Annotated in this window: 51 protein-coding genes and 1 riboswitch (2 of these 52 running past the window's edge); of the genes, 28 read left to right on the top strand and 23 right to left on the bottom strand. The window is 46.9% G+C overall.

Annotated features, from left to right (window positions below):
* The 11 genes from fbp to QUA24_RS05005 form a co-directional block, all read left to right on the top strand.
* A protein-coding gene (fbp, locus tag QUA24_RS05055) for a class 1 fructose-bisphosphatase (RefSeq protein ID WP_333227746.1) crosses the window boundary here: on the top strand, window positions 1-778 show its 3' portion. It extends 296 nt beyond the left edge of the window; the window shows 778 of its 1074 coding nt (coding positions 297-1074); the start codon falls outside the window, past its left edge; the stop codon is at window positions 776-778.
* A 152-nt stretch (window positions 779-930) separates the two neighbouring features.
* The gene (tal, locus tag QUA24_RS05050) at window positions 931-2085 is read left to right on the top strand and encodes a transaldolase (protein ID WP_333227719.1); all 1155 of its coding nucleotides are present in this window, start codon (window positions 931-933) and stop codon (window positions 2083-2085) included.
* A 261-nt stretch (window positions 2086-2346) separates the two neighbouring features.
* Window positions 2347-3876, top strand: coding sequence for a glucose-6-phosphate dehydrogenase (gene zwf / locus QUA24_RS05045; RefSeq protein ID WP_333227717.1), 1530 nt, complete (start codon window positions 2347-2349; stop codon window positions 3874-3876).
* Between the two features lie 157 nt (window positions 3877-4033).
* Window positions 4034-5398, top strand: a complete 1365-nt coding sequence (opcA, locus tag QUA24_RS05040; protein ID WP_333227715.1) for a glucose-6-phosphate dehydrogenase assembly protein OpcA — start codon at window positions 4034-4036, stop codon at window positions 5396-5398.
* Between the two features lie 356 nt (window positions 5399-5754).
* Window positions 5755-7284, top strand: coding sequence for a cobyrinate a,c-diamide synthase (locus QUA24_RS05035; protein WP_333227713.1), 1530 nt, complete (start codon window positions 5755-5757; stop codon window positions 7282-7284).
* Between the two features lie 218 nt (window positions 7285-7502).
* Window positions 7503-7994: an ureidoglycolate lyase gene (locus tag QUA24_RS05030; protein WP_333213344.1), complete on the top strand. Its 492-nt coding sequence runs from the start codon at window positions 7503-7505 to the stop codon at window positions 7992-7994.
* 411 nt (window positions 7995-8405) lie between these two features.
* Entirely contained in the window at window positions 8406-8714 is a 309-nt protein-coding gene (locus QUA24_RS05025; RefSeq protein WP_333213343.1) for a hypothetical protein, read from the top strand.
* 11 nt (window positions 8715-8725) lie between these two features.
* Complete coding sequence (locus QUA24_RS05020) at window positions 8726-9178, top strand: hypothetical protein (protein WP_333227711.1); 453 nt, start codon at window positions 8726-8728, stop codon at window positions 9176-9178.
* Between the two features lie 94 nt (window positions 9179-9272).
* Window positions 9273-9731, top strand: coding sequence for a KGK domain-containing protein (locus QUA24_RS05015; RefSeq protein WP_333227709.1), 459 nt, complete (start codon window positions 9273-9275; stop codon window positions 9729-9731).
* Window positions 9732-9848: 117 nt separating this feature from the next.
* Window positions 9849-10025, top strand: coding sequence for a DUF4089 domain-containing protein (locus tag QUA24_RS05010; RefSeq protein ID WP_333227707.1), 177 nt, complete (start codon window positions 9849-9851; stop codon window positions 10023-10025).
* Window positions 10026-10049: 24 nt separating this feature from the next.
* Window positions 10050-11519: an AtzE family amidohydrolase gene (locus tag QUA24_RS05005; RefSeq protein ID WP_333227705.1), complete on the top strand. Its 1470-nt coding sequence runs from the start codon at window positions 10050-10052 to the stop codon at window positions 11517-11519.
* A 2-nt stretch (window positions 11520-11521) separates the two neighbouring features.
* Here the strand turns inward: QUA24_RS05005 and rpsU are convergent, their stop codons facing one another.
* Together rpsU and prfB are read right to left on the bottom strand one after the other, a co-directional pair.
* Window positions 11522-11716 (bottom strand): 30S ribosomal protein S21, encoded by a 195-nt coding sequence (rpsU, locus tag QUA24_RS05000; protein ID WP_006632476.1) that lies wholly within the window; start codon window positions 11714-11716, stop codon window positions 11522-11524.
* A gap of 278 nt (window positions 11717-11994) precedes the next feature.
* Window positions 11995-13111 (bottom strand): peptide chain release factor 2 gene (gene prfB / locus QUA24_RS04995; RefSeq protein ID WP_333213339.1). Its coding sequence is split into 2 segments (ribosomal slippage): window positions 11995-13038 and window positions 13040-13111, totalling 1116 coding nucleotides; the frame shifts between segments, so codons are not numbered across the junction.
* A 206-nt stretch (window positions 13112-13317) separates the two neighbouring features.
* On the opposite strand from prfB, the gene QUA24_RS04990 reads away from it, so the two are divergent.
* Complete coding sequence (locus QUA24_RS04990; protein ID WP_333227703.1) at window positions 13318-14064, top strand: Uma2 family endonuclease; 747 nt, start codon at window positions 13318-13320, stop codon at window positions 14062-14064.
* A gap of 77 nt (window positions 14065-14141) precedes the next feature.
* Here the strand turns inward: QUA24_RS04990 and QUA24_RS04985 are convergent, their stop codons facing one another.
* Window positions 14142-15725 (bottom strand): tetratricopeptide repeat protein, encoded by a 1584-nt coding sequence (locus QUA24_RS04985; protein WP_333227701.1) that lies wholly within the window; start codon window positions 15723-15725, stop codon window positions 14142-14144.
* 250 nt (window positions 15726-15975) lie between these two features.
* Complete coding sequence (locus tag QUA24_RS04980; RefSeq protein WP_333177599.1) at window positions 15976-16704, bottom strand: Bax inhibitor-1 family protein; 729 nt, start codon at window positions 16702-16704, stop codon at window positions 15976-15978.
* Between the two features lie 505 nt (window positions 16705-17209).
* On the opposite strand from QUA24_RS04980, the gene QUA24_RS04975 reads away from it, so the two are divergent.
* Window positions 17210-17533 carry a PEP-CTERM sorting domain-containing protein gene (locus tag QUA24_RS04975; RefSeq protein WP_333213336.1) on the top strand — a complete coding sequence of 108 codons (324 nt, stop codon included), beginning with the start codon at window positions 17210-17212 and terminating at the stop codon, window positions 17531-17533.
* Between the two features lie 72 nt (window positions 17534-17605).
* Here the strand turns inward: QUA24_RS04975 and bchD are convergent, their stop codons facing one another.
* Together bchD and QUA24_RS04965 are read right to left on the bottom strand one after the other, a co-directional pair.
* Entirely contained in the window at window positions 17606-19714 is a 2109-nt protein-coding gene (bchD, locus tag QUA24_RS04970; protein WP_333227699.1) for a magnesium chelatase ATPase subunit D, read from the bottom strand.
* Between the two features lie 34 nt (window positions 19715-19748).
* Window positions 19749-21032 carry a HAMP domain-containing sensor histidine kinase gene (locus QUA24_RS04965; RefSeq protein ID WP_333227697.1) on the bottom strand — a complete coding sequence of 428 codons (1284 nt, stop codon included), beginning with the start codon at window positions 21030-21032 and terminating at the stop codon, window positions 19749-19751.
* A 207-nt stretch (window positions 21033-21239) separates the two neighbouring features.
* Here QUA24_RS04965 and QUA24_RS04960 point away from each other — a divergent pair, with 207 nt between their 5' ends.
* Window positions 21240-22577, top strand: a complete 1338-nt coding sequence (locus QUA24_RS04960) for an ArsB/NhaD family transporter (RefSeq protein ID WP_333227695.1) — start codon at window positions 21240-21242, stop codon at window positions 22575-22577.
* A gap of 72 nt (window positions 22578-22649) precedes the next feature.
* Here QUA24_RS04960 and QUA24_RS04955 read toward each other — a convergent pair whose 3' ends face one another.
* Window positions 22650-23843 carry a HAMP domain-containing sensor histidine kinase gene (locus tag QUA24_RS04955; RefSeq protein WP_333213332.1) on the bottom strand — a complete coding sequence of 398 codons (1194 nt, stop codon included), beginning with the start codon at window positions 23841-23843 and terminating at the stop codon, window positions 22650-22652.
* 172 nt (window positions 23844-24015) lie between these two features.
* Window positions 24016-24228, top strand: a riboswitch (cyclic di-AMP (ydaO/yuaA leader).
* A 99-nt stretch (window positions 24229-24327) separates the two neighbouring features.
* On the opposite strand from QUA24_RS04955, the gene ntrB reads away from it, so the two are divergent.
* The 4 genes from ntrB (at window position 24328) to QUA24_RS04935 (ending at window position 28452) form a co-directional block, all read left to right on the top strand.
* On the top strand, window positions 24328-25176 hold the full coding sequence (gene ntrB, locus QUA24_RS04950; RefSeq protein ID WP_333227693.1) for a nitrate ABC transporter permease: 849 nt from the start codon (window positions 24328-24330) through the stop codon (window positions 25174-25176).
* A gap of 65 nt (window positions 25177-25241) precedes the next feature.
* Window positions 25242-26672: an ABC transporter substrate-binding protein gene (locus QUA24_RS04945; protein ID WP_333227691.1), complete on the top strand. Its 1431-nt coding sequence runs from the start codon at window positions 25242-25244 to the stop codon at window positions 26670-26672.
* 108 nt (window positions 26673-26780) lie between these two features.
* The gene (locus tag QUA24_RS04940) at window positions 26781-27620 is read left to right on the top strand and encodes a nitrate ABC transporter ATP-binding protein (protein ID WP_333227689.1); all 840 of its coding nucleotides are present in this window, start codon (window positions 26781-26783) and stop codon (window positions 27618-27620) included.
* A 46-nt stretch (window positions 27621-27666) separates the two neighbouring features.
* Window positions 27667-28452: a universal stress protein gene (locus QUA24_RS04935; protein WP_333227686.1), complete on the top strand. Its 786-nt coding sequence runs from the start codon at window positions 27667-27669 to the stop codon at window positions 28450-28452.
* A gap of 211 nt (window positions 28453-28663) precedes the next feature.
* On the opposite strand, the gene QUA24_RS04930 is transcribed toward QUA24_RS04935, so the two are convergent.
* Window positions 28664-28882: a hypothetical protein gene (locus QUA24_RS04930; RefSeq protein WP_333227684.1), complete on the bottom strand. Its 219-nt coding sequence runs from the start codon at window positions 28880-28882 to the stop codon at window positions 28664-28666.
* Window positions 28883-29094: 212 nt separating this feature from the next.
* The gene (locus tag QUA24_RS04925) at window positions 29095-31038 is read right to left on the bottom strand and encodes a S9 family peptidase (RefSeq protein WP_333227682.1); all 1944 of its coding nucleotides are present in this window, start codon (window positions 31036-31038) and stop codon (window positions 29095-29097) included.
* A 79-nt stretch (window positions 31039-31117) separates the two neighbouring features.
* Between QUA24_RS04925 and QUA24_RS04920 the strand changes: the two genes are divergently transcribed.
* The 3 genes from QUA24_RS04920 to QUA24_RS04910 all read left to right on the top strand — a co-directional run bounded on the left by QUA24_RS04920 (window position 31118) and on the right by QUA24_RS04910 (window position 34047).
* Window positions 31118-32041: a nucleoside hydrolase gene (locus QUA24_RS04920; RefSeq protein ID WP_333227680.1), complete on the top strand. Its 924-nt coding sequence runs from the start codon at window positions 31118-31120 to the stop codon at window positions 32039-32041.
* Between the two features lie 140 nt (window positions 32042-32181).
* The gene (locus tag QUA24_RS04915; RefSeq protein WP_333227678.1) at window positions 32182-33540 is read left to right on the top strand and encodes a DUF3370 domain-containing protein; all 1359 of its coding nucleotides are present in this window, start codon (window positions 32182-32184) and stop codon (window positions 33538-33540) included.
* A 123-nt stretch (window positions 33541-33663) separates the two neighbouring features.
* Window positions 33664-34047, top strand: coding sequence for a VanZ family protein (locus QUA24_RS04910; protein WP_333227676.1), 384 nt, complete (start codon window positions 33664-33666; stop codon window positions 34045-34047).
* Window positions 34048-34336: 289 nt separating this feature from the next.
* Here QUA24_RS04910 and QUA24_RS04905 read toward each other — a convergent pair whose 3' ends face one another.
* The 4 genes from QUA24_RS04905 to QUA24_RS04890 are packed head-to-tail and all read right to left on the bottom strand — an operon-like array spanning window position 34337 to window position 39538.
* Window positions 34337-35941, bottom strand: a complete 1605-nt coding sequence (locus QUA24_RS04905; RefSeq protein WP_333227674.1) for a DUF4335 domain-containing protein — start codon at window positions 35939-35941, stop codon at window positions 34337-34339.
* Window positions 35942-35987: 46 nt separating this feature from the next.
* A complete protein-coding gene (locus QUA24_RS04900) occupies window positions 35988-36593 on the bottom strand; it encodes a DUF3038 domain-containing protein (protein WP_333038252.1) in 606 nt (201 codons plus the stop codon).
* Window positions 36594-36610: 17 nt separating this feature from the next.
* A complete protein-coding gene (locus tag QUA24_RS04895; RefSeq protein WP_333227672.1) occupies window positions 36611-36841 on the bottom strand; it encodes a hypothetical protein in 231 nt (76 codons plus the stop codon).
* 3 nt (window positions 36842-36844) lie between these two features.
* Window positions 36845-39538, bottom strand: a complete 2694-nt coding sequence (locus QUA24_RS04890) for an endonuclease MutS2 (protein WP_333227744.1) — start codon at window positions 39536-39538, stop codon at window positions 36845-36847.
* Window positions 39539-40001: 463 nt separating this feature from the next.
* Here QUA24_RS04890 and QUA24_RS04885 point away from each other — a divergent pair, with 463 nt between their 5' ends.
* Complete coding sequence (locus QUA24_RS04885) at window positions 40002-41273, top strand: ATP-binding protein (RefSeq protein WP_333227671.1); 1272 nt, start codon at window positions 40002-40004, stop codon at window positions 41271-41273.
* A 240-nt stretch (window positions 41274-41513) separates the two neighbouring features.
* Here the strand turns inward: QUA24_RS04885 and thrB are convergent, their stop codons facing one another.
* From thrB to QUA24_RS04865, 4 genes are all read right to left on the bottom strand, one after another.
* Window positions 41514-42446 carry a homoserine kinase gene (thrB, locus tag QUA24_RS04880; protein ID WP_333227669.1) on the bottom strand — a complete coding sequence of 311 codons (933 nt, stop codon included), beginning with the start codon at window positions 42444-42446 and terminating at the stop codon, window positions 41514-41516.
* Window positions 42447-42536: 90 nt separating this feature from the next.
* The gene (locus QUA24_RS04875) at window positions 42537-43031 is read right to left on the bottom strand and encodes a tetratricopeptide repeat protein (protein ID WP_333227667.1); all 495 of its coding nucleotides are present in this window, start codon (window positions 43029-43031) and stop codon (window positions 42537-42539) included.
* A gap of 3 nt (window positions 43032-43034) precedes the next feature.
* Window positions 43035-43601 (bottom strand): Uma2 family endonuclease, encoded by a 567-nt coding sequence (locus tag QUA24_RS04870; protein ID WP_333227665.1) that lies wholly within the window; start codon window positions 43599-43601, stop codon window positions 43035-43037.
* Window positions 43602-43823: 222 nt separating this feature from the next.
* Window positions 43824-45059 (bottom strand): VWA domain-containing protein, encoded by a 1236-nt coding sequence (locus QUA24_RS04865; protein WP_333227663.1) that lies wholly within the window; start codon window positions 45057-45059, stop codon window positions 43824-43826.
* A 72-nt stretch (window positions 45060-45131) separates the two neighbouring features.
* On the opposite strand from QUA24_RS04865, the gene QUA24_RS04860 reads away from it, so the two are divergent.
* From QUA24_RS04860 to QUA24_RS04850, 3 genes are all read left to right on the top strand, one after another.
* Complete coding sequence (locus QUA24_RS04860) at window positions 45132-45791, top strand: ATP-dependent Clp protease proteolytic subunit (protein ID WP_333191593.1); 660 nt, start codon at window positions 45132-45134, stop codon at window positions 45789-45791.
* 238 nt (window positions 45792-46029) lie between these two features.
* Complete coding sequence (locus QUA24_RS04855) at window positions 46030-46623, top strand: ATP-dependent Clp protease proteolytic subunit (protein WP_190741966.1); 594 nt, start codon at window positions 46030-46032, stop codon at window positions 46621-46623.
* Window positions 46624-46753: 130 nt separating this feature from the next.
* Window positions 46754-47380, top strand: coding sequence for a J domain-containing protein (locus QUA24_RS04850; protein ID WP_333227661.1), 627 nt, complete (start codon window positions 46754-46756; stop codon window positions 47378-47380).
* On the opposite strand, the gene QUA24_RS04845 is transcribed toward QUA24_RS04850, so the two are convergent.
* The 3 genes from QUA24_RS04845 to QUA24_RS04835 form a co-directional block, all read right to left on the bottom strand.
* On the bottom strand, window positions 47374-48303 hold the full coding sequence (locus QUA24_RS04845) for a serine/threonine-protein kinase (RefSeq protein WP_333227659.1): 930 nt from the start codon (window positions 48301-48303) through the stop codon (window positions 47374-47376). The two genes, QUA24_RS04850 and QUA24_RS04845, sit on opposite strands and share 7 nt — an antisense overlap.
* Window positions 48304-48426: 123 nt before the next feature.
* Window positions 48427-48627: a hypothetical protein gene (locus tag QUA24_RS04840; RefSeq protein ID WP_333227657.1), complete on the bottom strand. Its 201-nt coding sequence runs from the start codon at window positions 48625-48627 to the stop codon at window positions 48427-48429.
* 150 nt (window positions 48628-48777) lie between these two features.
* Window positions 48778-49509: a DUF7873 family protein gene (locus tag QUA24_RS04835; protein WP_190732936.1), complete on the bottom strand. Its 732-nt coding sequence runs from the start codon at window positions 49507-49509 to the stop codon at window positions 48778-48780.
* 467 nt (window positions 49510-49976) lie between these two features.
* On the opposite strand from QUA24_RS04835, the gene QUA24_RS04830 reads away from it, so the two are divergent.
* Window positions 49977-50231: a hypothetical protein gene (locus QUA24_RS04830; RefSeq protein ID WP_333227655.1), complete on the top strand. Its 255-nt coding sequence runs from the start codon at window positions 49977-49979 to the stop codon at window positions 50229-50231.
* A 3-nt stretch (window positions 50232-50234) separates the two neighbouring features.
* Here the strand turns inward: QUA24_RS04830 and QUA24_RS04825 are convergent, their stop codons facing one another.
* Entirely contained in the window at window positions 50235-51128 is an 894-nt protein-coding gene (locus tag QUA24_RS04825; RefSeq protein WP_333227653.1) for an EI24 domain-containing protein, read from the bottom strand.
* A gap of 89 nt (window positions 51129-51217) precedes the next feature.
* Here QUA24_RS04825 and QUA24_RS04820 point away from each other — a divergent pair, with 89 nt between their 5' ends.
* Window positions 51218-52009, top strand: coding sequence for a 2-phosphosulfolactate phosphatase family protein (locus QUA24_RS04820; RefSeq protein ID WP_333227651.1), 792 nt, complete (start codon window positions 51218-51220; stop codon window positions 52007-52009).
* 322 nt (window positions 52010-52331) lie between these two features.
* On the opposite strand, the gene QUA24_RS04815 is transcribed toward QUA24_RS04820, so the two are convergent.
* Window positions 52332-53717 (bottom strand): lipid-A-disaccharide synthase-related protein, encoded by a 1386-nt coding sequence (locus tag QUA24_RS04815; protein ID WP_333227649.1) that lies wholly within the window; start codon window positions 53715-53717, stop codon window positions 52332-52334.
* Between the two features lie 220 nt (window positions 53718-53937).
* Between QUA24_RS04815 and QUA24_RS04810 the strand changes: the two genes are divergently transcribed.
* Window positions 53938-54501: a Uma2 family endonuclease gene (locus QUA24_RS04810; RefSeq protein WP_333227647.1), complete on the top strand. Its 564-nt coding sequence runs from the start codon at window positions 53938-53940 to the stop codon at window positions 54499-54501.
* Window positions 54502-54564: 63 nt separating this feature from the next.
* Here QUA24_RS04810 and QUA24_RS04805 read toward each other — a convergent pair whose 3' ends face one another.
* Window positions 54565-57671: the 3' portion of a PAS domain S-box protein gene (locus QUA24_RS04805; protein WP_333227645.1), read on the bottom strand. The gene runs 2155 nt beyond the window's last position; only the last 3107 of its 5262 coding nucleotides appear in the window; its start codon lies off the right edge, out of view — the gene reads right to left on this strand; its stop codon occupies window positions 54565-54567.

Here is a 57671-nt window from a genome sequence, read left to right as displayed (position 1 = left end):
GGTATTCCAGCAAAGCGGACTTGTCTGCCGCTTGGCTTCGGAGGAAATGGAAAAACCCTACTACATTCCCGAAAATTGTCCGATCGGGCGTTACAGTCTGCTCTACGATCCCATAGACGGTTCTTCCAATCTTGACATCAATCTCAATGTAGGCTCCATATTCAGCATCCGCAAGCAAGAGGGGGACGATGCAGATGGTTCTGCTTCCGACTTGCTGCAACATGGACACAAACAAATTGCCGCTGGTTATGTGCTCTACGGCCCGAGTACCATGCTGGTTTATTCGATCGGTCAGGGCGTTCATTCCTTTACCCTCGATCCCAGTTTGGGCGAGTTTATTCTAGCTAACGAAAACATTAAGGTTCCCGATCGCGGCCCGATTTACAGCGTTAATGAAGGCAACTTCTGGCAGTGGGAGGAATCTTTGAGAGACTACATTCGCTACGTACACCGCAGCGAAGGCTACAGCGCCCGGTACGGCGGGGCTTTGGTGGGAGATTTCCACCGGATTTTGTTCCAGGGAGGCGTGTTTTTGTACCCCGGAACGGTGAAAAAACCGGAAGGCAAATTGCGTTTGCTCTACGAATCGGCTCCCTTGGCGTTTTTGATGGAGCAAGCCGGCGGGCGGGCAAGTACGGGAGTTCAAGACATTTTAGACGTTGTGCCGACCAAACTGCACGAGCGATCGCCCTTGATTATCGGCAGTAAAGAAAATGTAGCGATGGTCGAGTCTTTTATTCAAGATCGAGCGCGCAATCCTAGAACTGTCCAAGAGTGAAGTTCGGCAACGGATGTAACGGATGTCAGGAAAAGGGTTTTAACTTATAACTTTCGACTCCCAATTACCAATTTCCCATTGCCAATTTTCAATTTTCAATTCCCAATTTCCAAGTTCCAATTAACAGCTATCAAATTGTAGGAGTTACAGTAATGACAGCAACACCAACGAATCACCTGTTAGAAATCAAAGAAATTGGCCAAAGTATCTGGATGGACAATTTGACTCGCGATCTGATCGAGTCCGGCGAACTCAAACAGATGATTGAAAGTAGGGGACTGCGCGGGATTACATCTAATCCGGCTATTTTTGAGAAAGCGATCGCGGGTAATGTGATTTACGACGCGGATATCGAAGCGGGCATCCGGGCGGGCAAATCTGTAATGGAGATTTACGAATCTCTGGTATTTGAAGATATCCGCAACGCTTGCGACATCTTTGCCCCAGTTTACGCAGAGTCGAAGGGTTTGGACGGCTACATTAGCATTGAAGTGCCACCGACGATCGCCAACGACACAGAAAGCACGATTAGCGAAGCCATACGCTATTACCAAGCCCTCGGCAAAGAAAACGTGATGATTAAGATTCCGGGAACCGCTCAAGGTTTGCCCGCAGTCGAGCGAGTCATCAGCGAAGGCATTAACGTTAACGTGACTTTGCTGTTCTCGGTTGACAGCTACGTCGAAACCTTCTGGGCTTACATTCGCGGTTTGGAAGCGCGGGTGGCTAAAGGTTTGGATGTGAGCAATATTGCTTCTGTTGCCAGTTTCTTCTTGAGCCGGATCGACATCAATATCGATGGCAAGATTGACGAGAAACTCAAAAATGTCACAGATATTTCCACAAAAGCTAGACTGGAAGCGGTGAAGGGGAAAGTGGCGATCGCCAATGCGAAGATAGCTTACCAGAAGTATAAAGAGATCGTAGCGAGCGATCGCTGGCAAGCATTAGCGGCCAAGGGAGCGAAAGTACAGCGCTTGCTGTGGGCTTCCACCAGCACCAAAAACCCCAACTACAGCGATGTCATGTACGTCGATGAACTAATCGGCCCCGAAACCGTTAACACTTTGCCGCCGAACACCGTTGAAGCTTGTTTCGATCACTGCGATGTCGCACCCCGGATTGAGAACAACGTTGAAGAAGCTTACACGCTGATCGAAAGTCTCAAAGATCCCGACATCGACATCAACTTGGACCAAGTGATGGCAGACTTGCTCCTCGACGGGATTGATAAATTCGTCACCCCGTTCCAATCCCTGATGGATTCCTTGCAAGAGAAAGTCCAGAAGTTGTCACCCGTCGCTTAGGCAGATATCTGTATCCTGAAAGGCAGAAGCATTTAGGAATCGGAATAGATAATTATTTGGGTTCTTAAATGCTGAGTTTTAAATCCTCTCTAGGGATTTTCAGATTAATGGCTCTCAGAGTTCCTAGAGAGCAAAATCATCTGCCTCCTCTAGCAGTATGAAGAACCGATTAACTCTCTCACCGAGAAACTAGCAGAAAAGACCGCAAACTATCATGGTGTCTTGGCAGGGTTAACATCACTAGAACAAGGAAAATAAATAATGGTAACGCTACTTGAAAATCCACTGCGCGTCGGTTTGCGAAAAGAACGGGTGCCGGAACCACAAATTCTGGTAATCTTCGGAGCTTCTGGGGATCTCACCCAGCGCAAACTGGTACCTGCAATTTATCAGATGAAGCGCGATCGACGCTTGCCACCGGAAACTACCGTGGTGGGAGTAGCCCGCCGCCCTTGGAGTCACGATTACTTCCGAGAGCAAATGCGCGAAGGCATTGAAGAATTTGGCGGGGGCATTGGCAATGAAGAATTTTGGCAAGATTTCGCTCAAGGTTTGTACTACTGTCCGGGCGACATTGACAACCCGGAAAGCTATCAAAAACTCAAAGCCTTCTTAGCGGAACTCGACGAAGAAAGGAGAACTCGTGGCAATCACATATTTTATCTCTCAGTTTCCCCGAACTTTTTCCCAGAAGCAATTAGGCAACTGGGCGCGGCTCAAATGTTGGTTGACCCAGCAAAACACCGCTTGGTAATTGAAAAACCCTTCGGCCGCGACTTGAGTTCGGCAAAAGCTCTCAACCGAGTCGTGCAGCAGGTTTGCCAAGAACAGCAAGTTTACCGGATCGACCACTATTTGGGTAAAGAAACTGTTCAGAATTTAATGGTGTTCCGGTTTGCTAACGCGATTTTTGAACCGCTATGGAATCGGCAATTTGTCGATCACGTACAAATTACAGTTGCAGAAACAGTAGGCGTAGAAGACAGGGCAGGTTACTACGAATCCTCTGGGGCGTTGCGGGATATGCTGCAAAACCACTTGATGCAGATTTTCTGTCTGACGGCGATGGAACCGCCGAACTCGCTCGACGCTGACAGTATCCGCACCGAAAAGATGAAAGTTCTGCAAGCAACTCGCTTGGCAGATTTGCATAACTTGGAGTTCTCAGCGATTCGGGGTCAGTATTCCGCAGGTTGGATGAAGGGCAAACAGGTGCCAGGATATCACGAAGAACCGGGGGTTGCTCCCAACTCGACAACGCCGACTTTTGTGGCGATGAAGTTTATGATTGACAACTGGCGCTGGCAGGGAGTGCCTTTTTACCTGCGAACCGGCAAGCGGTTGCCGAAAAAAGTTAGCGAAATTGCGATTCAGTTCCGCGAAGTGCCGCTGCTAATTTTTCAGTCCGCGGCCCAACAAACTACTCCTAACGTTTTGACCATGCGCGTGCATCCCAATGAGGGGATTTCGCTGAGGTTTGAGGCGAAAATGCCGGGGCCGGATTTGCGGACGCGGACGGTGGATATGGATTTCAGTTACGGTTCTTCCTTTGGGGTGACATCTTCGGATGCTTACGATCGACTGTTAATTGATTGTATGCTGGGCGACCAAACTTTGTTTACCCGTTCTGATGAAGTGGAAGAAGCTTGGCGGGTGGTAACGCCGGCGCTGATGGAGTGGGAATCGTCCAGCGACCCAGATTTGGTTCCTAAATACGAGGCGGGTACTTGGGAACCGGCGGAAGCAGAACTGCTAATTAACAGAGACGGTCGCAAGTGGCGCAGACTTTAAAAGTCAGTCGATTTTAGATTTTAGATTTTAGATTTTAGATTTACTGCACAGATGAATCTGAGAGCTTAAACTAGGGTCTAAAATTTTGGGATCTCCAGGACTACTGAACTAATGACCAATCACTGATGACTAAAAACTGACAAAGGAGAAAAAACCGATGACGATGACACCGATGAAAGCTCCGCCCCTGGTTTCGCTACAAAGTCCTAAAGATGTGTCGATCGACCAAATAGAGGCCGAATTGAGTCAAATTTGGGAAAGTTACAGAGAATCGGGGTCGAAGGGCGATTCTCCGATCGCTAGTAGGGCAACAACTTTTACTTTTGTAGTCTACGAACCCGAAGAAACTCAGCGGTTACTAGCGGATCTGGGGTTTTACGACGGGCCGGTGGACGGTATTACCGGGCCGATGACGGCATCTAGCATCAGGGCGGCTCAAAAAGCTTTCGGCTTGCCGAGAACTGGCAAACCTAATGCTGAATTGCTGGCGATTTTGCGGGAAGAAGTGGCTCGCAAAAATTCAAATGGCGAGGAGATGGGATCGAGTGGTTTGGGTTCCGGGGGTTCGGGCGTGGCTGATGCGATCGTGGCTGCCAATCCCTGCCGGATTATTGCTCTGTGCCCGACTGCGGGGGAAGATACAGGCGTGCAGGCTCAAGTGGCTGCTTATTGTCCGGTTCACAAGCGCACCACTGGCAATCTGATCTGCTGCGAGTACATTACGCTTCGGGGTACGGAAGCTGCTTTGGAACGGGTGAGCGGCATCGTGACGGCGTTGACGATTCCGGATTTGCCGACGCTGCTGTGGTGGAAGGCTAATCCTGATGCCGATCGAGGTTTGTTCCAGCGGCTGGCGGCAATTAGCAGTTCTGTGATTGTTGACTCTAGCAGCTTTGCCGAGTCTGAAGCTGAATTGCTGTTGATGCACAGTCTGAGCGAGGAGGGAATTCCGATCGCGGATCTCAATTGGCGCCGGCTGGCCGCGTGGCAAGAGTTGGCTGCTGAGGCTTTTGACGCCCCGGAACGTCGCGCTGCGATTCGGGAAATCGATCGGGTGACGATCGATTACGAACAGGACAATTCTACGCAAGCGCTGATGTATTTGGGTTGGCTGGCGAGCCGGCTTCAGTGGCGTCCGGTTGCTTTTAAACAGGAAGAGGGCGATTACCAAATCAAGCGAATTAAATTCGCGGGGCCGGACGAACGGGTTGTAGAAGCTGAGTTGGCTGCTATTCCTACTGCTGATACGGGCGATGTCGCGGGCGATTTGATTGCTGTGCGTTTGAATTCTACAAACGAAAAGGCTGACTGCGGTACGGTTCTGTGTTCGGAAGCGGGCGGCTGTATGCGGATGGAAACGAAGGGCGGCGCTCAAACCGATCGGTTTAACCAGGTGAGTCCTCTGTTCGATCAGGTGACGGAACAGTTGCTGGGCCAGCACTTGCAGAGTTGGGGCCGAGATGTGCTTTACGAAGAAAGTTTGGCAGTGACGGCTCAAATGCTGAAGTTGGCTAAGCGGTAAAGAGAAGTTCGGCAACGGATTGTGTAGCGGATGTAACGGATGTCAGTTCGATGTCCGTCGGAAGAAGGAATAAGGATTGAGTTAATATTCAGTGGGGCAGGCAATGTCTGCCCTACTTTTTTAGAAGTTATGAGTTAGAAGTTATGAGTTTTGAATTAATAATGTTCTTTGACTCAAAACTCTAAATTACTTCCCAAAAGCCACTAAATTACCTCTATTCTTCTCATTCTTCCTTCGCGGTCTTCGTGTCTTCGCGGTTCGTTAAATATGTATGTATTATTTGAGAGGTTCGAGAGCAATACTCATAATTTTATAACCGATCGGTTTTCAGTATTTTTTGTAAATAATTTAGAACTATGACTTTAGTAATTGCTGGCGAACGCAGCGGTGCGGGAAAGACTACTGTAACGATCGCCCTTTTAGCTTATTTAGTCCGTCGCGGCTTGAATGTTCAATCTTTTAAGGTTGGCCCGGATTACATCGATCCGATGTTTCATGCTTTTGTTACTGGTCGCCCCTGTCGGAATTTAGACCCGGTATTAACGTCTGAATCTTATGTAAAAAAGTGTTTTTCTCGTCATATTCAAGATGTCGATTATGCCTTAGTTGAAGGGGTGATGGGACTATTTGATGGAGTGAGTGGAAAAAATCAGGAATCACGAAGGCAAGAGACGGATTTTGACAGGGATACAGGGATTAATTATCGAAAAGAAGAAGGCAATTATGATTTTTCCTTTGCTTCTACGGCTCATGTGGCTTATTTGCTGAATTTGCCGGTATTGTTTGTGATAGATTGCAGCAGGCTCTCTGGTTCTGTGGCTGCGATCGCCCACGGTTTTCGTTCTTTTAACCCTGACCTTAAATTCGCTGGTTTGGTGCTGAATCGGGTGGCGAGCGATCGACATTTGGAGTTGCTTCAAGATGCTCTCCAACCGCTCAATTTACCTATTTTGGGCGTTTTGCGTAGGGATGAGGCTGTTACTATTCCCGATCGACATTTGGGTTTGATTCCTGCTGAGGAGTTACCGAATCTTCATGCTGCGATCGATAAATTAGCGGATTTGGCTGCTGTTAGTTTTGACTGGGAGCAACTTTTGCCTTTGTTGGCTGCAACTCGAAATGAGGGGGGTGAGGGGTCAGAGCAACTTTCGTGTAGGCACAGTCTCCCTTCAGTTATTGTAACTCAAAAAGATGATGTTGTCAACTCTTTGGGAAAACAATTTGGAGTGAGGATTGCAGTTGCGCGCGATCGGGCTTTTAATTTTTACTATCAGGACAATCTTGATTTGTTGGAAGAGTTGGGTGCGGAGTTAGTATTTTGGAGCCCGCTTGATGATGCTGTTTTTCCCGACAATGTGCAAGGGTTATATTTTGGTGGTGGTTTTCCCGAAGTGTTTGCTCAAAAATTGAGCGGTAATGTTTTAATTCGGGATGCGGTAAGAAGTGCTATTTTTTCGGGAATGCCGACTTATGCGGAGTGCGGCGGTTTGATGTATTTATGCGATTCTATTGTAGACTTCCATGGCAATTCTTGGCCAGGGGTGGGAGTGTTGGAAACTTCTGCTGCGATGGGAAAACGTTTGACGCTGGGATACCGAGAAGCTGTGGCGGTGAGGGATAGTTCGGTGTTAACTGCTCTTGATGAGGTTTGGGGACATGAGTTTCATCGATCGCATTTAACTGTGGAACCGACTAATCCAGTTTATCACAGTTGGAGGTATGGCAAGCGAGGGGAAGTTGAGGCGGTTGCTGAAGGTTGGGGAGTTTGTCAGGTGCACGCTTCTTATTTGCATTTGCATTGGGGTGCTCGGCCTGATATTCCGGCTCGTTTTTTGCAGCAGTGTGCTGATTTTAATTGTAATGGTGTTTTGGGCGATCGAACTTAAATAATATTTTTTTAACGAACCGCGAAGACGCGAAGGTCGCTAAGGAAGAGGAACGGCATGATGGGTTATGTCTGTAGCGATTTGGAAGTAAATCAATTAAGTTTTTTGTGGAACAACTCGAAAAGCCTATTCCTGGCTGTTTCCAGAGTATAAATCCAGTGGTCTTACTATTTATATTAGAATATTTATGACGGATAGAGCTAGGGATGTTGGGATTTATGAGCGAATTAATTTCGACTAAGCAGTTGTCCGCCCAATGGGTGACACCGGAGAATTTTCATAGTTACGGTCAAGTTATCTTTGCGGCTGTTGATGGCAAGTCTTTCGATGGTGAGGATGCTCAGTTAAATTTGCAAAATGGTATTCCTAGATTTTACATTATGCGGCTGCACAATAAAGGTCGCAAGTTTGGCAAAATTACACGACACATTCAATGTACTCAGTGTTTGGGTTCTTTGGAGGGGAAGGATTGGTTGATGGCGGTTGCACCTCCTGGGGATAGCTATAAACCGAGTTTAGAGGATATTGCTGCTTTTCGGATTCCGGGCAATTGTTTTATTAAGTTAGATGTGGGGACTTGGCACGCGGGACCGTATTTTGATGCGGATTTTGTGGATTTTTACAATCTGGAATTGAGCAATACTAATGTGGTTGACCATTTTACTTTTGATTTGGTAAAAAATCACAATCTGGAGTTTGAGATTGTCTGATATTGGCGATTTGTAGTTGCGCTTTCTGCGGGGTGATTCTCGTTAGAGGTTGCTTTTGTGAGTAATATTTTTTAACCGCAGAGGGCGCAGAGGACGCAGAGGAGGAAAAGGAGGGGGTTCGCAAGGGATTGAGGACTTGATTTTGCCTCACTAGGCTGAATGGCTACTAGAAAGGATAAAGTTTACAAGTGTTAAAATAAGTGCTATTGTCATTCCTGAGCAAAAGTATAGCATTGTTCTTCTGCGCGATGTGGTTTTTAATTGTGTTGGATACTGAGGATTGTTATCATGCAATTATGAGGCGGCTGCGGTTCGGTATGTAATTTCTCGGGGGAACTTGTTGGCAGAAACTGCACCTGCCAAAATTAGTTTTTATGGTATTTGACAAACAATATTTGAAGCTGTTAAATTGTGAATCAAGGTGCTATTCCCGATGAGAGTCCCAGAAATTTGCAGGAGCAACTTCTGTTGCAAGATGCTAAGGCTGGTAATTGCATAGTAATTCATTGCGGTACAGATAGATTGTTGGGGGAAGCACCGAGACTTATTGCTGTTTATGGCGGAAATTCTGACGATTGGGATAAAATGACAAGTATTGAGTCTTTTGAAATTAATGGAGCTTCCGTACAAGTCCATTGGTTTCGGAACAGTCAGACTCTTCAAGATGTGGAGTTTAAATTCAAGCGACAGTATCCCAAAACAGCCCCTAAAAATCTGTAGGTAATCAAGTTATGAAAATTCGTTGTATTGCTAAGACTGGTGCATCTCTTCCTGAAGAATATATAGATCCGCGACGCGGTTACAGTAGAAAGGTTGAGTTACCGCTAACTATAGGCAAGGAATATGTTGTTTATGCTATCCGAGAATGGAAAGGGACTATTTGGTACTACATCTGCAATGATAATTATAGCTATTATCCCATCCATAATCCGGCGCCGATGTTTGAAGTGGTTGACAGCAGAATTTCTAAGTATTGGCGGTTTGAACTTTCGCCTAATGGATTGTTAATGATAGCGTTTGAACAGTGGTTTACTGAACCTTATTTTTATGATAAGCTGACAGACCAAGAAGAGGCGGAGGTTGAGATTTTTGAGAAGGTTAAGGAATTAATGGATGCTGAGGATTTTACTTTGCCTCCGCTTGATGTTGCAGTTGACAAGTTGCGGGAAACTGTCAGTGTTTGAGTGGAAAAGTGCGATAGAAAATTGTTTCTTTACCACCTTGACTCACATACCTTCACATGGTATCTAATAGGAAGCAGCATAATTGGCTTAAAAAATGAACGATAAAATTGAAACTCACAATAACTATGAGATACTAGACGGCGAGGATGATGTTTTGTTATTGGGTCAAGCTACTTTTACGGTGGGTAGGTTTAAACAGCTAGCCGGCAGTAACTTTCAGAAGATGCTTCTGACTAATGCACCAGACACTAACCAACGTCATAAGGCGATAATTCAGTGGATGACAGAGGTACAGATTAACGAAGAAACAAAAATTAGAGGAGGGGAAATAAACTGGAACTCCCCTCAAGAAGGAATTGATTGTCAAATCCTCAAGATAGGTTCTAAGGGTTGGCAAAAAGGAAAGCTTCAAATAGCCATTAATACAAATTTGCAGCCTGGGAAACAGCAGGTATGTATAAAGTTTTGTCCTGATGAACCACCAGAGCAAAAATCGCCTCTAGATGACATCAGACAATCCGAGGAATACAAAAAACTGAGCAATAATAACTGACAGCCCGATCGCGATTACAATACAATAAGATCGCACGTATATCTGAATCTTAGATTTTCAACCGCAGATGAGGGCAGATGTACGCGGATGAACGCTGATGTTGTTTGGGAGGGACTAATGATACATATAGAAGAATATGTCGATCGCACCGCCGAACTGATACACTTACCCTTAGACCCGGAACACCGCCCCGGTGTTGTGGTAAACTTCGAGAGAATAGCTGCGATCGCCCAACTCGTTACTGAATTCCCTTTACCTCAAGCAATCGAAGCTGCGCCAGTGTTTGAACCTTAGATTTTTAACCGCAGATGAGGGCAGATGAACGCAGAGGAACGCAGATGTTTTTTAGATAAGGCGGATGCGGTTGCTACGGCAGCGGCTGTTAAATGTGGTAAGGTTACGGCTACAGAGGCGGTAAGTGCTGCTTTGGAACGGATTGCTGTTAAGGATAAAGCTTTTAATTGCTTTACTGCAATCACTGCATCCAGCGCACTCGCAGCAGCCGAAAATATAGATAATTCGATCGCAAATAACCAAAACCTAGGCCCTTTAGCAGGCGTTCCCTTCGCTGTCAAAAACCTGTTCGATATCGGCGGAATTACTACTCTAGCAGGGTCAAAAATCAACGCTGACAATCCTCCGGCTACCCAGGACGCGGCCGTGGTCGCCCGACTAAAACAAGCCGGGGCTGTGCTCGTAGGTACTCTCAACATGGATGAGTACGCCTACGGTTTCGTCACGGAAAACAGCCACTACGGCCCGACTCGCAATCCCCACGATACTACGCGCATCGCCGGCGGTTCCAGCGGCGGTTCCGCAGCAGCAGTCGCCGCCGGTTTTGTACCCATCACTCTCGGTTCTGATACTAACGGTTCCATCCGCGTACCGGCTGCTTTGTGTGGTGTCTTTGGGTTTAAGCCTACTTACGGCCGTTTGTCCAGGGCTGGCGCTTATTTATTTTCGGGTAGTTTGGATTGTGTGGGGCCGTTTGGGCGATCGATCCGAGACATCGCGCTGCTGTACGATATCCTGCAAGGCCCTGATTCTCGTGACCCAGTTTGCACTCAACGCCCGCCAGAACTTTGTTCGCCCCAGTTAAATCAAGGTATCGAAGGATTGCGAATTGCTGTTGCTGACGGGTATTTCGCCACAGGGGCCGAACCGGAAGCAATGGATGCTGTAGAAATAGTTGCTAAAGCCTTGACAAATGTCTGGGATTGTGGTAAAAGCACAGAACAAACAACAAACCCCCCAAAAATAGGGGGGCTTGCGACTGTCAGCATACCGGAATCCGATCGCGCCAGGGCTGCTGCATTTATCATTACCGCCTGCGAGGGCGGAAACTTGCATTTAGATAATTTGCGATCGCGCCCTCAAGACTTCGATCCGGCGACGCGCGATCGCTTTTTAGCGGGAACCCTGATCCCTGCGACTTGGTACTTGCAAGCCCAGAGGTTCAGACAGTGGTACCGCGATCGAATTCGCGAAATATTCCAACACACAGACATCATCCTCGCACCCGCAACCCCGATAGCTGCCCCTGAAATTGGCGTCGAGAAAATGGTAATAGCCGGACAAGAAATCTTAGTGCGTCCCAATCTCGGACTGTTCACCCAACCCCTATCATTTATTGGCTTGCCCGTTCTTTGCGTGCCCGTACAGCGGCCCGGCGCCTTGCCCTTGGGGGTACAAATTATTGGTGCTCCCTACAGCGAAGCGGTGATTCTCCGAGTCGCTGCGGTACTTGAATCGCAAGGCCTTGTATCTGCCGAATCAATTGACCCCTAATTCTAGGGTTTGTTGTTGCGGTGAAAGCGTCTCTTAGTCCTTCTGGCAATAGCTTTGCGCTTCTGCTTTTCCAACGGGGTTTCAAAGTGGCGGTGCTTTCTCATGTCGGGGAAAATACCCGCTTTAGAAACTTGTCGCTTAAACCGTCGTAGGGCTGACTCAATCCCTTCATTTTCGCCTATTACAACTTGGGTCATTATTTCTCCTTTTGTTCGTTAGATCAAGTTTTATCATATCAAGGTTTTTGGCCGCGCGACCTGTTGAAGGTCGGGCGATCGGTCAAAACCCCAAAATCATACCAGAAAATTGGTTCGTAGTCAGGACTTCAGTCCTTCTTTTTTGCGGACTGAAGTCCTCACTACAAACCCAAATTTTCGTAGTGAGGAATGCAAGTCCTGCTTTTTTGCGGACTGAAGTCCTCATTGACTACTGACTACTGACTACTGTCAACTGACTACTGTCAACTGACTACTGACTACTGACTACTGACCAACTGATTTTCCTGCCGCAGGTAAGCTTGAATAAACGGGTCTAATTCGCCGTTCATCACATCTTGGATGGCAGTTGTTTCCACTCCAGTCCGCAAATCCTTGACCATTTGATAGGGGTGAAACACGTAATTGCGAATTTGCTGGCCCCAAGCGGCCTCCACCATATCGCCGCGAATCTCGGCAATTTCCGAAGCCCGCTGTTCCTTAGCAATCACTAACAGCCTAGCCTTGAGTAATGCCAAAGCTTTTTCCTTATTTTGCAACTGACTGCGTTCTTCCGTGCAACGGACGGCCAAACCAGTAGGAAGGTGAACGATGCGGACTGCGGTTTCTACCTTGTTAACGTTTTGCCCGCCCTTGCCGCCAGCGCGGGAAGTAGTGACTTCCAAATCTTTTTCTGGAATGTCCAACTGTACGGATCGATCGAGAATTGGCATCACTTCAACGCCAGCAAAACTGGTTTGACGCTTGTCGTTAGCATTAAAAGGCGAAATTCTGACCAAGCGGTGAGTGCCTTTTTCCGATCGCATATAACCGTAAGCGTAACGGCCGACAATTTCCAAAGAAGCCGATTTAACACCTGCTTCCTCTCCCTCGGAAATTTCCATTAAATGTACTTTGTAACCTTGACTTTCCCCCCAGCGGGTGTACATCCGCAGCAGCATTTCCGCCCAATCTTGAGCATCTGTGCCGCCGGCCCCGGCGTTAATTGTCAAAACGGCGCCGCCTTCGTCGTAGGGCCCAGATAGTAATTGTTGCAGTTCCCACTGGTCGAGTTCACGGGTTAACTGAGAAAGACTCGATGAGGCTTCTTGGAACAGGGACTCGTCGGCTTCTAACTCCAGCAGTTCTAAAATAGCTTTAGCATCTTCCAAGCTCGTTTGCCAGCCGCGATATTGGTCTAAATGAGATTTGAAGTCATTAAGTTCTTGGAGGGTTTCTTGAGCTCGATCTTGGTCTTCCCAAAATGCTGGTTGGGCGCAGATTTGCTCTAAGTCTTGAATTTTGGCTGTAAGTGCGGGGATGTCAAAGATAGTCCTGGGTTGTACCCAGTCGATCGGACAAAGTTGCGATATTGTGTTTGATGTCTAGAACTTCCACTGTTACTTTTCCTAGTTGTGGGATGTATTTTTGATTTTAGCTGAAATTGGGATCTTTCAACAAAATGTTATTGCTTCTTCCTGATTAGATATAGTGCGAATGCGAACCCGTTGAATTAAAAACTTTACCGCATTCAAAATTCAAAATTCACAAAAAGTTGCTATAGTCTAAAATCAGGTTAACGATCTCGATGGAAGTTAACTGCCATGATTTCCCCAGAACTAAAATTAAGCTTGCCGTCCACCGAAGACCTCCCCTGTTCGGACGATACGCCTGTGGATAACGAAGACCAGAATCTGCTACCCAACCTATTGTTGTTTGTCCTGACCAGCATTTGGTCCGATCGCATGGATTGGTACTTTGGGGTGGATATGGCGGTGTATCACACGACGGGAATCAGTCCCAAAGTGCCTGTCGTCCCCGACGGGTTTCTCAGTTTGGGGGTGGAGCGCCGAAAAGGGGGCAAATCGCGCCGCAGCTATGCTGTCTGGGAAGAAAACGAGGTTGTGCCGATCGTAGCATTGGAAATGGTGTCTCACAAACCCGGTGGAGAGTACGACGATAAAATGTCGATTTATTCCGGTTTGGGAGTTTTGTACTACATTATTTACAACCCCGAATTTTGGCGGCGCGATCGGCATCAACCGTTTGAAGTGTACAAGCTGATTGACGGGCAGTACCGGCAGCAGATTGGCGAACCCTATTGGATGCCAGAAGTGGGACTGGGCATGGGGCGATCTCAGCAAGTTATTGGGGGCATCGAGCAAGAAATTCTGGTTTGGTACGACGAGTCAGGAAATGTCTATCCCCTGCCCGATGCAGCGGCGGGGCAGATGCGCGAGGAGTTGAGGGTAGAACGACAGCGAGCTGAGGGTCTACAACAGCGAGCCGATCGCCTAGCTGAGTATTTGCGATCGCAAGGGATCGATCCCGATAACCTGCCTGAATCGTGACATGAAATTCGATCGCTTCACCGCATTCTTCCTTCTTTCTTGTGACAACAGTCAACAGTCAACAGTCAACTGACTTCTTATATATACTGCGAACCTGTTGAATTGAAAGTTTTACCGCATTCGTGAGCGCATACGTCCAACCTTTTAGAACAGGAAAAACTTTTTGTGAGGTCTTCGCGAAACCAATCTCTGGCGATCGCATCTTTCACCGATTGAGTTCTGAGAGAATTAAAGCCATTTCCGTACTTTTCAATTAACGCCAGCATTTGCGGTCTGTAAGTGTGGTTATAAACAGCGTATTTAGTATGGCTTACCCAACAGCAAGGCCAGAGTTCCGCTTCAAAACTGATGAAAATCTCTTGGCTGGCTTGAGTTTGACAGCTAATTTCTACATTTCGGTAGTAATTGTTTAGGCTACCAAATTTTTCTACAGCTTGGATAAATTGGTCTCCCTGGGGATTTTTATATTGTTCCAACGATGGGGGTTGGAGTTCTTCGGTGGCTGGCTTTGATGGGACAGAAGGAGTTGGTTCTGGTGCTTGAGAGGTTTCGATAGCTATAGCTTGATACCAAGCATAATTTGCTTTTTCTGGTTGCCCCAACTGCGTCAACACTTTAGCTAAATTGCGATAAGCTCCTGCAAAATTGGGTTTAAGCTCGATCGCCTTTTGGTAATAAGCACTAGCTGGCTGCCACTGTTGCTGTTGGGCATAAAGACTGCCGACATTAGCATAAACTTCTGGAAAATTAGGCTGAATTTTGAGGGCCTTGGCGTAACAATCTGCTGCTGCTTGCATCTTCCCCAAACCTTGAACAGCATTGCCTAAAGTTTTCCAGCCTGCTGCAAAATTAGGTTGAATTTTCAGGGCTTGTTGGCTGGCTGCGATCGCCTCTGAGAGCTGTCCTTGTTTCAAACAGTGTTCAGCTTGTTGGTGCAACCCAACAGCCGTCTGTGTTTGATTTCGAGGGGCTGACGCATTAGTTGTTTCTGATTGGTTGGGGCGATCGCTCTTAGCCTCTAGCTGAGAGTTTTCTGCCTTCTGGGGCTGTTGATTTGCGGACTCTTTGTCATAAATCTCTTTCGCCACAAAACGAGAGGTAGCTTTCGGTACAAACTCGACAAATCCTAGTTGTTGGGCTAGATCTCGCGCTGCTTCTACTTGGTGCTGGTTGTGTTCAAATATCAAGTAATGCCATACAGCTTTTCCGCCAGCTTGGATAAAGGCATTAACAGATTGCATTATCCTGTCCCAGTTGGTATTTTGGCGGTAGATGCTGTTAGTATCTGCCAACCCGTCGATACTAAAAATTACGCGATCGTGTTCTCCTGTCATCGCCTTTGCCAGGGCTTGCCACCAGTCTGGATTGCGTCCGCTACCGTTGGTGTACAGGGAGATATGAGGAACTCCCATGCGGTGCAAATATTCGATCGCCGGAATTGTTGTATTGCTAGTCATAGCATCGCCGTAGTTGCCGCACATATACACCAAATCCAACTGAGAGCAAAACTCTTGTGGGAAAATTCTCTCAATATCCTCCATCTTTAATTCTGCCCCCGGCAAAATCGGGTTGCCGGTGCGGGGACACTGCGGACAAGCTGCATTACACCGGGAGGTAATTTCTACGCTGACTCTCCTGATATCTTCATATTTTAAGTACATGAGTTTTCCCCAATTAATTTGTGATTAATATTGAAATCGCGATCGACACAATTAGATAGCAAGAGTTTTGATTGAGTGATTAAAGATTAAAATTATACCTTATGTCTGTCGGCTGTGAACATGATATAAGTTTTTTGTATGAGGGACAGAGGAAACGAGGACGACTATCTTGATTCCAAATCTTAATAAAAAAAAACCGCGGCCGGATGTCGATCGAGCCGCAGTTTTTTTTAATAAGCTAAAGTTTCAATTAATCCCGGCCGTTGAGAGCAATCAGCAGGCGGAGAATAAAGATGAACAAGTTGATGTAGGTCAAGTACATCGACAGAGCGGCGGGTAAATACTGGTCGTCGCGGTAGCTGCGGGGTAATATGTAAAAATCGACGATCGCAGCGCCGGCAAATATAAACACCCCGATGCCAGAAATGCCAATTTCCAACCAAGTTGGGGTGTAGACGCCAAATAGAGAGAGCAGAAACTGACCGCCAACGACGACTAACAAAGCAATGACACCTAAACTGATAGTTTTGGTGAGGGCCATGCCGTCTTGTTCAGAAAGGTTGGAGCCAATTTGGCGGGCGGCGATAAAGGTAATGCCACATCCGAGGGCTGCAAAAGCGATGCCGGAGATGCCGACGCCTTGGGTTCTGAGGGCTGTAAATACCAATCCGCTGAGAGTGTAGCCGGAAAGCAGGCTGTAGGTTGCCAGCAGGGGCAAAGCGGTGTTTTTGTTGCCTTGTTCGGCGGCGCCGCGGGCGATGAAGAAGAGAATTAATTCTACGACGATCGCAGCAATGAAGGTGGGAAAGAAGATCCCAGGATAGTTGCGGATCACTCCGAGGCCCCCGTAGGTGCCGACAGCAGTTAAGACAAGTCCGCCGCCCACGAAGGGGAGAGCGTTGGAGATGACGTTCGGGCCTACCAGCGCGTGGTTTTTGGCCTCGCGCACGGCTTCGCGGAAATTGCTAGTGTTACTCACGAGGATTTACCTAATTTTGGCTGAGAATTTCTATCTATTATTGTGACAGCTTTACACTTTGTTTGCAAAACCTGAAATAGTTTAAAGATTTGATAAAGAACGGGGGTGAAATCACTCCAAACCAGGGATCGATTGTTTATAATAGACTGCGTACAAGTCGGTGCCGTTTCGCTGTCTCGCCGCGTTGCGCCTCGCGGCAAAACTATAATTGAGTTTAAAGGGCCGGCGCTATCTGCCGCCAAGGGCTACCTTAAAGTCGATCAATTTTGGAGGGGGGATTTACGATTGGGGATTAAGGAGTATATGCTAGAGGCATGGGCCACATTTGATTTTAGGTTTTTGATTTGCGACTTAGTTGAAACTAGGGACCAGAAACTTGAATAATCTAAAATATAAAATATAAAATCAGTTCGGTTAATTGCTAAGGTAGCTCAGACACAGGATACCGAGAAAATTAATGAATAGATCGAATTCTATCGACAAACTGCTAAATAGGTAATGTCCAATGCCCACATTTCTTGAGCGCAAATTATTGCCACCTACAGCCGGAATTTTATTGGCTGTCGCCGTTATTTCCGGCGGTCAAGCTGCCGTTGCAGCTAATGTCCGAGCCGTTTCTACCGCTGCTTCATGGCAGGGTTCAGAAAATTTGCTGCTGGCTCAGACCGGTCAACTCCCCCAAAGTACAAGTTCTTCAACCCCGAACCGGGGGACGGCAAACCGCGTACCTCTGCCCGTAAGAATTCCTGAGCCTTCGGCGGTGGTAGGGTTGGGTTTAGTTGCCGGTTCGCTGGCCCTGAGTCGCCGGAGAGTGAGAGTTAAAAATTAGACTTTTGGCAAAAAGTCTAATTTTTTGATTTTTAACCGCAGATAAACGGAGATAAATCCGGGTATCAGGATTTTAGCCGATCGCGTCGCGCAGAGCATTTTTAGTCATAGCTGCGATCGACTGTTCGGTAGCTTTGGGCAAGTGATAGTATTTCCCTCCAGAAGTCTTGGCCAATTCCTTCGCAAAGCCAGTCGAAATAAACTTGCTCTCGGTATCAATCACCAGCAACTGCATTCCCAACCCACGAATTTTGGCAGCAATTTCTAACAATTCTTTCTTAATATCAGGCTTTTCTCCATCTACAATCGGTTCGCCCAAAGAACGAGCCAAAGGAATATTACCTCGTCCGTCAGTAATGGCGACAATCGCAACTTGACCGATATCTCCAGACTGCCGCGCGTTGACTCCCACCCGCACTGCTTGAGTCAAACCGTGGGCCAGGGGAGAACCGCCGCCGCAGGGCAACCGTTCCAAACGCTTGCGGGCCAAGGCTATCGAGCGAGTCGGCGGTAGCAGCACTTCTGCTTGTTCTCCGCGAAAGGGAATGAGAGCAACTTGGTCGCGGCTTTGATAAGCTTCTGTGAGTAGCTGCATGACTGCACCTTTGGCAGACTGCATCCGGTTGAGGGCCATGGAACCCGAAGCATCGACGACAAACACGACTAGAGCTCCAGCTTTTCTGGCCAAACGCTTCGCCCGAATGTCTCCCTGTTCGACAAATACACGCTTCTCTCTATTTGTGATTGATCCGGCGGTGGATTCCTGATCTGAATTCCTGTCGCGGCGGGCTTTTTGGTAGGGTGCGGCGGCTCTGAGGGTGGCGTCAACGGCGATGCGGCGGACGGGGCCTTTGGGTAAGACTGGCTTGACGTAACGGCCTCTATCTTCCGAGAAAATGGTGCTGCGGCTGCCGGATTTGCCTTGTTTGTTGGCGGATTGTTGGGCGAATAAAAGCACGCTGGGGTCGAGAATTACGCCTTCGGGGTCGAAGAGAAATTCTTCGGGAATGGTATCTTTTTCTGGTTCTTCTTCAGGTTCCGGGTTGTCTTCATCATCTTGGTCTTCTTCGTCTTCTTGCTCGTTTTCTGGTTCGTCTTGTTCTTGTTCTGACTGCTTTTGGGGAGGCGGTGGGGGGGGAGGAGGAGGAGAGTTTTCGTCTGGGGGAGTTTGGATGATGGTGGCGCGGGGTACGATGACTAATTCTACGGCGCGGCGCAGGTCTTCGGCGTTAACTTCTGTGCGTCCTTCGATGGCGGCGGCGGCTTTGGCGACGCGGACTGCGAATATTTCGGCGCGGTGTCCTTGAACGCCACCCCGGATGGCTTCTTCTACTAGGTAGGCAATTTGTTCGCGTTTAATGCTGACATCTTTGAGCCATTCTCTGGCTAGGATGATTTGGGTTTTGAGGTTGTCGGTGTCTTCGCTGTATTGATTGAGAAATTCTTGGGGGGAGCTGGAGTAGGATAAAGCTTGTTCTACTGCATAGACTCTTTCTTCTAGTTCGAGTGCGGCGTCGGCTGAAAGTACGATCGCGATGCGATCGAGCAAATGTTCTCTCAGCGGCCCTTCTTCGGGGTTGTAGGTGGCGATAAATAGAGGTTTGCAGGGGTGTTGGAAGCTAATGCCTTCGCGCTCTATTTGGTTGCGTCCTTCGGTTAATACTGTTAGCAATTGGTTGGAAATATTGTCATCGAGGAGGTTAATTTCGTCTACATATAGTACGCCTCGATTTGCTTGGGCTAAGAGTCCGGGTTGAAATACGGTTTGGCCGAATTTCACTGATTGTTCGACATCAACTGAACCTAAGAGTCTGTCTTCGGTGACACCCAAAGGAATTTGAATGAATGGTGTGGGAATTATTTCAGTAGTTAAGGAATTAGTATCGGTGGTGTGGGCATCTTGCCCGCCATTTTCTGGTAACAAGCCTGATGCTTGTTCTGCAAGAATATCATTAGGTTCGGCGTTGCAAAAAGAATCTTTAACAATTTCAATGGGTGGCAGTAATGAGTGCAAGGCGCGGGCCATTACTGATTTTGCTGTGCCGCGGCGGCCTGCGATCGCAACTCCTCCCAATCCGGGATCGACTGCTGCTAACAGCAGGGCTAATTTGATTGCTTCTTGCCCGACTACGGCGGTGAGGGGAAAGGCTGTGGTGGAAGGGCTAAGGTTGGCTGCGGGCATAGGATTTTCGGATGTAAAAATTTGAACTTAATGTTTAGCTTACTTCTTGGAGTATTTTAACTTCTAGGGGCAGAATCACGGTAAAAGTTGAACCGACTCCTATTTCTGATACTAGCTCGATTTTGCCTTGGAGCAGCGTGACGAGCCGCGATACTATTGCTAATCCCAGGCCGGTGCTTTCGGCAGGAAAGAGCTGTTTGCCGGCTTCTCCTGCTTGAAAGAAGGGGTCAAAGATGCGCTTTGTATTTTCGGGGGCGATGCCAATGCCGGTATCTGTAATTGCGATCGCCCAATTTCCTTCTCCAGCAGGGTGGCAACTTAATTCGATGCTACCAGCTTCTGTATAGCGAATGGCATTGCTCAGCAGGTTGATCAGAATTTGTTGCAGCCGCCCAGAGTCGGAGATTACTTGTGTTGGGCCGCAGTCGCTGGTAACAGCGAGCTTTAGTCCTTTAGCATCAGCAATTGGCTGCATCATTTCTACTACGGTGTTAATTACCGATCGTACATTAGTTCGCTGCAGGTTAAGTTTGATTTTTCCGGCATCGGCGCGAGAAAGTTCTAGCGTGTCATTAATCATGCGGAGCAACTGTCTGCCGTTACGCAATACTCGCTCGATATGTTCGATGCCAGGGAGGGTATCTTTGACTTCTGATTGCCATTTTTCTTTTCGCAGGAATAGTTCGGAATAACCAATAATTGAGTTGAGAGGAGTTTTGAGTTCGTGAGCCAAATGGTAGACGTTTTCTTGATGGACGCTGACAAGGCGAGAGAGTTCTTGATTGGTGAGTTGTAACTGAGTTTGAATTTGTTGAAGTTCCAGCAGCCTCTGAGCAACGTAGCTATTGAAACACTGGGCAATTGCTTCATCTACTACCGCATCTATCAGCCGAAAAGCTCTGAATACGTCGGTGGTGGTTCCTGCTAGCAAATCTGCTTCTAATTGGGAGAATATTACTTGACGCAATAAGTGGTATTCGCGGGCTACTTCTGCGGCGTCGTAGCCTTGTTCGGCTCTGAGAAATCCGTGATCTAAACTGGCTTCTATTATTACTTTTATTTCGCTGTGTTGATATTGGGAAAGCACTGTGGCCATCGCCGTCAGCAGGTGAGGTATGTGATTCTCGATTGCTGAGTGCGGTAAGGCGTCAGCGCTTTCAATTTTCCGATCCTGACGAACTGCTTCAATCCAGTTTTGGACGATAGTATCGGTTTTTTCGGCGAGCACTTGGCTGTAGTCCATGATTTCTGCGTGGGGGTTGAGTTTGGCAGAGATTGCCCATGCTTCATTGTAGTTGAGCGATTGCCGGATCGCCATACCAAACTTCTGGCGATCGCGACCCTCCCAAAAGAAGTAGTTTTGAGGTTATTTTTTCCGTGTACCGGAGAGCTCTTGATGAGTCACTTCCAGCTTGTTGCTGCCAAAATCAGCACTTAAATTTATTGACAGAAGAGCCATAAAGTAGTATATTCACTCGAACCGAGAGTTTTTAATTTTTAAGTTTTATTTTTTTTAGGGGACTAAATGGAAAACGTGCAAGCTGTGATTGCTGCAACAACATTTATATGTGTAATTTTCTTAATAATTACAGAATGGATACACCTCACAGTTGCGGCATTTCTGGGAGCGGTGATTCTGGTTTTTACCCACGTGATGACGTTAAACAACGCGATCGAATATATCGGTCGCAGTCACGCCACGCTGGGCTTATTCTTCGGAGTCATGGTAATGGTGAGAGCCTTTGAGCCTACCAAAGTATTTGAATACTTGGCAACTCAAATGGTGCTTTTGGCTAAAGGCAAAGGCAAAAATCTATTGCTGGGTATTGTTGCAATTACTACGCCAATTTGTGCAGTTTTGCCCAATGCCACGACAGTCATGCTGCTAGCACCATTAATTCCACCAATGGCAGAAGAAGTCGGTGTAGATTTTGTGCCGTTACTGATTTTAATGGTATTTGTGGCTAACAGTTCGGGACTGCTGACAATCGTGGGCGATCCGGCGACATTCATTGTCGGTGATGCTATTAACATGAGCTTTGCAGATTACCTAGTAAAGTTAAGTTTGGGCGGGGCAATTGCAGTAGGAGTGATAGTAGTTATGTTGCCTTGGCTGTTCCGCGAAATTTGGCACAAGAACTTAGACGATTTGGAACATTTGCCCCACCCAAAAATCAATCACCCGCGAGTCTTAGCAGTAGGCGGCTTAATTATAGCTTTCGTGCTGACTTTTTTTGTAATAGGAGAGTCTCTGCCCGTGCCTATTTCACCGGCAGCCGTTGCTTTGTTGGGGGCTGCTTTGGCAATGCTTTTAGCTCACCATTCCCAAATTGATTCTGTTAATAATATTTTGCGGGATTTAGATTGGAGCACGCTGCTATTTTTTATGTCTATCTTTGTGCTGATTGGCGGTTTAGAAAAAACCGGAGTAATCGGCAATATATCTGGAATATTAGCACTGATTTTAGGTAAAAATATTTTTCTTGGTTCTTTAGTTTTGTTATTTTTTGTGGGTTTGATGTCGAGCGTGGTGCCAAATATTCCGCTGGTAGTGGCGATGGTGCCGCTGCTAAAACAGTATGTTGTCAATGTCGGGCTTGCACCGGCAGAAGTGCTGGCGCCGGATTTTGCAGGGCAGTTTCCACCTGCTGTGCTGCCGCTGTTTTATGCGATGATGTATGGAGCCACTTTAGGAGGAAATGGCACTTTGGTAGGAGCTTCTTCTAATATAGTGGCAGCGGGAATTTCTGAACAGCACGGACGCCGGATTTCTTTTCAAACTTTTCTGCGTTACGGGCTTCCTGTGATGGCTGTGCAATTGGTGGCTGCGGCTGTTTATGTAACTCTTCGGTTTCTGATTTAAAGAAGTCATTAGTCATTAGTCATTAGTCATTAGTCAACAATTAACAGTCAACAATTAACAGTCAACAGTAATCTAAACTCCATCCAATTCTAAGGGGAAAATTACAGTGAAGGAGGTGCCAACTCCTACTTCAGAAACTAATTCGATTTTACCTTGCAAGAGGTTGACTAATCGAGCGACAATTGCTAGCCCTAAGCCGGTACTGTCAGGCATCACAGAACCCAGGGAGTTGTTGGCCCGAAAAAATGGCTGAAAAATCTGATCGCAGTCTTCTGAAGCAATGCCAATGCCTGTATCGGTGATGCAGATACTCCAATGTTGGTCTGGCAATAATTCGGTTTTTATGGTAACAGTACCAGCTTGGGTGTAGCGAATGGCGTTACTCACCAAGTTGGTGATAATTTGCTGCAAGCGCAAGTAATCTGTCATAACTTGATCGAGAACCGGATCGCATTCAAGGGCGATCTCTAAATTTTTTGCTTTGGCCAAAGGCTCGATTATTTCGACAACAGTGCCGATCGCCGATCGCAGATTTGTGGCACTTAGCTGCAATTTTATGCGTCCCGTGTCGTACCGCGAGATTTCGAGAGTATCGTTAATTAATCTAAGTAATAGTCTGCCGTTGTTGAGGACTTTATCAATATGTGCCAAATTGGGAGCCGAATCTTTAACTCTAGGATTGTTTATTTGGCGCAAAAACAATTGTGAGTAGCCAATAATAGAGGTGAGGGGGGTTTTCAATTCGTGAGCTAAGTGAGATATATTCTCTTGACTGGCGCGAAGTAAGCGACTCAGCTCTTGATTTGTAAGTTGCAATTGGTTTTGCAAGTCCTCTAGTTCTTGGAATCTTGCCTGGGTATAGGTTTGAAAACAGTCAGCAATTGCTTCGTCGAGGGCAGCGTCAATTAAGCGATAAGCTCGGTTCACTTCAGCGGCTGAGCCTTTTAGCAATTCTGGCTCTAAAGCATCGAAAATTACGGTTCGCAGCAAGCGGTATTCCCGCGCAATTTCTTCGGCATCGTAGCCTTGTTGTGCCCTGACAGTCCCGTGGTCTAAACTTTCTTGTATAACTGCCCGAAAGTCGCTTTCTTCTGATTCGGACAGCATAGTTACGATCGCTTGTAGTACGATGGGAAGGCTGTCGCGCACGGAATCGTAGGTGAGTTGCTTGGCGGTGCCGATTTCCTCGTCGCCCCGAACAGCTTCGATCCAGTTTTGGACAATTATATCAATTTTATCTTGTAGCGCTTGGCTAAAATCTATCATTGCTTTTATAGAAATGAAGTAAGCGATCGTATTTTATATTTCTAGATTACTTTAATAATTAACTTTTTGAATTTTCTCTCAACTTTTGGGCTTCGTAGCCGAGCGCAAATAGCTACTCCTAAAGACGTATTGACAGAATTATATGCTCGTGCTAGCTTATGTTAAATTGGCTTAAAAAGTCAAGCCTAATTCAGCACTGCGCGATCAAACCAAGCGTGTGGCTGGAGCGGAGGAACCAATTTTCGGGGCGAATCTCTACAGAATTAAAAAGCAAAGTTAAAAATTGCCAAATGTGAGTGTAGTTTTTGATTTTGAAATCTAAGGAGAAGGACATCTCTCAGTCCTAGCCCGTCAGCTAACTTCGCAGGCATTGAGAAGAGACTGAAAAGCCAACTTTCTGAACAAGATAGTTTGGCTTCGTCAGTGTCTCAGGTTGGTATTGTTCAAGATTCTTGTACCTGCCCTGACTCTGAAGGAGATTAAAATGTTCATACAGCTTAATTTATCTGCGATCGTACTTGCAGGAGTTGCAACGTGGAAGCGTGTAAAACCCGTTGTCATCCGAGATGCAGTTTTGTTACCTGCTGCGGGTTTTTTGGGAATTATTGGCTTGTGGTGGATTGTTGCCAGCTTCAACAGCGATTTGATTCCCACTCCCTATCAGGCGTTAATAGCTAATTTAGATTACATATTCCATCCATTTTATCAGCGCGGGCCTGGAGATTTAGGTATTGGCTGGCTGCTGCTAGCGAGTTTGCGACGGGTGTTGGTGGGATTTTTCCTGGGTGCAGCAGTTGCGATTCCCGTGGGATTTCTGATCGGGATGTCGAAACCGGCAATGATGGCGCTCAATCCGCTGATTCAAATCTTCAAACCGGTGTCGCCGCTAGCTTGGCTGCCCATAGCTTTATCGATTTTTAATTTAGCAGAGCCGTCGGCAATTTTTGTCATATTCATTACGTCTTTGTGGCCGACAATTATCAACACAGCTTTGGGAGTTTCTAGCGTTTCCCAGGATTATCTGGATGTGGCGCGAGTGTTGGAAATGCCGCGCTGGAGGCGGATTACCAAGATAATTTGGCCTGCGAGTTTGCCATACATTTTTACAGGTTTGCGGATTAGTTTGGGGATTGCTTGGCTGGTGATTGTGGCGGTGGAAATGCTGACAGGCGGTGTGGGAATTGGCTTTTTTGTCTGGGATGAATGGAGCCGTTTGAACCTTAGTTCGGTATTTTTAGCGGTGTTTGTAATTGGTTTAACTGGATTGTTGCTCGACGCTGCTGTTGACAAAGTTCAGGAATTGGTAACGCATCGATCGGTCATTAATCATTAGTAATTAGTCATTAGCTCAGGGTTATTGATGACAGACATTTAGCTATTAGCGATCGAGAATTAAATATGAGTGACAAGTTTTCCAATGAATGGAACCGCCGAGAGTTTTTGCAAGGAATCGGATCGGCGGCGGCGGGAATGGCTTTATCTGGTTGTGCAATTAGCGCGGATCGATCGGCAAAAGGACTCACAGAAGAAGCCTTAGCCGTAAAGCCGGTTGTCGATTCCCGAACCTTAGAAAAACCCGATTTAACCGTAGGATACGTGCCGGTTAACGATTGTGCACCATTTGCGATCGCCTGGAAAAAAGGCTTTTTCCGCAAATACGGTTTAAACGTCCAACTCAACCGCGAAGCAAGCTGGGCAACCTCCCGCGACGGCCTAATCTTCGGCCGCCTCGACGCCTCCCCAGTCGTATCCGGCGCCGTCACAAACGCCCGAATTGGCGCCGAAGGAGCGCGCCACGCACCCCTGTGCGCCGCAATGACAATTCACCGCCACGGCAACGCCATGACGATGAACAAAGCTATGTGGGATTTCGGTTTACGCCCGTGGCACGAATACAACGGCAATTTGGAAGAATTTGGCAAACAATTTCGAGCCTTTTTTGACAGTCAGCCACCGGAACAAAGGGTTTGGGCAGTTGTTCTTAGTTCTTCGATTTACGAATACTTTGTTCGCTACATATCGGCGGCTGCCGGTGTCGATCCGTTCAAAGAATTTCGGGTAATTATTGTGCCACCGCCGCAGATGGTAACTAATATCATGATTGGCGCCATGCAGGCTTACATGGTGGCAGAACCTTGGAATACGCGGGCAATTCAAGGCAATTTGGGAGTGGGTTTTACCTTCGTGCAAGGCAAGGAAGTTTGGCTGGGACATCCCGATCGCCTTTTAGGAGTAATGGAATCATTCATTGAGGAAAATCCGAAGACTTATTACTCGCTGGTTAAGGCAATGGTGGAAGCTTGTCAGTATTGCAGCAAGCCGGAAAATCGCAGTGAAATATCGGCGCTGCTAACTGAGCGATCGTTTACGGGGGCGAAACCGAAAAAAGGGGCGATCGACAAATTTACGCGACCGGCAATAGTTGGCGACTACAACTATGGAGGGTTTGACGAAAAAGACCGCACCATACAATCGGAAGATGCAACTATTTTCTATGACATTCCTAAGAATTTGCCTCAAATACCGGGAAATCATTCAACATTTATGTGGCAGTCTCAGAGTCTGTGGTTGATGACTCAAGCCGCTCGCTGGGGACAGATTAAAGAACTGCCAAAAAATGCTGAGGAATTAGCTAAAAAAGCTTGGAGAACCGACCTTTACCGCAAGATTGTTGGCGAAATGGCAATCGATTGTCCCCAGGAGGATTACCAAGTGGAACCTGCGGAACTTTTCATTGATAAAAAGGCATTCGATCCTAGCGATCTCGTGGGTTATTTGAATAGTTTTGAAATTCGAGCCAACCGCCCTCAGTCTTTTTTTCAGTCTTAATTTCTTCTACATTCCTGCACGCAGAACCTGTGCGAGGGCGGGTACATTACCGCTTACGCAACCGAAAGGACATCAAATTAACACTTTACTATTTTTTAGGAGAATACTGTGACTCAATACTTTTCTACTTCTATCGAAGCCAGCACCCAAGTCAAAAATCACCCTGAATTTCTGGAAATTGACAACTTGTTCAAGTCGTATAAAAATGCTGACGGCAGCGAATTTAGCGTTTTGGAAAATATCAACTTAAGTATTGGAGAAAACGAATTTATTTCGGTAATCGGTCACTCTGGTTGCGGGAAATCAACCCTGCTAAAAATAGTGGCTGGTTTGGAAAAACAGAGCAGGGGTATGGTGACATTGGAAGGAAAAGAAATTCGCAAACCTGGAGCCGATCGCATGATGGTATTTCAGCACTACGGATTGCTGCCTTGGCTGACGGTGCGGGAAAATATTCGGCTGGCAGTTGATGAAGTTTTGCAAAGTCTTAGCCGTCCTGAGAAGATTAGCCTTGTCAACGAACACCTAGCAATGGTAAACTTAACGGCAGCAGCCGATAAATATCCAGACGAAATTTCAGGAGGCATGAAACAGCGGGTTGGGATTGCACGAGCTTTGGCGATTCGACCGAAAATGTTATTAATGGACGAACCGTTTGGAGCGCTGGATGCTCTGACTCGCGGCAAGTTGCAGAAACAGGTGCTGGATATCTGGGAAAATCATAGACAAGCTGCAATGATGATTACTCACGATGTGGATGAAGCTATCTATATGTCCGATCGCATTGTGCTGATGACAAACGGCCCGGCTGCGACGATAGGTGAAATTTTGTCAGTGCCGTTTGCGCGCCCGCGCGATCGCCACGAGTTGCGGGAATCCCAGGAGTATTACGAACTCCGCAACTATGCTTTGAATTTTCTCGATCGCTACTTTACCCAAGACGAATAACGCCCGACGGACAGACCAAACAATTCACTTAAGAGAGGTCAAGCCTGTGAAGCTCAAAACAATGTTAGCGCGTTTTGAAAGTGCCTTGGGATACCAAAATTTAGCAGAAGAAATGGTGTTGCTGCCGGAGCCAAAAGTACCGATTTCTAAGAAATCGAAATCTCCAAAACAGGCAAAAACAATCAATTTTATTGTCGGTTACAACAGTTCTCCCCAAAGTCAAATAGCTCTGGATATTACCCTTTGGATGGCGCATCAAACTCGTTTAGTAACAACTAAGGAAGTCACGGTTCAAGTCGTCTACGTGATCGACGAATCGTCAAAAAGTTACCGCAAAGATACTTGCCAAGTTGCTGTAGCAAATGCCTTGGCTGCACAGCAGAAAGTCTCTGATTTAGAGGAAACATTCGCCCTTAATTGTGCAGCACCTGCGCTCGCTTTACCAACCGAAATCCCATCGGTATCCCAGCAAAAAAATTGGATAGAGCCTCATTATTTACAAGCAATTTATGGTCAAAATAATGAGTACGAGGTAGCAGATAAATTGCTGTGGCAAGCGCGCTGTTTGGCTGAGGAATGGCGCGGTTTATTCAAAGCTCATTTACGCATCGGGCTGGTTGCTACAGAACTGAGAAAGGTGGTTGAATTAGAATCAGCAAATTTACTGTTTTTGGGCTGTGGTTCTGGCAACCATCGGCTGGTTAGGGAACTAGGCAATAATTTTCCGTGCTGCGTACTTGGGATTCCTTCGGCACTCAGCTATCACATGGATGTTCAGCCTGAAGAAAGTTTGAGCAAGTTACAGTTGGCGACAACTATACCTGCACGTTAAACTTGTTCACTCGTTGGGGCAGAATCTAATTATGTGAGGTGCAGCGCACCCTACGACTATAATTCGCGCGCCCAACCTTTTTTTGCCTAAGTTCTATATCGATCAAAAATTAAAAATAGTTTCATCGATCGAAGTCCTAATTATGAGACAATTAGGACTTTTTTTGATTCTGGAGAATTTTAAAATAATCGTCAAGGAAAATTATCGGCACTTATCTGATCATAGACAGTTCGTTAACTAATTTTATCTTTCCCCGGCACACAGAGCGCAGCAGCCGATCGATCGAGCGTTTGTCTTCCTCAGTCAAATTTTCGTCAAAAATAGCAGCCATCAAACCATACCTATCGGCTAGAGTAATGTAGCCATTTTGATTCACTTCGGCAAACAGCTCGCCCAAAGCAGATGGAATCAGGTGGACAGGAGTTTGCATAGTAATTGACTCTCTACTCGACGATCGCGCGATCGGGCGTTTCTGCGGCAACAAAAGGCGATCGCACTATAAAATTTTAAGCTGTATTGCCTTTCAAGATGTGATAGTAAACAGCAAAATTGGTGAACAAAATCACAGTAAAAATTCGTGAATTATGATATAGCTTGCAGGTGCGTTTTAGGGAAAACCGAGTAACTGCAAACTAATGTTTTCTAAAGATTGAAAATCACCACTTCCTCCACAGGTTCAGCTAACTCAAACTTAAACACCCGCGAATAGAAATAGAATTCGCCGTCAAGAGTTCTTTTGATATTTTCAGCGCGGCGAAAACCGTGGTGTTCCCCTTCATAAGCAACATAAGCAACCGGCAAACCTTTAGCTTTCAATATATCTACCATCATTTCCGCTTGATTAGGCGGAACCACTTTATCTTCTAATCCTTGAAAGAAGATAACGGGACAAGATAAACGTTCGGCGGAATGAATCGGCGAACGAGCCACATACAAATCTTTTCTTTCAGGATAAGGCCCGATTAATCCATCCAGATAGCGCGCTTCAAATTTGTGAGTATCCGTTGCCAAAGCTTCCAAATCACTAACTCCATAATAGCTCGCACCGGCCTTAAACACATCGCGGAAAGTAAGAGCGCACAGAGTAGTGTACCCCCCTGCGCTGCCTCCGGCGATCGCCATTCTTTCGCCATCAACTAAACCATGTTGAGCTAAATATTTAGCACCGTTAGCGCAGTCGTCAACATCGACAATTCCCCAACTATCTTGCAGTCTTTTTCTGTATTCTCGGCCGTAACCAGTGCTCCCGCCGTAATTAACATCGAGCACGGCAAAACCGCGACTCGTCCAATATTGAATTTTCAAATTCATGCTGCTAGAAGTAGCAGCAGTTGGGCCACCGTGACTTTTGACGACAAGCGGCGGTTTTTCACCCGCAGGTGCTGCGAAATCTTGATTTTTTGGGGGATAGAAGAAACCGAAAGCAGTCAAATTGTTTTCCGTGGGAAATTCGATAGGTTCCGGTACAGAAAGATAACCCGGATTGATGCTTAAATTACTCGACTGGCGCAAAATTGAGCGTTGATTTGTTGCTAAATTTAATTGTACAATAGCAGTAGATTCAGTCGGCGAACTTGCCAGAAAAACAACTGTTTCTCCCCGCGCTTTGACCGACGAAATATCAGTGTAAGGCGTCTCAATTGTTGTCAAATGCTTTGTCGTTAAATCCAGACTCGCTAAATACCACAAGCCTTGCTGAGTGTAGATGCAAATAATTTTGCTTTCCGAGACAAGGGCATAAGTAGACATTCCAAAAACCCACTGGGGAAGTCCGAATTCAGCCGCCATTTCGCACAGAGGTTCGACCTCTTGCTGTTCCCTCGGCAAGCGGGGATTGACGGTTCTATAGAAATTCCACCAGTTCGACTTGTCAGAAACAAAATACAAAACTCCATCGGGCGACCATTCCGGTTGAAAAATCGACTCATCAACCCCGCCAGCAACTAAATATTTTTCACCTAAAGAACCGTCAGGATTAATTTCTGCTACCCACAATTCTGTGCCATCCCACGGCATATTTGGATGGTTCCAACAAATCCAGGAAAGTAGAGAACCGTCTGGACTTAAACGAGGGGAAGCATAAAAATCATTGCCCTGAGTTAAGATTTGAATATCTTCGCCGTTATCTAAATTAATGCTAACAATAGTATTGACAGGTTCGCCCTCACCTGCATTGTCTTCGCGCACGCAAATCAGGCGATTTCTCTGATTGTCAACTATCACATCTGCATAGCGATAATTAGCAGCAGGAGTCAGAGGTTCGGGTTGAGAATCTAATGTTTGAGAATAAATACGTTGGTCGGCAAAATGAGAAAAATAGACAACACCGCCAGCAACTGCAAAGGAAGCGCCGCCGTATTCGTGAACGCGAGTGCGAACATTAAAAGGATGCGGTGTCACGTCGCTAATTGTACCGTCAGGAGTGCGCCGCACGAGGACGCTTCTCCCCGCTTCCGAAGGTCTTCCCTCAACCCAGTAAATATCATCGCCGTCAATAGCAATTTGTCCGAGTCCGACAGTTCCAGAAACAATTAAATCGGAAGAAATAGGTGATTTCCAAGAGCCGTAAGGTGATACTGTATTCATATAGTTGAGGCAGTTGTGTTTCTCGCACAAAAAAATTAATATTTGTACTTTACACTAATTCAGTCACCGGGGAAGCAAAATGTCCAAAAAACTCGTACTAATGGATCACGACGGTGCAGTTGACGACTATCTCTCAGTCGTATTGCTGATGACAATGGAGGAAGTCGAAACTCTGGGAGTAATTGTAACTCCTGCGGACTGCTACATTCAACCGGCGGTGAGTGCAACGCGCAAAATCCTGGATTTGATGGGGCGTTCAGAAGTTCCAGTGGCGGCGAGTACGGTGCGGGGACTCAACCCATTTCCGGTGTTATTTAGGCGAGATTCCTTTGCAGTCGATCGACTTCCCATTCTAAATGAAAAAGGAACCATTAACACGCCGTTAATATCAGAACCCGGACAAAACTTTATGGTGCGAGTTTTGCAAGATGCAGCCGTACCAGTCACATTAATGGTAACGGGGCCGTTAACAACAGTAGCACAAGCTTTAGATATCGCGCCAGAAATTGAAAGCAAAATTCAAGAAATTGTCTGGATGGGAGGCGCCCTCAATGTTATCGGCAATGTTAGCAAAGATATGGAACCCGGACAAGATATGTCGGCGGAATGGAATGCTTACTGGGACCCGATAGCAATCGATAGAATTTGGCAAACCCAAATTCCCGTTGTCATGTGTCCTTTAGACATCACGAATAATGTACCGCTGACTGTAGAATTTTCCAATCTCTTAGCAAAACAGCGCAAATATCCTATTTCCGACTTAGCAGGACAGTGTTATGCCCTAGCAATATCTCAAGATTACTATTTTTGGGACATTTTGGCAACCGCTTATTTAGCGCATCCAGAATTTTACCAACTGCGAGAATGGGAAACCGAAATTATTACCGAAGGCATCAGCCAAGGACGCACAAAAGTTAAAAGAGGAGGGCGAAAAATTCAAGCAATGGATAAAGTAGACACAGCCAAATTTTACAATTACATATTAGAACAGTGGGCAAGGTAAAAATTCCAATATCTGCTAGGAGTGGTACCCAAAATCTCCGCACAAAACCCGCCATGACACGAATATTTACCTCCTCTTCTCTTCCCTCTCTTTCTCTGCGCCCTCTGCGCCCTCTGCGGTAAAAAAAACTCCTCTCAAAAATGCTGCCAATTCTATCAATTATCCCCTTAGCCCAAACCCCTCCCGCACCTCAAGAAATAGTTCAAATCCAAGAAGTGCGACCTCTCCCCGGACAGTTAGACAACATACCAGTATTTAACAGCAACAGTCCAGAAGTAGTGCTGCAAGAAGGAATTTTGCTTTCGACATTTCCCCCAGAGGGTAAAAGATTTCCGGCGGCACATTTAAACTTTCCGTTTCAAGGACGTTTCGACATATTTGCCCACCACATAGCCCGCGCACCTTCGCCGGAAGATTTACGAACATTGTATCAAGGAGTAATTGTTTATAATCCTGGCAATAAACCTGTAACATTAGATATATTGCAAGCTGCGAGTTATCTCAGTCAACCCGATGCACCTTTTATTGAATTGCCGGCGCAAGTCGATAATTCAAACAGTAATATTTATGCGGGACCGGGAAGTCGCGCTGTAAATGATATTCTCAGAGGAAGGAGACAGTCTGACTTTGAGCCGCAGTTAATTATTCCACCGGGAAAAAGCAAACTGTTGATGAATCATCCGATACCGGTGCGGGAATTAGTACCGCCCCTAAACGGTCGATCGACCTTGATGCGGTTACGCAGCAATGGTATACTCTATGTTGCCAGTCTGGCGATGTTTGCCCGAGTTGACCCAGAGGGAAACGGAGAGGGAAACGAGCGATCGCCCAACTTAGCAGAATGGCAAAAATTATTAAACAATGGTAATATAGCCGGGCCGCGCGATCGAGATCCCACACCGCCGGAAATCACCGAAGGTCAAATAATTTACGGCCGAGTTGCCGGTGTAGCATTAGGTTCAGAATGGCGAGCACTTATCTCAGACAACCCCGCCACATCAAACCTAGCAATTCCCCAACCCGGAACAGCATTTTCCTACCCATTAAGCAGCCTCCCGCGCGGAATGCTGGGCACAAATCAAGTGCAAAGTGCGAGGATGTTAGTCCGCTACCCAGATACAGCATACCGCGCCCACGGCAACTACGGAATTCAATACAGTCTCAGCTTGCCACTGTACAATTCTACCAGCAAAAATCAAACTGTAACTGTCGCAATTCAAACTCCTATTAAGACAGACAAATTAACTTCAGGAGGACTTAGTTTTTTAGAACCTCCGGCACCTCAAACTTTTTTTAGGGGGACGGTCAGAGTGCGCTATACTGATGACAGTAAAGTGCCTCAAACTCGGTACGTGCATTTAGTCCAGCGGCGGGGACAGCAGGGGGAACCTTTGGTAAAATTAGAGATGAAATCGGGAGAAAAGCGACTTGTAGAAGTGGATTTTATTTATCCGCCCGATGCGTCGCCGCCGCAAGTTTTGACAGTGAAAACAAATTAAATTTTAGCGGCTGCTACGGGTAGGCAGACGGCTACAAAGACAATGCGTAATTAACCAGATTTGATATTAGTTTCGCGTGGCGCGAACTTGGTTGGTGTCTAGTCGGTATTGGCAAACAAAAAGATGAAATTCTCAAAAAGATTCTGGGTAATTGCTTGCTTTGTGTACGTTTTAATTCTTCTGAGTATCATGCTTTTAGCAGGTACGGGGAAATTAGTCAACTTTCCTCTCGCTCATCCGCCTTATGACAAACTAGGTCACTTTATTTTGTACGGAATAGCATCTTTTTTGTGCCATAGAGCAACTGGCAAAAAAAAGATGAATTTGTTTAATTATTCAATTCCTTTCGGACCCGCAATTTTTACTATGTTCACTGCTGCGGAAGAAATGCTGCAAGCAATGTTACCAAATCGCAGTGCTAGTATTGAAGATTTTTTATATAGTTTTTGCGGGATTGCAGTTTTTTATTGGATTGGAGAAGTTTGGGATAGAAAAAAAGGACATTGATGATAGAGAAGGAAGTTCGGCAACGGATTTTGTAACGGATGTAACGGATAGAAGGAAGAAGGAAAAAGGAAGTTTGTAGGGTGTGCAATGCACATCGGTTGACGAGTGTCAGCAAATTTTTTTAATGGTGACTCTGCCCGCACGGGTTAAGAGATATCGGTAGCACAAAATGGAGCAACTGTCAATAGGCTGGCTGCTGCTGGCACAGTTAAAAATTAATTTTTTTTGAACTTGTTTAAGATTAGCAATTAACCGGGATTTCCCATCTCGACAATGTGTTTGAGATCGTTTAATCACTCTCTTCCAAAAAGGTTTGTACTCGACCGTTCGGTCTCAAAACAACTCGAATTTTCGGGTTTTTGCCATTAGAAACTGCAGAAACAAACGGCTCACCGGCTAATGGCATATTAATTTGCTCGATATAATCTGCTGCTGCTTTTCCCATCGGCACAATACTTTGAACTGACCCAGTTTCATCGATCAGCACGCTGTATTCCAAAGTTTGTTCCATTCCTTCTAAAGGCTTCCACCGTTCCTCAAAGTAAGTTCTAGCTTCTGAAACTTGAGGAATTGTATCAAATAAAGTGCGGTTTTTTTTGCTGGCAGCCACCTCGTTGTTATCCTCAGACTCGGTGGTTGGTTGAGCATCCTCAAGGGCTGGGAGTTCGGTACTGGCGGGGGGGACAATCGGCTCGATGGGGCTGGGGAAGGTTTGCGGCGGGGGAACGGGAAATCGGGAAGCAGACAGGGAGGGCGGCAGGGGGGGCGGTACGGCGGGAGCTAGTCTCGGCGGTAGGGGGGGCAGCACGTAGGGTACTGGTGCGGGTGCTTGGGGGGCGGAAATGGGCGGTTCTTCGGGGGCGGGAATTGTGATTGTTTGCCCTTGAGGGAATGCTGGGGCGCTCTGTGGGGCGCTGGCTGCGGTGCCGTTGGCGGGAAATAGCAGGGGTGGCTGCTGGATAGGGCTGGGTCTGTTGGTGGGGGAAGTTGGGGCGAGGGCGATGGGAGGCAAGCTGGGGCTGGGGGAGGCGGCGGTGTTGATGGGCGGGGGCGGCAGGGGTGGTAAACCGGGTGTGGCTGCGGGTGTTGGTGCTGGGGGTGTCGGTAGGGCGGGAACTGGACTGGGGGAAATGCCAGCAGCTAACTGGGGGTTTCCGGGAGCGGTGCTCAATTGTGGATTTGCGGGGGCTGTGGCGGGGGCTGTGGCGGTTTGCGGGGAGGTGGCGGATCGATCGAGCATTTTGAGAATTCCTGTCGTCAGGCCGGCGCTGGCGACCAGCATTGCTGCCACTTTGAGCCAAGGTGAGGACAGTGGCCGTCGGGACTCGCGGTTGAGGTTGGGAAGCGCCATCACTTCGGCGGCGCAGTCATCTAATGCTGTGGCCAAGTCAAACAGTTGCAGGGTGCTCAAGGGAACTACTGGCCCGGATTCTGCGGCGCTCAAAGATCCTAAAAATAAGTTGTGGGCGAGCAAGCCGCGGGGTTCTAAGCGGGGGGGAACCGGAAGGTAGGAAGTTGGGAGAGAGTAGGGGTTTGAGGTTGCTAGTTCGGAACTGTTGACGGCTCGATCGAATATAACGGCATTATGCGCGACTTCTGGCGAGTCTGAACCTGCGGGGATACGGTCTGTTTGAGAGTTGAGGTTGCTTTCCCAATCGCGGGATTCGCCGAGCAAGTTTTGGACGTAGTTGCTGACAGCTTCGTGGAGGGTTTCGAGTTGAATTCGATCGCCCCTGAGAGTAACGTGTTCGGTATCTGGCAGCCTGGGGTCGTCGAGTCGCAGCTCGAAACTTAAAGATTTAAACACCGGTTGGCCCGCCCAGCGAGATAGAGGCGAACTTTTGGCTGTAATTTCCAGCGTGCAAGTGGGGGGCGTGTACCGTTTGAGAACCATAGCAGAAAGTTCTGTTGACTGTTGACTGTTGACTGTTGACCGTTGTTTAATTTTTAGCGCGGTCTAGAAGAGCCAGCCAGAGGCGGCGGTGGCCGCCGGGACTGCTGTAAAACAGCAAATCGATCAGGAGTTTGAGGGCCAAATCAGTCAACTCTCGGGCCGATAAATTTTCTGCATCTTCCATGCGCGAGCCATAAGTGTTGCTGAACCTGTCAATATAATCTCCCAGCAAAGCGATGGTGTGAGGTTCGCGGTTTTGCTCTGCCATTTGTTCGAGCAAAGCAACAGCGCGGCGGATTAAAGCTTGGTGCTGTTTTGCCAAATGACAGCTTATCAAAACGAGCGATCGAGCTTCCTCCACATCGAGTTTTTTGCGCCCTCCGTGGCCTTTCCGTAGTGGGTTAGATTGGCGCAGCCGCCACAAAGCTACCCGATCGGCTACCATTGGCTCTAAATTCAGTTCGGCTGCTACCTTGAGCATCGCCTCTGATCCTATTTCTGCCAGTGCTTCTAGGGCTAACAGCACTAAATCCAGTTGGGCTTTAATGTTGTCCAACTGGGTAGGTTCTGGTGCTTTTTGGGTCAATTCTTCCCAGTTGGGAGATTGGCCCGTTTCGTTTGTGGGAGCGGAGGACTTTACGGTCGAGCGCATGGCTTCAGCACGGGAAATTAAGACTGGTTGAGGCAGGATATCAAACAGTATGCAGTGATAAAAGCTTTGCGGCCTGTGGGCAACAGCATATCTGTTAATTTGTCTCCATAGCTCGTTGCTTTGATTCCGGCAATCCTAACTGCTGGACGGAGTTGCGGGTGAAAAGTTGCGGTTTCAAGTTCGATCGATCGCAATCCGCAAAACCCATAAATTTTTACCCCTAACCATGCTACGTCACGGGATGCCACAAATCAATGTAAATAAGCGATCGTCACACCTGCACCTCCTTCTTTTTGACTGGCGAGCTCAAAGCGGGAAACCTGCGGGTGAGAAGCGAGGAACTCGTGAACCCCGCGCCGCAACTGTCCCGTACCTTTGCCGTGAATTATCCACAAAACTCCGTATTCCACAGCTTTGGAAAGAGCTCTGTCTATTTCGATTTCTGCGTCTGAGACTCTCGCACCCCGTAGGTCGATCGAATTATTAGCAGTGCGAATGGCAATTTCGGGATTGGGTTTTGCAGGTTCCGCCGCTGCTTGCTTAGCTTTAGCCGTAGCGAGTGCTTGTGCTTGGGCGGCCGCCTTGGCTAATTGAGCTTTAGTTTCCGGTTTTTGACCGTCGAGGGATTCAATTTCTCCTAGTTTGACAGTCATTTTCATAATCCCAAACCGGACGCTCAATTCTTCGTTAGCGTCTGGGCCGCTGAGGACTTCGGCGGTTTGGCCCAAGCTGGGAATGCGGATGCGATCGCCCACTTTCGGCATAAAACTCGGTTTGGGTTTAGCCGGTTGTTGCCGAGAGGGCAGATGTTTTTCAGAAATTTGATTTAAAGTATCTGTCGCTTGTTGAGCATTTTGAGCCGTCTGGTTGCCCGACTGCAAGCGACGAATGATTTGAGCAATTTCTGATTTTGCCGACCCTATAGCCTCCTTTACTGCCACTTCCTGAGCTATTTTTAGTTCTCGCTCCCGCTCTTGCAAAGCGGCTGCTTTTTGAGAAACTTCTCTGTGCAGTTTTTCGGTTTGGTGTAGCAGTTGAGTTGCTTCTCTGGCCTTGGTTTCCTGTTTCCGGCGCTGTGCTTCGAGTCCAGCAATCACTTGATTAACATCTTGAGAGGCTCCCCCGACATAGGTTTGAGCTTCTTCGACTATGGATGCTAGCAAACCGAGTCTTTTGGCAATGGTGAGGGCGTTGGAACGTCCGGGAATTCCCCACAGCAAGCGATAGGTTGGCTGCATGGAATTGTCGTCAAATTCTACTGAGGCATTTTCAAAGCGGGAGTCTTGATATTTGAGGGCTTTGAGTTCGCCAAAGTGGGTAGTTGCAACTGTTAACAGGGAATGTTGGGCGAGGTATTTCAACAGGGCGATCGCCAATGCACTGCCTTCTGAGGGGTCTGTCCCCGCTCCTACTTCGTCTAACAAAACTAAAGATTTGGGAATTGGTAATTGGGAATTGGTAATTGGGATTTGGGGTTGGGGAATTTGTAATTTAGGTTTGAGAATTGGGAGAGCAGAAACTGTGCTCTGTGTATCTGTGACCTCCTCGTCTTGCTGTTGGGAATTAGTAATTGTCAGGTTTAAATTTTCTTCCCCTTCAGCCTGCGATTTATTGCCTAAAACTTCTAAAATGCGGCTGATGCGGCGGATATGGCCGGAGAAAGTAGACAAACTTTGCTGCAAAGATTGTTCGTCACCAATATCAGCCAAAATATTGTCGAACCAAGGCAATTCTACGGGTTCACGCGCGGCAACAAACATTCCTGCTTTTGCCATTAAAGCTGCCAATCCCAAGGTCTTGAGGGTGACAGTTTTGCCACCAGTGTTGGGGCCAGTGATGGCGACGACGCGGATGTGCGGCCCGATCGTTAAATCGACCGGCACGACTGGAAAGCCTTGCTCGTGCTGTTGCTGCCAAACTAATAAAGGATGGCGCAACTGGCGCAGGGTAATTTGCGATCGCAGGTTGCGAATTAATAATTGACTGTTTTCTGAGTTTTCCTCATCTTCTTTTTCCTCCTCTTCTTTTTCGGGATTTTTTGGTGCTAATTCTGGCTCTCCCAATTCGATAAATTTCGGCGGATTTGCTTGCAACCAGTAACTATAACGCGCTTTAGCGGCCGCTAAATCTAAAGTTGTAACTACCACCACCAATCTGTCTAAATCGGGTTTTACTGCTGCGACTTGCTCCGTGAGGGCGCGGCGGACTGCTTCTTCTTCCGCTTGTTCTTGCCTGAGCAACTGCCGCATTTGGTTGTTAAGATTGACTGTGCTGTGGGGTTCTACGTACAGTGTCGCGCCGCTGGCCGAGGAGTCGTGAACGATGCCCGGTATGGCATCTTTTTGGGGAGCTTTGACGGGAATGACAAAGCGTCCGCTTCTTTGGGTAATTAGCTGTTCTTGTACGGCGTTGGATTGGCGCTGCAAAATCCCCTGCAATATTTGATAAATGCGATCGCGCAACTGTCGCATTTGAACTCTAATTCCTGCTAATTTAGGAGTGGCTCTGTCTGCTACTTGAGCGCGATCGTCTATACAGCGATGGATTTCTTGCTCTAGTTCGGGATAAGTCCGCAATTGGGATGCCAGTTCTTTGAGCGTCGGCACATCTGGCTGAGAGTCAATTATCCGGCGCAATTGCCTTGCTCCGGCGAGAGTAGTAGCAATTGCCAGCAATTCTTCGCCGCTGAGCAAACCTTGGAGTTCGGCTCGCTGCAGGGAAGTGCCGATGTCTTGGATTCCTTCAAAACTCAAAGCACCGCCAGCGCGGCTCTCTAACTGATAAGTTTCCTGAGTTTGGGCTAGGAGTTCTGCTGTTTGAGCTTGAGTTGCCGGGATTTCGAGGTCGAGGGCGGCGGCGACGCCGAGTTTGGTGGCCGCGAAGGTAGCCAAGTGCTGACACAGGCGCGGCCATTCTAATAGTTCTAGTGTTTCGGCTTGAATCAAAGTTGAGGTGGTGTTGGTAATTGGCATTCTCAGGCGCTGACCGAGAAGGTGAATTTAACGATACTATTAATTGATTTTAAAGTTTTTTATTGTTTCCTGGCGCAATTTGAGAAAGTATCTGCGATCGCCCTCAGCAGTCTTTCGGCAGAAAGCTCTGATGTACCATTAATTACGAAGGAGAAAATTTGCATTTTTGCATTGCCCGTCTAAAATTATACCTTCTAGTGATACCATTCCCCAAAAAGTTTGCAACTTTAGGCAAGCTCCCAACTATTATACAGTAAATCATTCCCAATTTTTTGATCTAAAATATAAAATCTAAAATGGTATGGGCGATTTGGGGTTTTGAGGAAGCGGGCATCGGTTGTTTTTTGATGTAATTGAACTATTTTGGAATTTTAAATCTGTCAGCGCAATTCTGGCGGTTGTATCCTAAAAAGTAATTTGTAGAGTTGGTAGAAGTATGGCAAAGATTCTGGCGATCATCGGGGATACTGTGACTTTTCAAGTTGTGCAAAAGTTACTCAGCCAAGAGGGACATCAGGTGAGAGTCGTTCCCGACGACAAGGAGGGTTTAGACTTGGCGAGGGAATTTTCCCCCGATGCGATAATTTGCGACGGGACTTCCCCTCAAATCAACTTTTTGGAGGTGTGCCGGCTGGTGAAAGTCGATTCCCTACGGGATAGCTTCGCTTCACGAGAATTGGCAACAGCCTATTTTATTCTGCTGACAACACCGGAGCAATTTGATGAAATCCAAGAATTGGATGCGCCCTTTGACGATTTTCTGTTTAAACCGATTGTTAAGCAGGAATTATTGGCGCGGGTGCGCGCGTCTAAGCGATCGCGCGAGTTGAGGGCGCGGTTGGAGTTAACCCAGCAAGAATTGCAACTGTCGCGCGATCGAATGCTGCAAAATGAAAAAATGTCTAGTTTGGGCGAGTTGGTGTCTGGGATAGCCCACGAAATTAACAACCCAATTACTTTTATTTACAGCAATCTAACTCACGTCCAAAGCTACGCGACCGATTTAATAGAACTGCTGCGATTGTATCAAAAAGATCTAGTCAATCCCGGAGCGGAAATTCTGCAAAAACAACAAGATATGGATGTGGAATTCGTACTCGACGATTTATTAAAAATTGTGAGTTCCATGCGTACCGGGAGCGATCGCATCCGTCAAATAATCTTGTCGCTACAGGATTTTTCCCGCAGCGATCGATCGGGCTGGCAGTTATTTGATGTTTCCGACGGTTTAGAAAATACTCTGTTGTTGTTGCAGCACCGCTTGCCGGCTCGCGAGGGAAGGCGAGACATCAAGGTGATGAAACAATTCGGCAATTTGCCACAGATTGAGTGTTATGCAGGGCTGCTCAATCAAGCTTTTCTGAATATCATCAATCACGCGATCGATGCTTTGGAAGAGTCGGCTCAAGATTTAGAGGAGTTGGAATCAGTCAAATTTAAGCCTGTGATTTTGATTACCACTCAGGTGGTCGATGCTCAGCGAATTTCGATTGAGATTGCTGATAACGACATCGCACATAGCAAAGATACCACAGCCGAAATTTCCGATCCATTTTTGGGAGCAAAACCTGCGGAACCACCCATATCATCGGGACTTGCTCTCAGCTATCGGATAATTGTAGAGCAGCACAAAGGAGAGTTCAAGTGTTTTTCCGAACCGGGTAAAGGCACTAAAATTCAGATAGAGATTCCGCTGCGTCACAGTTAATTAACAGTATTTACCGTTGGTGGGGGCGGGTTTTTGAAATGGTTGGTGGTAGCCGGAAATTCTTGTGAATCCGCCCCTACAATGACTGCACTTTTTTCAGGTAAAATTTTGTAGAGGGAATGGCAGAAGTTACCGAAAAGAGAATAGAAATATGAATAATTCCATCGAGAGGGGCAACCACGAGAGATTGCCCCTACAAAACACGGTTATGTAGATGTTGTGTGTCTAGGATTGGAATAATTAAAGGGAGACTTGCGCGCCTTGAGTATCAAGGCCGATCGCCCTTACCTCAGCCTTTACCCCAAATTCCATCCAAGCAGCCGCCATCGCTTTCTCAACCGCAACAGCGTTAGCCACATCCGTTAAAGCTAAAAGCGTTGGCCCGGCACCGCTAATTACCATTTCATAGGCCCCTGCATTCAGGGCAGCTTGTTGCACCGCTTCATATCCCTTAATCAGAGATTGCCTATAAGGTTGGTGAATTTTGTCTTGGAGGGCGCAGCGCAGCCAGTTTTCATTGCCAGTTTCCAAAGCCCGCACTAGCAAACCGAGGTGTGCAGCATTAAAAATCGCGTCAGCCTTACTGTAATCTGCTGGCAAAACTTTGCGGGCTTCGGCTGTAGAAAGTTCAAAATCGGGGATGGCTACCACGGGCACAATATTCGGATGCCAGGGAATATCGCAAATCTCCCAGGAACCTCTTGGTGTATTGCTAGCAGCGAGGCGACACCCTCCGAGTAATGCAGGGACAACGTTGTCGGGATGTCCTTCAAGTTCGATCGCCAATTGCATCACTTCCACCTGACTCAAAGGCTTTCCGGCTAATTCATTTGCACCAACTAACCCACCGATAATAGCTGTGGCGGAACTTCCTAAACCTCTAGCCAGCGACACTTGCATATCTATATGTATGGCTACGGGCGGCGGCGATTGGTTCAGGTATCCGTATAACTTTATAAATGCTTGATAAGCGAGATTGCTGTCATCTGTCTTGACTTTGGTGGTTTCTTTGCCTGTAACAGTAATTTTTAGTTTCTCGGTTGCTGAGGGTTCGAGTCGGGAGAATTGGAAGCGGTTGTAGAGGCTTAAAGCGGCGCCGATGCAGTCGAAGCCGGGGCCTAAATTGGCCGTTGTGGCGGGTACGGTAACGGTGACGGTGGAAGTTTCGGGCATTTTTTGAATGGTGGATTTGGAATATTTAACCGCAGATCAATGCGGATGAACGCAGATCGAAGCATATTATACTATGTTTTCAAAAGCACTCTATTTTTGCAGAATTTGAAGATGCTGTATGGCATCTTGATAATCGTTGGTATTGCCATCTTTTTGATAGATTTCGGCTGCTTTTTGATAATCGGCGATCGCCCCGTCTTTGTCTTCTAAGAACTCGCGGACTCTGGCGCGGTTGTAGTAGGCGTCGCCGTAGTTGGGGTTAATTTCAATGGCGCGATCGAAATCTGCTTTAGCTGCTGGATAGTCTTTGAGATTGCGGCCGTGGATGATGCCGCGTTTGTTGTAGGCTTTGGCGTAGTTGGGGTTGAGGCGAATAGCTTCGGTGTAATCGGCGATCGCCCCTGGAATGTCTCCTGCCTCTGATTTGGATAAAGCACTATTGAATAAATCTTCAGCAGGATTTTGAACAATTATTTTTTGAGCTATTAATATTGCTGAGGATTTAGCAGAGACAGCAGGGGATATATTACCAAAGATAGTAAAGATTACTAGAGTAGCAATTAAATTGTAAAATGATGATTTCATAATTTAGGCAAAAATTTGAGCGACCGAACAACTAAAACCGGGCAACAAAGGGGAAGTTAGTTCATCATTGCTCAACAGTGTAGCAATGAGCCTTAAACTTGCTTGTTCCCTGCGATAAACTTCTATTTGCTGCAATTGCCAATTCACAACCCAGTATTCCTGCACTCGTCGCACCGAATAGAGTCTGAGTTTCACGTCTCGATCGCGTGTCTGATTGTCTGCACCGGGGGATAACACTTCAACAATTAACTCTGGTGCGGCGGTTAAATGTCCCGCTTCGTCTAGCAAGATAGCCAAGCGTTCGTTGCTAATCCAAACCACATCAGGAATAACACAATCTACATCTGTAAAAATCACCCCTGGACTAATTACTGATTCTCCTAATCCTGTTTTTTGTGACCAATTATTTAACTCTATGCAAATGTTACCACAAACTTCTTGATGATTCCAGTGTGCTGCCCAGGTCACAAATAACTCTCCATCAATAATTTCGTAACGATCGCCGTTATCGGGCAATAGTTCTAAATCGGCGGTAGTCCAGCGTACTTTATCAGATATTGTCTGGCTCATACAAGCACTCTTGATAGGTGATACAAACATTCTAAACGATCGAGCTTCTACACGAGCCACAGCTTGAAACAATCGGCCTACACTAACTTTCGCTTTTTGCAGGCGAAACTCAGAATATTGAAACCCGCGCCCAGGCGGGTTTCGTTTTTGTAGAGGCGATTTCGCGTCACCAAATTGTCCGATCGCCCAATTTAAAATTATTTAAAATTTCAAATCGCCCGATTACTTCAAAATAGTTTTAGAAGCAATCCGAGTTTTCTTGCGATCGGCTTCACTCAATTGTTCGCCAGACTGCAAGCGAGTAGCAGAGGTTTGCAGCACAGTAGCGGCACTTTTATCGCCCATTTGCAAAGCAGTTTTAGCGGCAGTTTGCAGCATGGTTGCCGCGCCGGCTCGATCGCCCTGTTGCAATCTAGTTTCTGCGAGTTGAGTTTGGCGGTATTTAGCCAAAGCTAAAATGTGCTGCTGCACCGTTGGGTTAAGTGCCGGCTGATAAACTTTCAGGACATTAGCCGAAAGTGCAACAGGATCGGAAAGCAAACCTTGACCGACACTCGGATCGTCGTAGCGAATTTGCAATTGCCCGATCGCCTGTGTACCTTCGGGCAACTGTCCAATATAAATATTAGCCAAAACTACTCGCTCTATATCCTTCATTAAATCTCCCAGGCGCACCATAAAACGGTCGCCCTCTTGCTGTACCGGTAATTCGATCGTATCCGGGGCAACTTGGGCGATCGGTTTGAGTTCGGCTAACCGCACTTTTGGCATTAGGGAAAATAGCAAATAAGCATTAGTCAAACCTACACCTTGGACGCGACTAAACAGTTTACCAAACTCGTCAACCGCATCTTCGGGACGCTGAATGTGTGCCAGAGCACCGCCGCCAGCGTCAGCAATCTTTTCCAAAATATCCTGATTCCAGTTATCGCCAAATCCCAGAGAATTTAAAGTCATGTTGTAGTCAGCAGCCAATTTAGCCAACTTCAAACAGCGGCTGTCGTCGCCGTGTTCATTTTCGCCGTCAGTCAGCAGAAATGCCTGAGATATAGCTTCTTTTTTGCCTTTGCCCAACTCTTCAATACCTAACTTAATGCCCTCATCAATTGCTGTGCCACCGGCCGATCGCAATTGCTCAATTTGCCGTTTAATACTGCTGGGATCTCCCACAATTTGATTGGGGACGAGGACTTTGGCTTTGTGGTCGAAAGCCACCGCACAAAAGCGATCCCCGGGCTTCAACCTGTCGAGCAACCGTCCGGCGGCTTGTTTGACGGTTTCCAAGGGGCGTCCGCCCATCGAACCGCTGTGGTCGAGAATCAGGCACAGGTTTAAGGGTACGCTGGAGTCGATCGAGCTTGCCGTCGCAGACACCGAAATCGCTAGCTGGCGCTGCGTTGAGGGCGCAGCAGCGTCTAGGTTAGGGTCGTTTAAAACCGGGAGCAAACTAACTTTCATGCGGGATACCTAAAGATTGCGTTAGTATTTCTTTAAGAATAGCTCCATCAGTTCAGGCAACATTTCGGTTATATGAACACACCAATTAAAGCTGTGCAATCGCCATACTACGGGGAAGGTAACTCTCGGACGCCACCTCCCGATTTGCCATCCCTGTTGCTGAAGGAGCGGATCGTTTATCTGGGGATGCCTCTGGTGCCTGCGGTAACAGAACTAATTATCGCTGAACTGTTGTTCTTGCAGTACGAAGACCCCGAGAAGCCGATCAAAATCTACATCAACTCGACCGGCACTTCTGGTTACAGTGGCGAACCCGTCGGCTTTGAAACAGAAGCCTTCGCTATCTGCGATACGATCAGGTACATTAAGCCGCCCGTACACACTATTTGCCTCGGTTCGGCAATGGGGATGTCTGCGATGCTGTTAGCGGCTGGTACAAAAGGCTTTCGGGCGAGTTTGCCGCACGCTTCGATTGTGTTGCACCAACCCAAGGCTTACACGCGGGGTCAAGCAAGCGACATTCAAATTCGGGCTAAGGAAGTGCTGGCAAATAAAGCGACGATGCTTGATATTTTTGCAAGCTGTACTGGTCAACCGATCGAAAAGATTACTAAAGATATGGATCGGTTGCTGTACATGACGCCTTATGAAGCGAAAGAATACGGTTTGATCGATCGCGTTCTTGAAAGTTCGGAAGAATTGCCGAAACCGCTGCCTGCAGGAGTCATCTAACTGGGAATCGGGAATCGGGAATCGGGAATCGGGAATCGGGAATCGGGAATGAGTAAGAATTAAGGGTTAATGCCTAGTAGTTCCTACCCTGATTAGTTACTAAATAGTCTTTTTATGACTAACAATGCCCGATGCCCAATGCCCAATGCCCAATGCCCAATGCCCAATGCCCAATTGCCCAATTGCCCGATGCCCAATTGCCCGATCACCAATTACCAACTAAACGGAGTTCCGAATTATGCCTATAGGTGTGCCAAAAGTTCCCTACAAAATGCCGGGTGGTTATGATACTCAGTGGATTAATATCTACGATCGCCTCTACCGGGAACGGATTATTTTCTTGGGCAGGGACGTTGACGATGAAATTGCCAATCAAATCATCGCTGTGATGCTCTATCTTGATTCGGAAGATTCAGGTAAGGATATTATTTTGTACATCAATTCCCCAGGCGGAATGGTGTCGGCAGGCATGGCTATTTTTGATACCATGCAGCACATTAAATCGGACGTGGTGACGATTTGTGTGGGCTTGGCTGCTTCGATGGGTTCTTTCCTGTTAGCTGCAGGTGCGAAGGGGAAACGGTTAGCTTTGCCTCACTCGCGAATCATGATTCACCAGCCTTCTGGGGGCACGCGAGGACAAGCAACGGATATTCAGATTGAGGCGAAAGAGATTCTGCGGCTGCGCCACGAACTCAATAATATCTACGCTAAAAATACTGGCAAGCCGATCGAGAAAATCGAGAAGGACATGGATCGCGACTATTTCATGTCCGCTGAGGAAGCCAAGGAATACGGCTTGATTGACAGAGTGATCGAAGAGCGTCCGTAAGTTGTTTTTTCGCTTCAGTAGTGCGGGCAACCCTCGCACTAAAACCTAGTTCGCAGTAAATTTTGGCAGAATCTTTACATTTAAGGATTCTGCCATATTTAATGGTACTATCACCGCTCATTCATGCTAGATGGATATTGCAGATTATTACCGACAGTTAGGATTAAGGTCTGGTGCGAGTTTATCGCAAGTTAAAGCCTCTTATCGGCAGTTAGCCAGACAGTATCACCCCGATGTGAATCCGGGAAACGAACAGGCTAAGAATAAGTTTATTGCTATTACTGAGGCTTATAAGTTCCTGGTGGAGGTTGCCCCCCACCAGGTTGCGGAGTCGAAAGTTGCCAATTCAACTGTGCCGCCTAGTTGGACAGCGCCGGATCAGGGGGTGAAAGCTCAACCGCAGGCAGTGAAAGTGACTCGAAAAGACCCGCCCGATCAATCTCATGCGGATTTGTCGGCTGCGGAACAAAAGTTAAAGCAAGATGCTTATGTTGAATTGCAGCAGTTGCTGAAATATCAGAGGTTCCCACGGGCGATCGCCTTGATTGAGGGTTTGGCCCAGCGGGTTCCCGAAGATTTGGAGGTGCGTCAGTGGCAGGCGATCGCCTATCAGCGCTGGGGACGGCATTTGATCGGAGAAAAGCAGGTTGATAAGGCGAGAATTTATTTGAAAAAAGCTGTGAAAACTGACCCTCACAACCGGGCTTTGTGGGCGGAAGTTGAGCGGGATTTTCGCAGGTTGGAAGAGATTTATTGAAGCGATGTTGCGTCCCCCTCTTTCAGGGGGTCTGCGTCGTGAATTTTTAATTTTTCTAAAATAAGTTGGGTATTTTCAGGCCGGTTTTCTGGTAGCGGTTCTATCAATTCGTCGATCGAGTCTAGGAGTAACGGGTCAATATCTACAGCCTGGTTCCTCCAATTAATTTTACCAGTTTTTTCATTAAGGGGAAAGTTAATCGGCTCTATGCCTGTTAATAAATGTACAAAAGTACGCCCTAGGGCAAAAAAGTCCGATCGCACGCCTGCTTTACCTAGAATTTGTTCCGGTGCGGCGTATCCAGCAGAACCTATGGGTGCGGTATCTATATCTGCTTCTGTGGCGGCGCCGAAGTCAATTAATCTCAATTTCCCATTGGGTTCAACCATCAGGTTGGATGGCTTAATATCCCGATGTACTACACGATAATTGTGGATTTCCTGCAAAATATGAAGCATTTGTTGCAGCCAATCAAGAGCAAGATTTTGAGGAACGTACTGTTTTTCAGTTAAGAATTCTGCCAAGTTGTCTCCGGTAATTTTTTCCATCACCAAACAAGACAATTTCTGGAAGTTATGGGGGAGTTTAATTGGGAAATAACCGTCAGGTTCGACTTGGGGAACTGAGCCCTTTCCAGCCAGCCAAATCAAAACTCGCGCTTCTTGCTTGAACAACCGAACTAAATCGGGATTGTGGGTGTGTTTCAAGACTTTTAAAATTTTGACAGTTCCCCATTCGTTTTCCCCGGTTCCCAAATCTTCAACTTCAAAGATGTCTGTGGGGCGTGCGGGATTGGGCGATCGCACTGATTTAAGGATACGATAGCGATCGCCAATTAACAAATCTGTGCCGCAAGCCTGACAATTTTGAGCAGCAGCAGGATTTTCGCGTTGTTCGCAGTGAGGATTGATGCAATAAATCATCTGTCTTGATACGTCCAGGACTGACGGATTTAACGAATTGAATCAATTATTAGCATAAAACCCAGCAGTTCTGACCTTACTACTGGGTTTATATTTACCGCCCATTTGGGCACACTATCACATTTAAGTCAAGGATTTAAGATTAATAGCATCGCGCTCTACCGATTGAGCTACCCCCCTGCGTTTGGTAGAGGGGGCTGGATATGAGCCAGCAACCTCGATGATGTTATTTTTTCCTGACATTCGTTTTTGCGATCGGCGGTGAATGCTGAGTTTAGAGTAATAGCTTGCTGTTGAATTTGTACGCAATGCTGCCTCTGCCAATTGGGCTACCCCCCTATTTTGGGCTTATTTTGGGTAGGAGGGACAGGAGTCGAACCTGCACTATCACATTTGTACGGTTTAAGTTGAAGTTTGAGTTTTAACTTGTACTCTGTTTATATCTTAAACCATAACTATCAAAAAAGCAAGCAATCAGCGAAAAATAAACTGAAAAATTCGCTCTCCCACTCTCTGTTCCTCAACTTCAGAATTGTTAGCTTCTTCGCGGGCGAACATAACAGCTTGCTGCAAGATTTCCACCCTTTGCAGCAACTCATTGATCCGCCGTGCTGGCAAAGCGCCAGAAAACTTGACAGTCCGCCAATAGCCGATCGTAATATCTTCGTAATAAACATCGACTTGAGCCGGATGGTGTTCGGTAGCTTCAGCTTTAACGTGATTGCGCGGAGTCTTAAAAGTCTTGAGAGTTTGCACCGGTTCTGTAGCCCAACAGTCTGCCGAAGCATCGAAGTTCCAAGTCTCGGAAGCATCTAAGACTGGAAGTTTTTTGATAAATGCTTGCAAGTCTGCTAACTGTTTTTCAATGAATAGCAAATAGCTGACGGGAACTTGGCTCAAAAGCACGTTTCCGTCTACAGTTACGTCCGCGCGGGCGCTACAATTTGTCCAATCTTTGGTTGCGGTTACGTCGAAGAGTTTGGTCAAAACTTCAGTCGTTTTGCGGATAATCTCTTCTGCTTTGACTTCAACTTTTTTGGACTCGGGCGGCAGTTGTTCGCCTTCTTCGTCTTTGGGACGGTAAGTGCGGGAGATTCCAGAAAGTACAGCGGGCTTCTGGAGAGCTTTTTGAGCTTCTGCCAGTTCTTGAACCGAGCGGCTTTTGATGCCTTTTTCGATCGCAATAATCTGATTTAAGCGTGCCATTGTTCGATTTTATTGACGCTGAACTCATATCAAGCCGGGTTAATACTGATAATCAAATTGTTTGTCCTGTGGCTTTTAGGGCTTTGATAACTCTCCCTCCTCAGTACAAACCTCACGATCGTTCTTTAACCAGACTTGTTCATTTTGTAGAATTGCATAATTCAATATAAATTACAAGCTTTTTTTTGTGCCAAGAGATCCCGCTGCTATCCGTGGTCAGCAATTTATATCTCAAAAAATCGGCAAAATCTCTAGCGTCGCTGCCAAAGTGTAGCAAATATAACTCTTTGTCAGCGCTCCAACTACCTCTTGAGATTGATGCGGGAATCCCTCTCAGGGCGCGTTGCCATATCGGGAAATATTTCTTAACATATAGATAACAAAGGGAATCCGAGGAGACACCAAAAATCCTTAAGCCCTTGGGGTGCCCCGGTTAATCAGACTTTTCGCAAACAAGGGCTAAATCAATGAACAAGCAGCAAAACTCCGAAGTTTCAGCATTTTTGCCCATGCTCCAAAAAGGCATTTGGCTGTTTGGGATTCTCTCTTGGATATTCGGGCTGACAGATAGAACTATTGCACTATTATCTGACGGATATTTGTCGGCGATCGATATTGTCCAGCTATTTACAGCATCCTTTTTCTTCATTAGCTGGCTGTTGTTAAGCCCGTTTTTGGGTCTTAATTCCCAAAGTCAGCCGAAGGAAGAAGCATCTTCCTAGTTTTTAATTGGTAATGTTAGTTTCTCGATCGCTATGAGTTTCTTCTGGGGCAAAGCGGGCCGGCCAAATGCGATCGCAAAAAAACAAAGTTCCCGCCGTCACGCACAGCGGAATCGCCAACAGATTCAACAGCGGAATGCTCACCAAGCCCAAACAAACCAAACCAAAACTCCCGCTGGCCGGCAAACTAGCCCAAATTATCTCCAACTTCTCCTGAAAAGGTCGCCTGCGCCTCTCCAAAGGTGCATCTAAAAAGTCCAAACAGACAATAGTCGCGCCCAAAGCTACGCCACCCAAACTGCTAAGAATAGAGCCGACTCCTGGAATGAAATTTAGCAGCAGCAGCGGTATACCGACGCTCACCAAAATTTGTAGTTTTCGCAGTTCAAAGGCGATCGCCCTTTGAATATCCCCAAAACTACTCGCCAAATTCATTGGTTCTTCTGCGGGCAATTGACCGTTCCGCAGGAGTTCCAATTGTTCGGAAAGTTTGCCGTACCAGGGCGAACCTAAAATCACGCCAAACTGCACTAACAAAAATCCAATTATCAGCAAAAGTCCTGACACTAGGAGTACGCGCAGCAGCCAGCCGAAAGCAACTGTTAACACGCCGAGAAAGCTCAGCCAAGCGGGAAAACTCGCAATTAGAGCATTAAATCGGACGGACAAATCGGCAACTAAAACATCTATCCCAGCCAAACTGGGAAATAGCAAGCTTAAATAAAGACCAATACCAATTATAAAATTTAGCACCACGGGAACTAATACATAAGTCCACAGCTTGGGAGTTTGCAAAATCAGCGTGAAAGCTCGCAAAGGATAGGTGAAACCTGCCAGGAGTCCAATTGGTGCGGTAATGGCGGCGTGGGCGGGGTTTGAATTGAGCTGTTTTGACATATTTTCTGCTTTTGAGGGCTTGACTCTATTTTCTATTATCCACTTTCCATTATTATTAATGATGAGGATTTATCGCAGGTTGCCCAAAAGTGAAGCTTTTTATTTACCATACCCCGGAACTTACGCCAGGCGACAAAATGCCGGCTTGCGCGATCGCAGTTGATGTGCTGCGGGCGACTACGACAATGGCAACGGCCCTGAATAATGGGGCGGAAGCTGTCCAAGTTTTCAGCGACTTAGATAAGCTAATGGTCGAGAGCGAAAAATGGCCTGCAGATAAGCGGATTCGCGCTGGAGAGCGCGGCGGCGGCAAAGTCGACGGATTTGACATGGGGAATTCCCCCCTCGACTGCACGCCAGAAAAGGTGACTGGGAAGCGAATTTTTATCAGCACAACTAACGGTACTCGGGCTCTGGAGAGAGTGCAAGCTGCTGCAACTGTGTTAACGGCGGCTTTGATTAACCGCAAATCTGTGGTGCAGTTTTTGTTAAATAAACAGCCGGAAACTATTTGGATTGTGGGTTCTGGTTGGGAAGGGAGTTATTCGTTGGAAGATACGGTTTGTGCTGGTGCGATTGCCCAAAGTCTCCTGGCAGAAAGCGGTATTCCTGCGAGCGATTTTGCTGGCAACGATGAAGTATTTGGGGCTATTGCTCTTTATTTGCACTGGCAAGATAGGTTGCACGAATTGTTGGAAAGGGCCAGCCACGGTCAGCGCCTCCTCGGTTTAGGTGTTATTGAAGATTTAAAATATTGCGCGCAAACGGATACTTTAGATGTGCTGCCTGTGCAGCGAGAACCGGGAGTGTTGGTTAAGTCTGATTTTAAAATTCCTCAAGCTAATTTCTGGGTTCCATCTTCGGAAAAAACGGCGAATTAAATTTTTCTGCCAGTGGTGTAAGCTGTCGCGCATTTAAATTGTATATTCAGGGCGGGCGGGACGCCCACCCCACAAGACTTTGATTTTTTTTGACATACAATTTCAAGGCCGCAACAGCTTATTAGTAAGGTGCGCGGCCCTGCACACATACTCGAACAACCACAATAAAATTGGTTTGCAGCATCGGAATGCAAGTCTTCATAAAAATCAGAGGACTTGCATTCCTCACTACAGACAACGGAAGTTAGTAGTTAGCCAACGAGATTTTTGTTTAAAAAGTAGAATTAAAGATATTTGGTAGGGACAAAACATTGTTTTGTCCCTAGTCGATTGCAGGCAATTGAGAATTGCTGCATTCACCGCCGAACCGCTGAATTAAACATTCGGCAATTCTGGCTGCTGCACCGGGTTCTCCCATGCGGCGCCAGCCATTTTCAGCGATTAGCTGCAACCTGTCGGGGTCGCGGAGCAAAGACTGCACGGCGCCGGCAACTTCGGCGGGATGTTTGACTAAAATTAATGACGGGCCTAACAGGCGACTTTGAGCTTCTGCAAAAGCGAAAGTAAATTGCGGGCCGTTTCCGGGAATGGCGATCGCGGGTTTTCCTAAACCTACAAATTGTTCTGTAGCCGTACCTGCCATTGCTATCGCTAAATCGGCTTCGTACAAACAATCGTTAAAACTTTGCTGAGTCAAAATCATCGTGGCGTTTCTCTGCACAAATGTCATGGGCAATAGTAAATTAGGAGATTCTTTCTGCATTTCTTGAGCGCTAGAAACAGGAGGTCGCAAAATACTTCCTTCTCGCCGCTGCGTTCTAATTTCGCCGTCTTGTCGCCAGCCGAAAAATTCTAAACTAGGTCGCAAAGCTTCTAAGTTTAACTGGGGAGAAATGGCTCCGAAAAATAACAATTTGCGATCGGCAAACAGCGATAAAATTCCGGCTACAGCCTCTACTATTAGCAGCCAATTAGCATAGGCTTCCGGCGCTCTAGAACCGGGGAGTAAAGTGATGATGAGCGATCGCTCGATTTCCCGGAACTCTGCGTCAGGGCCGTAAAAACCGGCGGGGTTTTCCGGTTCGAGTCCGTCCATCATCGGGTTTCCGAGATTGTAAGCGGGAATTCCCAGCTTTTGTAAAGTCTCGGCGGTGAGCGCGTCCCTGGCAAAAACGGCCCGGCAGCGCGATCGAGTCATCAACCAGCGCTCCCAAGGCAAATAAACCGATCGCGACCAATTCCACCCACCAAAGACCCTGGATTTGCGAGCCAGAGGCCCGTCCTCGTCCCGCAAATAATACTCGGACTTGGCAGTACCGACAAAGGCATAGGGCGCGCCACTGAGCCAAGCAAACAGCAGCGGTACAATATCCCCGCAGGCTAAAATAACGCCGTCTTGATTCCCAGACTGTTGTTGGGTCCGCACCCAAGCGCGGATGGCTTTAAACTGAGCGATTGTCAACTGCAGCAGGCCGCCTTTGACATCGCGCAAAAATTCCCTCCCGTCCATGTAAATAAAGCCGCCCGAAGGCATCCGCTGCACCGGGCCGATGATGCGGGCGTTTTCTAGTTGAGCGAAAGCTTGCCCTTCACCCACTAGCGGAAACACGGCTAATTCTGGCGGATGCGGGTGCTGTTGCAGTTCCTGCAAGATGCGAAGGGCGATCGCGTCTTCTCCGTGGCCGTTACTGAGGCAAAGTAATTTCAATCCCAACTCTCTCAAAAACTGTCTCTCATATTATCGGGCATTGGGCATCGGGCATGGGGTATGGGGCATTGGGCATGGGGCATTGGGCATGGGGCATTGGGCATACCTCACTTTTTTGAGAACTACTATATAGCGGAAAAAATGAAGTAAGTAGACCCGCACGAGTCCGGGACTTTTGGGTAAAATAGCAGATGAAACTCTATTTTATAGGTAAAATTGGATGGTACAAACCCTGCCAAAATCTTTGACACTCCAAGAGTTTCTGAAGTTGCCAGAAACCAAACCAGCCAGCGAGTACATTGACGGTGAAATCATTCAAAAACCGATGCCTCAAGGAGAACATAGTGTCATTCAAGGCGAGTTGACAAGCGCTGCTAATACTGCTCTTAAACCTCAAAAGGTGGCGCGAGCATTTCCAGAACTACGGTGCATTTTTGGCGGTCGAGCGATCGTTCCAGACGTGAGTGTATTCACTTGGGAGCGCATTCCCCGTAAAGAAAATGGTGGTGTGGCAAATGTGTTTGCGATCGCCCCGGATTGGACAATTGAAATCCTCTCCCCCGACCAAAGCCAAACTAAAGTTACTAAAAATATTTTACATTGTCTCAAGCACGGAACTCAAATGGGTTGGTTAATCGATCCAGAGGAGCGATCGGTTTTTGTATATCGGCCGACTCAATCAACGGAGGTATTTGACGAACCGGAACAGTTATTGCCCATGCCATCTTTTGCCAGGGAATTGCAACTGACAGTAGGAGAATTATTTGGTTGGCTATTAGAGTGATATCATGTCCTATCGAGCGATCGCACATGATATCACTACTGACTACTGACCACTGACTACTGACTACTGACCATCGATATATTGCTTTAAAGTATTCCGAATTTGTTTGAGCTGAAATCCCTTAGCAAGTTGGCGCAGCTTCGAGACAAACGGCATTAAATTAGGTTCTAAACTCTCCAGCTTAGCACTCTCATCAAAAATTTCTTCAATGTCGCCCATAGCTGCGAGTTTCAAAAGTTTTACTACCGACTCAGAAGCTGCAGGTAACAGAGAAGAATAAGCAGGAAAATCAGAGGCTGGTGACAAACTGGGATGTTTGCGCTTTTTGTTTTCCGAAGATTCCCCATAAATCCATTCTAGTCCCAAACGCACGCGCAACTGTTCCAAAAAGTGATTTGCTTCGATCGGTTTGGGAAGAAAAGCATCGTACCCTGCGAGGATGCTATCTTGCTGCGTAGCCTCGAAAACGCTAGCTGACATAGCGATTAACACAACATCTTTTACTTCCTGCAACTGCCGCAGTCTTCTTGCCGTTTCTAAGCCATCCATTACAGGCATCCGCAAGTCCATTAAAATGATATCTGGTTGAAATTCAACTGTTTTGCAGAGGCATTCTTGACCGTTTTGGGCCTCTGCAACCTCAAACCCCAAACGCAGCAGCAGCCTGCACAACAAATCGCGATCCAGTTGATTGTCATCCACGATTAGCACTTTCTGCTTGTTGCCGACAAAACCGACAAGCCAGCGTTTTTCCTGCAAAGGAGACACCTCTAAGTACCGTTTAGCTGCTGGCAATTCTAAATCTACCCAAAAAGTGCTGCCTTTTCCCAAAGTGCTGTGGACGCGAATTTCGGCACCCATTAGTTTCGCTAATTTCTGGCTAATCGAGAGTCCGAGACCTGTACCTTCAACAAACGTATTGCCTCCTACTTGGTGGAAAGGCAAAAATATTTCTTCTAACTTGCTTTGGTCTATTCCCGTGCCGGTATCCTCGACTTGAAAGCGGATTTTTAAAGCGTGTTTGGCTGCGATCGGATTGTGGGCGAAGCGCATATAGTTTTCTTTCAGTTCCGAACTCAAAGTCGAGAACTCATAATTTTCTTCTTGCCCTCGACTCCAGGCCCCTGTGCCGACATAGCCGACTTTGAAAGTCACACCGCCGGTGTTAGTAAATTTAACGGCATTGCTGAGTAAATTTATGAGAATTTGGCGCAATCTTTTTGGATCGACACGAACGCCGCTAGGCAGGGGAGAGACTTGTTCGTAATGGAATAAAATTTCTTTTTGAGACGCCCGCATCTGAAAGAGATCAGCAAGGTTTTTCGTAAAATTTAGAAAATTTAACTCTTCCGGGTAGAGTTCCATTTTTCTAGCTTCAATTTTGGAAAGATCTAAAACATCGTCGATTAACATCAGCAGGTGTTGACCACACTGTTGAATATTGCTCAGACTTTCTTGGTGATCAGAGCTTAAGTCTTTGTCGGTTTTGAGGATTTGAGTGTAACCTAAAACGCCGTTTAAAGGCGTGCGTAGTTCGTGGCTCATATTCGCAAGAAATTCGCTTTTGGCGCGGTTGGCGCTTTCAGCAGCTAATGCAGCTTGTTGGAGGGCAGATTCTGCAAGTTTGCGATCGACAATTTCCGTTTTTGCTTGTTGAAATAGCGTCGATTGCTGGATCGCGATCGCCAATTGCACGCACAATTGCCGGAGAGATTCTATTTCTGAGGAATCCCAGGAACGGGGGCCACTGCAATCGTGAGCGATCAGGAGTCCCCAGAGCTGATTTTCTGCCGTCGGTTGGACTTGGGAAATGCTTTCTCGTGCTTGTAAAATTGGCACTATTAAGTTAGCTTTAACTTCAAATTTTTCTAGGAATTTAATGTGACATTCACTCATATTTTCCGCGTAAATATCTTCTATAGCGCGAATATTTCCTTGCTGGTAAATATCAACAAATTTATCTCTAAAACACGTATCCAAATAGTCAAAATCTTGCAGCGAAACTATATCTTTGGCTACAGATTCGACAACTACAATACCGCTCCAGTCGGGATTAAAGCGGTAAATAACTGTGCGGTCTGTTTGCAAAAATTGCCGCACTTGTTCGACAGCAGTTGTCAGGACTTCTTCTAAGTTTAGGGAGGAGCGAATGCGATCGAGCATGGCAACTACCAGCCGTTCTCGCCTTAATTGCTGCTGCAGGGCGATCTCCGCTTGTTTGCGTTCGGTGATGTCGGTAATTACTCCCACTAACCCGATTAAATGACCAGTTTCATCTTTAATGGCGTCGGCGCGAAATAAAGTTGTTACCAGTTTGTTGTTTTTAGTGTTGATTTTGAGTTCGCCTTGCCAAGATTTGCCTTTACGGATCGTTTTAAACATTTCTAGCAGCACATTACTTTGGGGGTAAATTGCTGTTAATCCGCCTGCTGTGTTTAGTTCTTCTGCGGTGTAGCCGTACTGTTGAACAAAAGCTTGATTGTGGTAGAGCGATCGCCCTGTCAAGTCAGCAATGCCGATCGCATCGCTGGTGCTTTCCACCGCTTGAGTAACTCGCAGCAAATCTAATTCTGCTTGTTTGCGATCGCTAATATCAGTAATAGTGCCGATATAGCCTTTAATTTCCTGCTTGTCTCCGATTTCTGCAATTGCCTGACCGATCACCCAGATTACCCGACCGTCTGGACGCTGAAAGCGGTATTCTGATTTAAAAGGAATTTTCTCAAAAATTGCTAGATGCCATTCATTTTTTACTCGCTCGACATCATCGGGGTGTATGGCATTCATCCAGCCTATTTCTGCTGCTACTCCTGGGTTTAATCCCGTAATTTCGCTCCACCGTTTATTCACATAAAGGCAATTTCCCAAGGTATCGGTATGGAATATGCAAACTGGCGATGCTTCTGCTAAAGTTTGGTAGCGACGCTGGCTCGATCGCAGGGCTGATTCTACCTGTTTTCTATTAGTTATATCGCGGACTATAGAAATTATTTCGCCACCGACAAGCATGGTCAGCGACAATTCTTGAGGGAACTTAGTACCGTCACGGCGCTCACCGATAGCTTCTATATTGCAGTACCCATTTTGCAGGAGCATCGGCATTATTTGTAGTTCAAAAAATAAATTTTCTGCTTTGCTGTAGAGCATTTTCCATTGCTTCCCATACAGTT

Source organism: Microcoleus sp. Pol12B5 (assembly GCF_036701335.1).
Lineage (GTDB): Bacteria > Cyanobacteriota > Cyanobacteriia > Cyanobacteriales > Microcoleaceae > Microcoleus.
Note: the sequence above shows the minus strand (reverse complement) of the source record. Positions and strands in the feature narration are given on the sequence as shown.

Coding starts and splice junctions, on each gene's coding strand:
- QUA24_RS04825 (WP_333227653.1), bottom strand. CDS start 51,128: ATGTCAAAACAGCTCAATTCAAACCCCGCCCACGCCGCCATTACCGCA.
- QUA24_RS04915 (WP_333227678.1), top strand. CDS start 32,182: ATGCTGCCAATTCTATCAATTATCCCCTTAGCCCAAACCCCTCCCGCA.
- QUA24_RS04885 (WP_333227671.1), top strand. CDS start 40,002: ATGGCAAAGATTCTGGCGATCATCGGGGATACTGTGACTTTTCAAGTT.
- QUA24_RS04860 (WP_333191593.1), top strand. CDS start 45,132: ATGAACACACCAATTAAAGCTGTGCAATCGCCATACTACGGGGAAGGT.
- QUA24_RS04910 (WP_333227676.1), top strand. CDS start 33,664: ATGAAATTCTCAAAAAGATTCTGGGTAATTGCTTGCTTTGTGTACGTT.
- QUA24_RS04850 (WP_333227661.1), top strand. CDS start 46,754: ATGGATATTGCAGATTATTACCGACAGTTAGGATTAAGGTCTGGTGCG.
- QUA24_RS04810 (WP_333227647.1), top strand. CDS start 53,938: ATGGTACAAACCCTGCCAAAATCTTTGACACTCCAAGAGTTTCTGAAG.
- tal (WP_333227719.1), top strand. CDS start 931: ATGACAGCAACACCAACGAATCACCTGTTAGAAATCAAAGAAATTGGC.
- ntrB (WP_333227693.1), top strand. CDS start 24,328: ATGTTCATACAGCTTAATTTATCTGCGATCGTACTTGCAGGAGTTGCA.
- rpsU (WP_006632476.1), bottom strand. CDS start 11,716: ATGACCCAAGTTGTAATAGGCGAAAATGAAGGGATTGAGTCAGCCCTA.
- QUA24_RS04865 (WP_333227663.1), bottom strand. CDS start 45,059: ATGAAAGTTAGTTTGCTCCCGGTTTTAAACGACCCTAACCTAGACGCT.
- QUA24_RS04845 (WP_333227659.1), bottom strand. CDS start 48,303: ATGATTTATTGCATCAATCCTCACTGCGAACAACGCGAAAATCCTGCT.
- QUA24_RS05030 (WP_333213344.1), top strand. CDS start 7,503: ATGAGCGAATTAATTTCGACTAAGCAGTTGTCCGCCCAATGGGTGACA.
- zwf (WP_333227717.1), top strand. CDS start 2,347: ATGGTAACGCTACTTGAAAATCCACTGCGCGTCGGTTTGCGAAAAGAA.
- QUA24_RS04920 (WP_333227680.1), top strand. CDS start 31,118: ATGTCCAAAAAACTCGTACTAATGGATCACGACGGTGCAGTTGACGAC.
- QUA24_RS04870 (WP_333227665.1), bottom strand. CDS start 43,601: ATGAGCCAGACAATATCTGATAAAGTACGCTGGACTACCGCCGATTTA.
- QUA24_RS04960 (WP_333227695.1), top strand. CDS start 21,240: ATGGAAAACGTGCAAGCTGTGATTGCTGCAACAACATTTATATGTGTA.
- QUA24_RS04985 (WP_333227701.1), bottom strand. CDS start 15,725: ATGTACTTAAAATATGAAGATATCAGGAGAGTCAGCGTAGAAATTACC.
- QUA24_RS04930 (WP_333227684.1), bottom strand. CDS start 28,882: ATGCAAACTCCTGTCCACCTGATTCCATCTGCTTTGGGCGAGCTGTTT.
- QUA24_RS04830 (WP_333227655.1), top strand. CDS start 49,977: ATGAACAAGCAGCAAAACTCCGAAGTTTCAGCATTTTTGCCCATGCTC.
- QUA24_RS04875 (WP_333227667.1), bottom strand. CDS start 43,031: ATGAAATCATCATTTTACAATTTAATTGCTACTCTAGTAATCTTTACT.
- QUA24_RS05005 (WP_333227705.1), top strand. CDS start 10,050: ATGAACGCAGAGGAACGCAGATGTTTTTTAGATAAGGCGGATGCGGTT.
- QUA24_RS04855 (WP_190741966.1), top strand. CDS start 46,030: ATGCCTATAGGTGTGCCAAAAGTTCCCTACAAAATGCCGGGTGGTTAT.
- QUA24_RS04835 (WP_190732936.1), bottom strand. CDS start 49,509: ATGGCACGCTTAAATCAGATTATTGCGATCGAAAAAGGCATCAAAAGC.
- QUA24_RS05035 (WP_333227713.1), top strand. CDS start 5,755: ATGACTTTAGTAATTGCTGGCGAACGCAGCGGTGCGGGAAAGACTACT.
- QUA24_RS04965 (WP_333227697.1), bottom strand. CDS start 21,032: ATGGCGATCCGGCAATCGCTCAACTACAATGAAGCATGGGCAATCTCT.
- QUA24_RS04900 (WP_333038252.1), bottom strand. CDS start 36,593: ATGCGCTCGACCGTAAAGTCCTCCGCTCCCACAAACGAAACGGGCCAA.
- QUA24_RS05010 (WP_333227707.1), top strand. CDS start 9,849: ATGATACATATAGAAGAATATGTCGATCGCACCGCCGAACTGATACAC.
- QUA24_RS04925 (WP_333227682.1), bottom strand. CDS start 31,038: ATGAATACAGTATCACCTTACGGCTCTTGGAAATCACCTATTTCTTCC.
- QUA24_RS05015 (WP_333227709.1), top strand. CDS start 9,273: ATGAACGATAAAATTGAAACTCACAATAACTATGAGATACTAGACGGC.
- thrB (WP_333227669.1), bottom strand. CDS start 42,446: ATGCCCGAAACTTCCACCGTCACCGTTACCGTACCCGCCACAACGGCC.
- QUA24_RS04945 (WP_333227691.1), top strand. CDS start 25,242: ATGAGTGACAAGTTTTCCAATGAATGGAACCGCCGAGAGTTTTTGCAA.
- QUA24_RS04975 (WP_333213336.1), top strand. CDS start 17,210: ATGCCCACATTTCTTGAGCGCAAATTATTGCCACCTACAGCCGGAATT.
- QUA24_RS04905 (WP_333227674.1), bottom strand. CDS start 35,941: ATGGTTCTCAAACGGTACACGCCCCCCACTTGCACGCTGGAAATTACA.
- bchD (WP_333227699.1), bottom strand. CDS start 19,714: ATGCCCGCAGCCAACCTTAGCCCTTCCACCACAGCCTTTCCCCTCACC.
- opcA (WP_333227715.1), top strand. CDS start 4,034: ATGACGATGACACCGATGAAAGCTCCGCCCCTGGTTTCGCTACAAAGT.
- QUA24_RS05020 (WP_333227711.1), top strand. CDS start 8,726: ATGAAAATTCGTTGTATTGCTAAGACTGGTGCATCTCTTCCTGAAGAA.
- QUA24_RS04955 (WP_333213332.1), bottom strand. CDS start 23,843: ATGATAGATTTTAGCCAAGCGCTACAAGATAAAATTGATATAATTGTC.
- QUA24_RS04990 (WP_333227703.1), top strand. CDS start 13,318: ATGATTTCCCCAGAACTAAAATTAAGCTTGCCGTCCACCGAAGACCTC.